The following is a 57671-nucleotide window of genomic DNA, read 5'->3' on the forward strand; positions in this document are numbered from 1 at the left end:
ACAACAGCGAGGCGGTTGCTCTTGCGAAGAAATATATGTCCAGATATGCAGGATATAAGAAATACACTTATAATACATCTACAAGCAATTATATCCGTCGTGGTAATTATCTGAGATGGTATTCCAGTACTTTATCCGATCCGGATGGTTACAAAAACAAAACAGCAGATGTGATTTTAAAAGATCTGTTTGGATTTTAAATAAGAATGAAATGTTACGGAGAAGTTTCTGTTGCCAGGAACTTCTCCTTTATTTTGCAGAGTTTTTAATAAATGTTACAAAATATTAAACTTTTTATCGATTTGGTCTTGCAAACATAAGAAGCATGTGTTAATATATACAAGAACTTAAGAAAGATATTTCGCAAATGTTACAAAATAGAGTTAAAAAGATTATGAGGTGAGAAACATGAAAAAACGAATTGTTTGCCTGACGTTAGCAATCATGATGACAGCAGCTCAGGTTGTCAGTGTAAGCGCATCAAGAGAAGATGAACTGAGAGAGGAGCAGGCGGCTACAAGCGCACAGCTGGATGCCACATATGCACAGATCGATCAGCTTTATTCTGCAAAGCAGCAGCTTCAGAATGAGATCGCTACTCTGGATGCAAATCTTGTGAATGTCATGGTTTCCATTCAGACCCTGGAAGGGGATATCAGCAATAAAGAAGCAGACATCGAGCAGACACAGGCCGACCTGCAGAAAGCACAGAACGCAAAAGACAAACAGTACGAAGCAATGAAGCAGCGTATTCAGTATCTGTACGAAAAAGGTGGAAACGAAGCATGGTTCCAGATGATGATGAGTGCAGATAACCTTTCTGATCTTCTTACAAAAGCTGAATATACACAGAAAATGTATGATTACGACAGAAAGAGCCTTGAGAAATATGCCAATACGATTGAACAGGTTACAAACCTCGGAAATCAGTACCAGCAGGAGAAATCCGAACTGGAAGGCATGAAACAGGAATACGAGGCAGAATCCGTAAATCTTCAGACTCAGATTGATACAAAGAAAGCAAATTCCGCAGATTGTGATAATGAAATCGCATATGCACAGGAAATGGCAAATGAATATGCAAACCTGATTCAGGAACAGCAGGCAGAGATTGAACAGCTCGAAGCAGAGCGTATTGCAGCAGAAGAAGAGGCAAGACGTCAGGCAGAAGCAGAAGCTGCCGCAGCGGCTGCAGCAGCAGAGGAAGAGGCTGCACAGCAGGAAGAAGCAGAACAGGAAGATCAGACTGTTTATGATGAAGAAGGCAACGAAGTAGATGCTGAAGAAGCAGCAGAAAACGGAGATACCGTATACGATGAAGAAGGTAATGAAGTAGATCCGAGCGAAGTTGTTTCCAGTGATGACAGCTCCGGCAGCGATGATGTACAGTACGATGAGTATGGCAACGTGATTGACAGTGATAACACAGTAGATCCTGATGATGTGGATTACTCTGATGATTCATCCAGCAGTTCTTCAAGCTCATCCAGCAGCTCAGGATCTGCTATCGTAGACTATGCTACACAGTTTGTTGGCAATCCATATGTATGGGGCGGCACAAGCCTTACAAGCGGTGCTGACTGCTCAGGATTCACACAGAGTGTTTATGCACAGTTTGGATACAGCCTTCCGAGAACATCCTATGAGCAGCAGAACTGGGGAACAGAAGTTTCCTACGCAGATGCACAGCCAGGTGACCTGATCTGCTATGGTGGACACGTTGCAATCTACATGGGCAACGGACAGATCGTTCATGCTTCCAACTCCCAGGATGGTATCAAGATCAGTAATGATGCTACTTACAGAACAATTCTTTCTGTAAGAAGACCTTCATAATTTTTTCAGAAAAAAGATATTTGTAAAAAACGGTGGTGTAAAAACTGCCGTTTTTTGTTTTTGGAAAAAGAGAAAACCGCAGAAGGGGCTTGGCCAGCCCCCTCTGCACACCCCTCGGCTGAGTGTTTGACGGGAATTTGGTTTTGTGGGGTTTCCTTAGAAAAATTCTCCTGGTGTTTTAAGCCAGAACACCTTCGTATAAATGGGGCGAAATTTGCACTGTGGCTCATATATCCTGCGTCTGCGACATACAGGAAGATATTGCTGTAAGATGCCATACTACTGGTGGAGTGTGACGTTGAATTTATAAGAAGTATGTCACGTCATACCAACAGTATGTCTCCATACAGGACACACCCTGCTGCATAGCTTAGACCCGGCTTACGGAGACACGGTGCGACCTGAAGTCCATTCATACAAAAGTTTTCGGTTTTGTAAAACTAAGAGAAATTTTCAAAGCTACTGTCTTAGACAGAACTACATATTCCTTTTCTGCCCAGGGGTTTGCCAAGGGGACTGGCGAAGTCCCCTTGGTGGCCTTCAAAGCATTTGAGGTTTCTACATTCCTAAATGTATAAATATGTGCATGCATTTGCTGTGCATATCCAGCAAAATATATTGACTTTTAGAAGAAAAAGTATTACTATGACGTAAAGCGCAACGGAGCACTTCATGTTTCCGTGCGCTCTTTTTTTGTTACAAAGAAAAATTTTGTTTCCAGATTTCTTTTTATTACAAATTTTTTCGTAACAAAATTTAACTTACGGTGATATGTTCCGAAAGGACATATGGATGAAAAAATATATATTATTTAGGAGGAAACGAAAATGAGAAAGAGCAAAATGTGGAGAATGTTGACAGTCGCTGCAGTAGCAGCATCTATGACCTGTGGTATCGTGGGAGTACAGAGTGTCAGTGCGGATGATAAGAAAACTCTGAAAGTTGCAATGGAATGTGGATATGCGCCATATAACTGGACACAGCCGGATGATTCTAACGGAGCCGTACAGATTTCCGGAAGTTCTGACTATGCATATGGTTACGACGTTATGATGGCAAAGAAGATCGCAGATGAACTTGGCTATGATCTTGAGATCGTCAAACTTGACTGGGATTCCCTTGTACCGGCAGTACAGTCCGGACAGGTTGACTGTGTCATTGCAGGACAGTCCATCACCAAAGAACGTCAGCAGATGGTTGACTTCACAGATCCATACTATTATGCATCAATCATCACTCTGGTAAAAGAGGATGGAGACTATAAAGACGCAGCAAGCGTAGAAGACCTTAAAGGGGCAACGGTTACTTCTCAGCAGAATACAATCTGGTATGATTCCTGCCTGCCGCAGATTCCGGACGGAAATATCCTTCCTGCACAGGAAAGCGCACCGGCAATGCTGGTAGCGCTGGAATCCGGTAAATGCGATGCAGTCGTAACAGATATGCCTACAGGAAAAGCTGCCTGCGTAGCTTATCCGGATTTCAAACTTCTTGATTTCACAGGAACAGACGGAGAATTCGAAGTATCTGACGAGGACATCAACATCGGTATCTCCCTCAAAAAAGGTAACGATGAACTCAAAGATGCGATCAATGGTGTTTTAAGCGAGATGACAGAAGATGACTTCAACTCCATGATGGACGAAGCAATCTCCGTACAGCCGCTGTCCAGCGAGTCATAAAGGAGGAGCAAAATGCTGCCTGAAAGTTTTGGAGGAAGAATCATCTATCTTCTTCAGCAATATGGTCCCTCCTTTGCGAAGGGAGCCGGAGTCAGCATGTGGCTGGCACTGGTCGGAACGCTTTTTGGATGTATCATCGGTTTTCTCGTAGGTATTGTACAGACAATTCCAGTGGACAAAAACGATTCCACAGCCAAGAGGGTACTGATCAAAATCGTGAAATTTATCCTTGCCTGCTATGTGGAGTTCTTCCGTGGAACTCCTATGATGGCACAGGCAATGTTCATCTACTTCGGTAGTGCATACCTGTTCAATATCAATATGTCCATGTGGTTTGCCGCAATCTTTATCGTATCCATCAATACCGGTGCATACATGGCAGAGACCGTCCGCGGAGGTATCCTTTCCATTGACCCGGGTCAGACAGAGGGAGCCAAGGCAATCGGCATGACACATGTACAGACCATGATCAATGTTATCCTTCCGCAGGCACTGCGAAACATCATGCCGCAGATCGGCAATAACCTGATCATCAACATCAAAGATACCTGTGTACTTTCCATCATCGGTACGGTAGAACTTTTTTACACGACCAAAGGTGTGGCAGGTGCACTGTATACATACTTTGAGTCCTTCACAATTGCCATGGTCATTTACTTTATTATGACCTTTACCTGTTCCAGGATCCTTCGCGTGATCGAGCGCAAGATGGACGGACCGGACAACTATGACCTGGCAACCGCGGATACCCTGACACATACAAGTGGTATGTATTCTTATAAGGAAAGGAAGGACAGCAGAGAATGAGTGAAACGATCCTGGAAGTGCAGCACCTGGGAAAATCCTTCGGAACACATGAGATCCTGAGAGACATTGATTTCTCTGTAAAACCGAAAGACGTTACCTGCATCATCGGACCTTCCGGTTCCGGTAAATCCACATTGCTGCGCTGCATGAACCTTCTGGAGACACCGTCATCCGGCGAGATCCGCTACCACGGAACAAACATCATGGACAAACATGTGAACGTTCCGGAGTACCGCTCTAAAGTCGGTATGGTGTTCCAGAACTTTAACCTTTTTAACAATATGACAGTTCTCAAGAACTGCACAGTCGGACAGGAAAAAGTCCTCAAAAAAAGCAAAGAAGAGGCACATAAGAACGCGATGATGTATCTCGAAAAAGTCGGCATGGCTCCATACATCAACGCAAAGCCAAAACAGCTTTCCGGTGGACAGAAGCAGAGGGTAGCAATCGCAAGAGCCCTCGCCATGGAACCGGAGATCCTGCTCTTTGACGAGCCGACATCTGCCCTCGACCCACAGATGGTCGGAGAGGTACTGGAAGTTATGAGAACCCTTGCCAAAGACGGACTGACAATGATCATTGTCACACATGAGATGGCATTTGCGAGAGACGTTGCAAAGCACGTGATCTTCATGGGTGATGGAGTCATCGTGGAGGAAGGAACCTCCCAGCAGATCTTTGAGAACCCACAAAAAGAAATGACAAAAGAATTCTTAAGCCGTTTCAGGAACGCGTGAGCTGGGAACTACCCAGTGGCCCGTCAATAATTTGACAATGTTGGGAACTACCCAGCGGCCCGGTTGTTTGGCAAACATAAAACCCTGAGGGGGAGCATCTCAAAGTTGCGAAGGCCGAAGCTCCCAAGCAGCGGACATTCGCAATCCGCATACGCTACTTGCTCATACACGCAATAGATTGCGTGTATACTCCCCCTGCTTGGCCACGCCTGGTGCATCAAGACGGAACAGTGTTGACGCCAACTGCTAGGGCTGTTTCGCTACGCGAAAAGCGCGATAGCTGGAGTTCCCGCGAGCACGCCGAAGGCGTGGTGTCGACGGGCCCGTAGTATGTGATATTGCGGAAACATGTAGAATAAAAGAAATACGTAGGATTGGTTAGTTTCAGGTGCAAATCTGAACCATACAGAAAAACAACAACATAAGTAAGCGCAGACTCATGGGGTAACCGTGCAAGTCTGCGTTTATATTTATACGAAAATCTTCTGACTTGAAACACCAGGAGAATTTTTCAAAGGCCACCCCATAAAACAAAATTTCCGTCAAACACTCAGCCCAGGGGTGGGCGAGGGGACGGGCGACGTCCCTTCGCGGTCTTCTTACATGCCAATGTAAATTGTCGGGTGCATGGGAAGTTCCCATGTATTTGTATGGAAAAAAATACAATTTACGACAAAGCATTTCTGGACAGAACAAAAAATATAAGATATAGTTAAAGTGTAAATAAATAACATTTGTTGGTTTTGAACCAGCCTTTGTAAGTTCCGGTGCATTTCTGCACACGGATTAAAAGGGAAACCGGTGTAAATCCGGTACGATCCCGTCACTGTGATAGGGAGTTGCGAAACATATATCCACTGGAGTGGCATAAGCCAGTCTGGGAAGGAGTTTCGGAGCAAAGATCTTAAGTCAGGAGACCTGCTTACAAATGATAAGATATGATTCTTACGGTAGATAGGAAGCATTGTTTTTTCGTGTGCAAACGTCCGTATTATGTTGTTTACGGATGTTTTTTTCTGCGCTTTTTTGCGTCACATATCCAGGACGCGTATTTTCCCTGCCATTTTTTACAATTGAATCATATCCGGTGAAGAACCTCTGCAATGTAGGAAGGAGAAACAATGTCAAAAAAACAATTTGGAAAAAGGCTCCTGCAGCTCCTGATCGTTCTGATCGGTGTAAGTTTCTTTACATTTGGACTTACTTACCTTTCTCCAGGTGATCCGGCTGAGATTATGCTGACAGAGTGTGGTAACCTGCCAACACCGGAACTTCTGGAACAGACGAGACATGAACTGGGCCTTGACCAGCCGTTTCTGGTGCAGTACGGCAACTGGGTAAAAGGAGTACTTACCGGAGACATGGGAACTTCATATGCATTTAAAGTTCCTGTAACTGAGAAACTGATGAAATGTTTTTGGCCGACTCTTCAGATGTCGCTCTTCGCGCTTTTGTTGATGATCCTGTTCTCCATACCATGCGGAATCCTCTCTGCGGTATATCAGAACAAGTGGCCGGATTATCTGATCCGAGGAATCACGTTCTTCGGAGTATCGATTCCGAGCTTCTGGATTGGCCTGATTCTTCTGAGCATCTTTGGAGTGCAGCTTCGCTGGATCAACGTAGCAGGAGGTACGACCGACTTTAAGGCGATGATCCTGCCGTCTGTGACACTGGCACTGTCCATGTCCGCGAAGTACACCAGACAGGTGCGAAATGCAGTCCTTGAGGAACTGAGACAGGACTACGTGATCGGAGCCAGAATGCGAGGAATCAAAGAAAGTGCGATCCTCTGGAAACATGTACTTCCAAATGCAATGCTTCCGATTGTAACTCTGCTTGGTCTTTCCCTCGGCTCTCTGCTCGGAGGAACAGCAGTTGTTGAGATCATTTACAACTGGCCTGGAATGGGAAGCATGGCGATTAAGGCAATCGCCTGTCGCGACTACCCGATGGTACAGGCATATGTACTTATGATTGCGATCATGTACATGGTCATCAATATCATCGTTGATCTGTCCTATACATATCTGGATCCAAGAATAAAGGAGGTTAAGTAAATTGAAGAAACAGAATTTTTTCCTGGCTCACAAACAGTTTACCTTATTCTTTATTCTGGCTCTCGCCGTTGTAGGTACAGCGATTTTTGCCCCGTGGATCGCACCGAAGGATCCGCTGGAGGCAGTGATGATTGATTCACTCAAAGCTCCGTGTGCGGAATACCCGCTTGGCGCTGACAAACTGGGACGAGACATTCTCTCCCGTGTGATCTATGGTACCAGAACTTCTCTGGTGTCTACCCTGATCCTTGTAGCAACAATTTTTGTTGTAGGTACTTTACTTGGAATCATTGCCGGATATTTTGGCGGCTGGATCGATCAGGTGATCATGCGAATCGCAGATATGATGATCTCTTTCCCGGGAATGATCCTGGCTATCGCAATCGCAGGTATGCTCGGACCAAGCCTTCGGAACGGAGTTATCGCGATCACAGCGGTAAGCTGGACAAAATACGCGCGTCTGGCAAGAAGTATGGTTTTGAAAGTAAAACGTAATCTGTATGTGGAAGCTGCCATTGTAAATGGTACGAGCACATTCAAAATCTTATGGAAACATATCCTTCCAAACATGCTGACGATCATGACAGTAACAGCTGCGGCAGATATGGGAACCATGATGCTTGAACTTGCATCTCTTTCTTTCCTGGGATTCGGAGCTGTGGCACCGACACCGGAATGGGGACTGATGCTGAATGAAGGAAGAACTTATATGGCAAAAGCACCGTGGCTTATGATCGCACCGGGTATCGCCATCGTAATCGTAGTAATCATTTTCAATATGCTTGGTGACAGTATCCGAGATATTCTGGACCCAAGACAGGACTAATATATAAGCTACCAGGGTGAAAAGAGATGAATCCACATGAGCCTGCTCATAAGTGGATGAAGAATCTTGGAACCCGCCCCGATATGAGCATAAAAGTGGGATGATAATCCCGCGATATGCGAAGAGAGGGTAGAATTGCGAGAGTTACTTGGTAACGGAGCAATTCGTAAGTAGCGTAAACGACTGAAAAGTATAAAAGGAGAAAAATATATGAAAAACAGAATCGCAAAAAAAGTCTGTGCAGCAGCACTTGCAGGTCTTATGACAATGGCACTTGTTCCAACATCCGTATTTGCAGCAGGAACAATGACGATCGGTGTAACAAGCTTCGCTGATACACTGGAGCCGACAGAGCAGTATTTCAGCTGGGTTATCTCACGTTATGGCGTTGGACAGGGACTTACCAAATTTGATGAAGAAGGAAACATGGTACCATGTCTTGCAACAGAGTGGACCAACAGTGAAGACGGAAAAACATGGACATTTACGATTCGTGAGGGTGTTAAATTCTCTAACGGCAACGATATGACACCAGAGCTTGTAAAAGCATCTCTGGAGCGTACCATCGAAATGTCAAACCGTGTACCGGAGTTCTTTGATATAGACAGTATTGAAGTTGACGGACAGAACCTTATCTTCAATCTGAACAGAGCAAATGCAAACATGGCAGGATGTCTGGCAGACCCGCTGTTCCTGATCATGGATACAAGCATTGACAACTCCAACATCGCAATGGAAGGACCAGTATGTACAGGACCGTACGCATTCCAGTCTTTTGACCCGTCAGGCGACACCGTTGTTGTACGTAACGAGTACTACTGGGATGGAGAAGTTCCGAATGACAGCGTAACTCTTCGTATCATCGGCGACCAGACAACACGTTCCATGGCACTTCAGTCCGGTGAGATCGATGTTGCTTACAACTTAAAGACAGAGAACGTTTTTGAATTTGACGGAAACGACAACTACAACATCCAGTCTCTGGAATCCCTTCGTTCTACTTATGCATTCATGAACGAGAATGGAGCACTTGGTGATCTGGCACTTCGTCAGGCAGTTCTTCGTGGACTTGACAAAGAAACTTACACAAGCGTACTTCTCGAAGGCGGCGCAACACCAGGAAAAGCACCGGTACCTCCGACACTGGACTATGGATATGACGAACTGAACGATGAGAACGCTTACGATCCGGATGGAGCAAAACAGGTTCTTGAAGATGCAGGATACAAAGATGTAGATGGTGACGGATATGTAGAAGATCCGGACGGAAACCCGGTAGAGCTTACTTTCGTATACTATGACAGCCGTGCAGAACTCGGTGTATACGCACAGGCAGCACAGGCAAGCCTCAAAGAGATCGGAATCAACATCAAGCTTGACTGCGTATCTTATGAGACACTTCTTGACCGCCGTGATTCTTCCCAGTACGATCTCCTGATCTGGAACGTACTCGTTGCAAACACAGGTGACCCGGAAAACTACCTTCGTGAGAACTGGTACAGCACATCTGCAAACAACACAGCAGGATATGCAAACGAAGATGTAGACAAATGGCTGGATGAACTGGCAGAAACAATTGATACAGATGCAAGAAAAGAACTGATCGTGAAGATCCAGCAGGCGATCATGGATGATGCAGCAACCGTATTCTTTGGATATGAAAACACTTTCCTTATCTCCAAAGCAGACGTAGAAGGACTTGTAATGTATCCAATGGATTATTACTGGGTAACTGCTGACATGAAGATGGCTGAATAATAAAGGAGTCTGTAAGAATGCTGGAAATCAAAGATCTGGCTGTACAGTATGGTGATCAGGAACCTACGATTGAACATTTCAACCTTTCCATGAAAAAGGGCGAGATCATCAGTGTTGTAGGAGAGAGTGGAAGTGGAAAAACTACCGTGATCCGTGCTGTCCTCGGCGCACTGGCCGGGGCAGGACGTGTTACCAGTGGCGATATCCTCTTTCACGGGGAATCCCTTCTGAAAAACTCCAAAAACGACTGGAGAAAGATCCGTGGCAGCAAAATGTCCATGATCTTTCAGGACTGTGGAGGAACCCTGAATCCGATCCGCAAGATCGGCAGCCAATATGTAGAATATATTCGCACACATGAGTCAATGCCAAAACAGGAAGCATGGCAGAAAGCTGTTACCATGCTCACCAAAATGCGTCTTCCGGATGCAGAAAATATCATGAACAGCTATCCATATCAGTTGTCCGGTGGTATGCGCCAGCGTGTCGGAATTGCCATGGCAATGACTTTTAACCCGGAACTCCTTCTGGCAGATGAGCCGACCAGTGCACTGGATGTAACAACACAGGCACAGATCGTCCGTCAGATGATGGAACTCCGTGATGATTTCGGAACAGGGATCATCATTGTTACACACAACATCGGTGTGGCCGCTTATATGGCAGACCAGCTGATCGTTATGCACCACGGAAAGGTTGTAGATCATGGAACCAGAGAAGAGGTTCTGAACAATCCGACCAGTGACTACACAAAGAAACTTCTGGAAGCAGTTCCGGAAATGGAGGGAAAACGATATGTCTGAAAATCATGAGATCGTCATGCAGGCAAAGCATATTGTAAAACAGTTCCCTGCTTCCCATGGCAGAACTTTAACTGCCTGCAATGATATCAACCTGACCATGTACAAAGGACGTACCCTTGGAATCGTAGGAGAGAGCGGCTGCGGCAAATCCACATTTGTCCGTATGGTAATTTCCCTTGATAAGCCGACAAGTGGTGAGATCCTTTATCATGGCAAAAACATCACAGGACTTTCAAAGAAAGAAACCTGGGAAAACCGTCAGAATCTTCAGATGGTTTTTCAGGACCCGCTTGCATCTTTTAACCCGAAGATGAAGATCGGGGACATTCTGACAGAGCCTCTGATGAATTACAAAAAGATCAAAAGAAACGAAAGAGATGCAAAGGCCAGAGAACTCCTCCGCATGGTTGAACTTCCGGAAGAGTTTGTAGACCGCTATCCTCATAACATGAGTGGTGGACAGCGTCAGAGAATCAGTATCGCAAGAGCACTTTCTCTGGAGCCGGAGATTCTGGTCTGCGATGAGGCAACTTCTGCACTGGACGTTTCTGTACAGGAGTCTGTTATTGAACTTCTGGTGCGCCTTCAGAAAGAAAAGAACATCTGTATGATCTTTATCTGCCATGACCTGGCACTGATCCGTTCTTTCGCACATCAGATCGCAGTTATGTACCTGGGACACATTGTGGAGACGATTCCGGGTGAAGATGTTTCCGACCATGCAGTACATCCGTACACCAAAGCACTGGTTGGGGCACAGTTCTCCGTTCATATGGATCCAGCCAAAAAGATCGAAAGCATCGAGAGCGAGGCACCAAGTCCACTGGATGTGCCGACAGGATGCCCATTCCAGAACCGCTGTGAACATTGTACAGAACAGTGTAAGAAAGAAATGCCGGAGCTTAAAGAAATTGCACCGGGTCATGAAGTTGCCTGCTTTTATGTGGAAAATATGAAAAAATAAACAGAAGGAGGCAAGCAGTAGATGAAGAAAAGAATACTCAGTCTGATGCTGGGTGCGGCACTTATCGCCGGAACTCAGAGTACTGTGTGGGCCGATGTAGAGAACTACTCAGACGGAGATGTTCATACCATCGGTGTAGCCCTGTATGATCCGGACTCTGCGGAGATGAAAATGTTTGCAGATTATTACCGTGATTATATCGAAGAAGGTTTTCCTGTAAAATTTATTTTTTCTGGAAAGCTTACGGATTCTGAGGCAGAAAAGGCATTCATCGAGGAAGCCAAAGCAGAAGGTGCAGAGGGGATCATCTCTTTTGCCGGATATGCAGACGGTCTTGCGGACATCGTTAAAACCTGCGAAGAAGAGGAAATCTACTATGCACTGGGTTCTAATACGGTAAGTGATGAAAACTACGATGCAGTCAAAGATAATCCATGGTACATGGGAAGTGTCGGACCGGATCTTGAGACTGTTTATCAGGCCGGATGCGACATGGCAGAGTTTTTCCTGGATAAAGATGCCAGAAACATCGTGATCATGTCCGGTGGTGCATCTTCCGGAAACAGACTTCATCAGGTAAGAACCTGGGGAATGCTGAATACACTGGAAGAGAAATCCGGTCTTGTACTTGATAAAGATGCAGAGGAGCTTTCTGCGACAGATAAAGTGACCGAACTCGCAGACAAGGACGGAAACTTACACGTTACGATCTGCCCGGGATATACCGAGGGTGGAGAGGGACTTGACAATCTGGAAACCGTATTTGCAGAAGGTGAATGCGACACCGTCATGAGTGCGTTCCATGTATCTTCTTACCTGGACAAGATCTCCGATAAGGAAAAAGAACAGGACAGCAACATTATGGTTGGCGCGATCGACAGTTTTACCGAGCAGAACTTTGAGATCTTCAAAGAAAAAGATTCTTTTGGAAACGCACCGATCGATTATGTACGTGGTAAATACGCTTCCATGGCAGGCCCGGCATTTGCAATGATCTACAATGCGATCACCGGAACACCGGATGCAGTCGAGGAAGATGGTGTGGCAGTACGCCTGTACCAGAATCTCTGGACGGCGAAGTCCGAGGAAGAATATATTGAACTGTATGGTTATGCGACAGGTATTTACGAAAATGCGTATAGCTGTGATGACCTGATGGAGGTCATCGGACAGTTTAGTGAGGATGCAAATCCGCAGAGCTTTAAGGAGTTGACGGAAGCGTCTGATGTGGAGAGCGTGAAAGAGAGGATTTTTGCTCACTAAAAATCTGGTAAAGGGGATGGAGTTTTTGGCGCCATCCCCTTTTTTCTTACATTCCAATATAAAAAAACAGCAGGGCAACTGCAAAACAAACAAATGCCAATACAATTTGACGGGGACAGGGGAAGTCCCCCAGTAATTTGTCGAACGATTCCTCTTGGAATTAAAACCAGAATATGTTAATCTAAAAACATCTTATAAAATATTTCTGATAAATTCTTTTGCTTCTGCTCAGAAGCACTATTCCATGAATATTGTTTATATTTGGATAAGGAGTTATTTGATGAACACCAAATTAAAACAATACTTTCAAATGATACATACAAAAGAAGAAATCTTTCAGGAAATTGAAAAAAATGTAAAACTAACAGAAGAATTCTATAGCTGGCGCGAAGAACAACGAGAGGATTTCCTGGATTTCTGTACAGGAGTCAAAGGCGTGAAAATGCTGTATGATTCTTTTTTTAAAGAAATCATGAATCCCGAAACCGTACCAGAGCGGCCGGAAGACTTTTTGAGTGTTCTTTTACAGAAAAAAGTAAAAATTGTCGAGGTACTGCCGGGAGACAGCACAAGACTTGCCGATGAGCAGTCACTGCTTATGATGGACATTCTGGTAAGGTTTGAGGATGGCTCTTACTGTAATGTGGAAGTCCAGAAAATAGGCTATGCATTTCCAGGAGAGAGATGCGCCTGCTACTCTTCTGATCTGTTATTGAGACAATATAAAAGTGCACGAAGCAAAAGAAAAAATGAATTTACGTATAAAGATGTGAAAGGTGTATATACAATTGTTCTGATTGACAAAAGTCAAGGAGAATTTCATAAATTTAAAGACATTTACAGACATGCTTTTGAACAAAAATCGGATACAGGACTCAAATTAAATCTGCTACAGAATTATGTTTTTATTCCGCTTGACATATTCCGAAAAACCATGGAAAATAAAGGCATAAGCAATAAACTGGATGCATGGCTGGCATTCCTGAGCATGGATTCTCCGGAAATGATTATGGAACTGTCCAACAAGTATCCAGAGTTTAGAGCAATGTATGAACATGTATATAACATATGTCAGAACGTGGAGAAGGTGATGGGTATGTATTCAGAAGAACTAAAAATCCTTGATCAGAATACGGTAAGATACATGGTAGACCAGATGCAGGAAGAAATAGACAGCCAGAAGAACCAGCTGGAAATAAAGGATAAACAACTTGAGTGGCAAGAGAAGGAACTGAAACAGCAAGGAAAACAATTGGAACAACAGGAGAAAGAATTACAGAAGTTACGCCGGATGCTTGCGGAAAAAGGATAAAATGGAGGCGGGTGCAAATGGCAAAATTCTTTAACGTAAATGGAAACTGTGATAATAAATTTTTGATAGAAGCTATGGTCTGATATAAAGCCACCCTATCCCAATTAAATAATAGAATGACAGAATAGCAGGATATCTTCTCCATGTGACTGTAGAAGAATCTTGCTATTCTTATATACTGCGATATTATTTATACGAAAAATTTATGACTTGAAACACCAGGAGAATTTTTCTAAGACTTCCATATAGAACAAAATTTTTGTCAAACACCCATCCCAGGGGTTGTCAGGGGACTGGCAAGTCCCTTGACGGTCTTCTTACTCTCCGAGCAAGAGAAAAATATTTCTTTACATTTCATAAATGAAACAACTATTTCATTTTCTGCAATAGTTTTATTATGTGATAAAAAAACATTTCATTTTTGATTCTTTTGCCAATAGAATTTTCCCCAAAATCTCGCTACAATAAGGACAGTTAGAGGTGCTGTGAACAGTAACCGATCAAAACATGTAAACGATATTTGCAGAAGAATCAGGAGGAAATAACAATGAAAGTTGGATTTATTGGACTTGGAATCATGGGTAAACCGATGTGTAAAAACCTGATGAAAGCAGGTTATGAAATGGTTGTTACCACACATAATAAAGAAACTCTGAAAGAAATGGAAGCACTTGGTGCAAAAACTGTAACATGTGGACGTGAAGTTGCAGAAGAAGCAGATGTGATCATTACTATGCTTCCAAACTCCCCACAGGTAAGAGATGTTGCACTTGGTAAGGGCGGAATCATCGAAGGTGCAAAAGAAGGAAGCGTTCTGATTGACATGAGTTCTATTGATCCTACCGAAAGTAAAGCAATCTCTGCAGAACTTGCAAAGAAAGGTGTAGATATGCTCGATGCACCGGTATCAGGTGGAGAGCCAAAAGCAATCGATGGAACCATTTCTGTAATGGTTGGTGGTAAAAAAGAAACATTTGACAAATACTATGATCTGATGATGGCTATGGCTGGTTCTGTAGTATATGTCGGACCGATTGGATCCGGAAATGTTGCAAAACTTGCAAACCAGATCATTGTAGCAGTCAATATCGCAGCTGTATCAGAAGCTCTTACTCTGGCTAAGAAAGCCGGAACTGATCCGGAACTTGTATACCAGGCAATCCGTGGCGGTCTTGCAGGATCAACCGTACTGGATGCAAAAGCTCCTATGATGATGGACAGAAACTTCAAACCGGGATTCCGTATCGAACTGCATATCAAGGATCTGAATAATGCTCTGAATGCAGGTCATGCAGTAAGCGCAGCTCTTCCTCTTACAGGAGAACTGATGGAAATCATGCAGTCCCTCAAAGCAGATGGACTTGAAAAAGAAGACCACTCCAGCATTGTGAAATTCTACGAAAAAATGTCTAATGTAACCGTTACAAGAGACTAAGTTCTAGTATATAATAAAGGTAAGGTTTTTGCTAACCACGAAGCCTCGACAGGTTGCCATGAGCCTGCCGGGGCTTTTTTGCTGCGGTGCATATCGAGAATGCGTCAGTGACGCGTCCGGGGACTGAGGAGGATCTTTTTATATGTCAAAAATAGCAATCTTACTTCCAAAAGAATATATGCTGGAACAGGCAAAACGTGTCATCGAGGAGGATGGTCTGGACATTGATATTCTGAAAGTGATCAAAACATCGGATTCTGTTTATGAGGCACGTCAGGCGGTAGAACTTGGTGCGGAGGTGATTCTTGCACGAGGTGTTCAGGCGGCGTTTATCCGACAGTATACCAATATTCCTGTTGCCGAGCTGACACTGACCGGTCAGGAGATCGGTCTGATGATCACCAGTGCAAAGAAAAAAGTGCCGGAGAAAAAACATCCGCGTATTGCATTGATCGGATTTCGAAATATGTTCAGTGACATGACTTATGCGGACGAGCTGTTTGATGTGGAATTGAAATTTTATAACATTACGGCAATTGAACAGGCAGCAGAAAAAGTAGACCTTGCGATCAAAGAAGGCGCGGATATCCTGATGGGTGGTGATACAGTTAATGCATTGGCTGCACAGAATGGTTTTCCGGGACAGTTTATTGATTCTACAGAAGAGTCCATTCGTTCAGCGATAACTGTTGCCAAAAAGATGATCCGGACCGCGGAAGCTGAGAAAAACTATATTGCACAGTTTGAGACTGTGCTGGATAACTCCTACAATGGAATTCTCGAGATCAATGAACAGAAACAGATTATGATCGTCAACAAAGCCGGAGAAGATCTTTTCCGTAAAAAAGCGGAAGAACTCCAGGGTACTGCACTGGAAAAAGTACTGCCGGAACTTGAAGCACGATATATTGATGAAGTGCTGAGCGGAAAACGTGATGCTTTTATGACTTCGGTCTATGTTCAGGGCATGCCGATGATGCTTACGGCAGCACCGATTCAGTATGAAAACCGTATCCGGGGCGCGATTATTTCTGTTTATCGAAATACATCTGTGCGCAAAAATATAAATACAGAAGAATTGCATTCACATTATCTGAAAGGCTATGTGGCACATGCACATTTTTCAGACCTGCGTATCAACAGTAAGGAGATGGAATACTGTGTAGAGCTTTCAAAGATGTATGCGCTTTCCAGAAGGCCGGTGCTGATCATCGGAGAAGAGGGAACAGAAAAAGAGATTCTCGCACAGTGTATTCATAACAACAGTTCATACAAAGCGGGACCATTTGTGACCATCAACTGCAGCGGTATGACAGAGCAGATGCAGATCGACCGTATTTTTGGAAATCCGAATGCAGAAGATGAGAGTCAGAAGAAAGGAGCTCTGGCAATCGGCGATCTGGGTACGATTCTGATCTCAGAGATTGAAAAACTGTCTCCGGTCTGCCAGTACCGTCTGTATCGTGCGATCCGTTACGATTCTCTGATCCAGAATGATCTGGAACGGAGCCAGACGCTGGACAATCGTATGATTGCAACGACAACGGAAGATCTTTATAAATGTGTGCAGGCAGGGACGTTCAGGGAAGATTTGTACTATCTGCTGAATGGTCTGGTTGTGGAAATTCCGCCGCTTCGCAAGCGTCAGGAAGATATTCGGATGATTGTAGAAGAAAACCGTGCAAAATTTACGAGACGTTATGCGAAATTTCCACGTATTGCAGAAGATGCGATGGAGACAATGCTTGCTTATCCGTGGCCCGGAAATGAGATCCAGCTGGAGACATTCTGTGAGAGAATGATGCTGACAACGCCCAAAAAGACGATCACCAGTGACTTTGTACAGTTTTTGCTGGATGACCTGTATCCGAGACAGGAACATAAAAGGGAGGACGGCACAACTGTGATCTATCAGCATCCGGAAGCGGCACGGCTCACGGAACTTCTGGAAAAGCATCATGGAAACCGTTCTGCAGTGGCAAAAGAACTGGGAATCAGTACGACGACATTGTGGAGACATATGAAAAAATATGGTGTGATCAATAAATATGATTTAACTTAAGGAGGAACCATTATGGCTATCCATATCATAGATGAGGCAAATCGCTGCCTGAACTGCAAGAAACCAAGATGTATGGAAGGCTGTCCGGTACACACACCGATTCCGCATATCATTCAGATGTTCAAAGAACATCAGGTAATGGATGCGGGAAAAGAACTGTTTCAAAACAATCCGATGTCTGTGATCTGTTCGATCGTCTGTGACCATGAGCAGCAGTGTGCAGGACATTGCGTATTGGGCAAAAAAGGAAATCCGGTGCATTTTTCCAGTATTGAAAATTATATTTCAGATACCTACCTGGACCGGATGAAGATTCAGGTTCCGGAAGAAAAAAAGAAACCGGTAGCTGTGATCGGAGCTGGTCCGGCGGGACTGACAGTGGCGATCATTCTGGCACAGCATGGATATAAAGTAACCATCTTTGAGCAGCAGGACAAGATCGGCGGCATTACCCGTTATGGCATTCCGGAATTCCGTCTGCCGAAATCCATTCTGGATCGTCTGGAGAAACAGATTCTTGCAATGGGCATCCGGATTCGTCCACATACGGCAATCGGAACGGTGCTGACGATCGATGATCTTTTCCGTGATGGTTATGCAAGCGTGTTCGTGGGCACTGGCGTATGGAAAGCACGAAATCTGGGGATACCGGGAGAATGTCTTGCAAATGTGCATTTTGGAATTGACTATCTGGAAAATCCGTCGGCATATGATCTGGGAGAAAAAGTTGCCATCATCGGAATGGGAAATGCCGCGATGGATGTTGCAAGGACCGCTCTTCGAAACGGAGCTTTGCAGGTGACATTGTATGCACGTGGAACACATGTGGCTGCCAACTCACATGAGATGGCATATGCAGAACTGGATGGAGCGCAGTTTGTATTTGGAAAGGCAATCGAGCGCATTACAGAAACCGGGCCGGTATTCAAGACTTCGATCATTGATGAGAATAACAAAGTTGTCGGATACGAAGAAGGTGAAGATCAGGTGGAAGCAGATTCCACGATCATCGCCATCAGCCAGGGACCGAGAAACCGCCTGATCCGAACTACGGTGGGACTGGAAGGCTCCGACAAAGGTCTTCTCATCGTAGACGAAAACGAAATGACAACCAGAGAGGGTGTTTTTGCAGCCGGTGATGTTGTGCATGGCTCCAAGACAGTCGTACATGCCGTCGAAGAAGCAAAGAAAGCCGCCGCCGCGATGATCGCGTATATGGAAAAAGAGAGTTAATAATCACTCCAGAATTCTGTGGCCAGAGATATGAAATCTCTGGCTGCTTTGCTTAAATAACGTTTTTTGTGAAAACAAGCCATTACATTCCAGCTAAGATTATCAGGAAGAGGGAAAAACTGTACATTTTTTTCATAACCTCTTGTGTAAAAGGATGGAATAAGCCCGCAACAGATTCCTGCATTAACCATTGTTGCAATGGTCGCGTTGCTGGATGTCTCAAAAAGTACATGAGGTTTAAATCCAGCTTCATGGAAGACATGATCAGTGATTCCGCGCAGAGTAGATTCCTGATAGGTTAAAATAAATGGTTCTTCTCTGAGGTCGTAGAGAGTTACAGGTATATCCTTGAGTTGAGCGCGGGTTTTATCGGGATGTATTGCAAATAAATATTTGATTGGAATACCTAGAAGAATCTTTTCGGATGCGAGCGAAACGTAACTCAGAGCAGACTTCTGCTGTTCCGGAACAAGTGTCACAAATCCCAGATCCAACTCACCGGATATCAGGAGTTCCTGCTGCTTTTGTACACTCAGTTCCCGCGGTGTGACCTGGATATTTGGATGCTGCCGGTGGAATTTCGGATATACATGTGAAAACATGGCAATGCCACGCCCAGGCGTAAAGCCAACACTGAGCTCCCCCTGCTGGATCTTTGCGAGATCATGAATCCTGTGATAAGTGTCCTTCTTCAGCAACAGCATTTCCCGCGCAGCCTTCAGATAAATCTCCCCAGCCTCCGTAGGATGCCAGTCCGTCCGCGAACGATGAAAAAGCTGTACACCGAGTTCCTTCTCAAGTTTAAGAAGCTGCTGGTTGAGCGCAGACTGCGTGATATAAAGCTTTTCTGCGGCACGCGTGATATTGTTTTCTTCTGCGATGGCGACGATGTATTGTAATTGACGTAAATCCATAAAAAACCTCCAGTTATTAAGATGGGGTGAGGGAAAATAGATAGTTAAAAAATGGTTTTGTTACGGCAGGGGAAAGAAGAATTATCCAAAGGCGGCTGTAATAGATATCTCATCCTTAAACGGCTTCGGTGTTAAGAATCTCTAAGTCATATACAGTCAGTAAAAGACATTCAGAAAAAATGCAAACTCGCCGATGGCTCAGACAGTGCATTTTTTCTTCATAAAACTGCCTGTATATAACTAAGAGATTCTAAAACCCCTGCAGATGTTTACGGACGAGATATCTATTCAGCTCGCCTTTTTACAGTCATACAGCTCTTTTTATGTTCTTCCCCTGCCTGGGATTTCAAACTTCAACTTTTTATTCTATTTACTTTTCCACCCACCCCGATTTGAAAAAACTTCCGGTCGTAGCGGCACGCGCCGCTTGTTCGCCCGGTCCATGAAGCTCCGCAATCCTACTTGCATATAAGCATGTTTGAAGTGTGAGAAAAAACAGAAAACATGAATTATAGAGAGTTGATATTGTGGGACGATTTAGGTCAGGAACTGTTAGGCTATGGAGTGTGCAACATCTGCATTACATTTCTGTTTTTCTTCTACTTCAAAACTTTATATCCATCATACCATATTTTACTATAATAAGAAATATTAAGAGAATTCTAATTACAATGAATTTTACTTATACAACCTCCCGCGTTATAATAACCTCAACAAAGCAAAGGAGGAATCCCAAATGTCACTCTTAGTAAAAGTGAATCAGTCAGACAACGTAGCCATCGCTGTCCAGCCTCTGTCCGCGGGATCTGAAGTGGAAGGTATCCACATCAATCAGGATATCCCACAGGCACACAAAGTGGCACTTGCTGACATTCCGAAAGGAAGCCCGGTCATCCGCTACGGCGTAATTCTCGGATACGCTATGAACCCGATCAAACGCGGCGACTGGATCAATGAATTCATGCTTGAACTTCCAACTCCGCCATCCGTAGATAATATGGAATTCGGCAAAAACATCGTCACAGATCTGCCTGAACCGCCAGTGACTACTTTTGAAGGATATGCGAATCCAGACGGCGGCTACGCAGGAACCAGAAACATCCTTGGAATCAGCACCACTGTACAGTGCGTAACCGGTGTCCTGAATGTAGCAGTCAAAAAAATGAAAGAAGAACTTCTTCCAAAATATCCAAACGTAGACGACATCGTTCCGATCAACCATGCCTACGGCTGTGGTGTGGCGATCAATGCACCGGAAGCAAAAGTTCCGATCCGTGCACTGCGCAATCTTGCAAAACATCCGAACTTCGGCGGACAGCTGATGGTAGTCGGACTTGGATGTGAGAAATTCACTGTACAGATGCTTCTTGATGAAGCTGACATCACTCCGGACAACGTGATCATTCTTCAGGAGAAGAAAGGCTTTGATGCCATAATCGATGCACTCATGGAAATGGCAGATAAGAAGCTTGCAATCCTGAATCAGAGAAAACGTGAGACCTTACCTCTTTCCAAACTCTGCATCGGTATGCAGTGCGGCGGAAGTGATGCATTCTCCGGTGTGACTGCAAATCCATCAGCAGGATATGCGGCAGATATGCTGGTAAAAGGCGGTGCGACCGTTATGTTCTCCGAAGTAACAGAAGTTCGTGACGGAGTTCATTATCTTGCAGAACGCTGTGTCAGTGCAGAAGTAAGGGACAAACTTGCATCAGAAATGCGCTGGTATGACCATTACCTTGCAGAAGGAAACGTAGACAGAAGCGCAAACCCGACACCTGGAAATAAAAAAGGCGGTCTTTGCAACATCGTAGAAAAAGCGATGGGATCCATTGCGAAATCCGGAACTTCACCGATCGTGGAAGTACTTTCTCCGGCAGAGAAACCGAGCAAACATGGTCTGATCTATGCGGCAACACCGGCAAGTGATATTGTCTGTGGCCCGTGTCAGCTGGCTTCCGGTATCACCCTGCAGGTATTTATGACAGGACGAGGAACGCCATACGGACTGGCAGCAGCTCCGGTCATCAAAGTCTGTTCACGAAATGAAATGAAGGCAATGTGGCAGGATCTGATCGATGTCAATGCAGGTCCGATCGCAACAGGTGAAGCTACGATTCAGGAGATCGGTACACAGCTGTTTAATAAGATCATTGCAGTGGCAAGTGGAAAAGATCAGTCGTTTGCAGAGAAATACAAACTCCACAACGATCTGTGTATCTTCAACCCGGCCCCGATCACCTGATATTATTACCCCCTACACATATATGAAAAGAGACACCAGTACTTTGATTTCAGGTACTGGTGTTTTCTTTTTATCACTATAGTTAAAAAAATATCAATTAAGAGCCGGATTTTATATTTAAGAAGAAAGATTTTCATTTATTTTTTATGAGATTCCAATAAAAACCACAAAAAATGAAAAAAGTGAAATAAAATGCAAAACAAATGAAACTATAATATTTCAAAAAATGCAAGATTCATTCATGTATAAAAAATGACGATCCTTTCTTGGGTATTCTGCGAATTGAACAAAAACCAGGATTGTTTATAATGAAGTACATACAAAACAAACAAAGAAAAACATTGAGGCCGCAATGATTTCAAATATTTTAGGAGGAAGAAAAATGATACCTGTTGTAGAAAAAATGGAAGTTTTCCCGGTAGCCGGACATGACTGTATGGAATTAAATCTTTCCGGTGCACATGCACCTTACTTCACAAGAAACATCGTCATCCTGACAGATTCAAACGGTGTGGAAGGTGTTGGAGAAGTTCCGGGAGGAGAGAAGATCACAAATGCACTTGAGCAGGTAAAAAATCTGGTAATCGGAACAAGCATTGCAGATTACAAACAGACACTCAACAAAGTACGTAAATGGCTGGATGAAAATATTAAAGATGACGTGCGTGGATTACAGACATTCGACCTTCGTACAGGAGTACATGTAGTAACTGCAATCGAAGCACCGCTCCTTGACCTTCTCGGAAAATTCCTGGATGTGCCGGCAGCTGCACTGATGGGTGATGGAATCCAGAGAGAAAGAGTTCAGTTCTTAAGCTACCTGTTCTACATTGGAGACCGTAAGAAAACAGATCTTCCATATGAAGAAGAACCGGATGCAGAATGTGACTGGTACAGACTTCGTCATGAAGAAGCACTTACTCCGGAAGCGATTGTTGCACTTGCAAAAGCAACCCATGAAAAATATGGTTTCGTAGATTTCAAACTCAAAGGCGGCGTACTTGCACCAAAGGAAGAGCTGAAAGCAGTTCAGGCAATTAAGAAAGAATTCCCGGATGCAAGAGTTGACCTTGATCCGAACGGATGCTGGAGCCTCAAAGAAGCACTGGAGATCGCTCCACAGCTGAAAGAATGCCTGGCTTACTGTGAAGACCCATGCGGTGCTGAAAATGGATTCTCCGGACGTGAAGTTATGGCAGAGTTCAGACAGCTTTCCGGAATGCCGACAGCGACCAACATGATCAACACAGACTGGCGTCAGATGCATCACTGCCTGTCACTGCAGAGCGTAGACATCCCGCTTGCAGATCCACATTTCTGGACCATGAACGGTTCTGTTCGAGTAGGCCAGATGTGCAACGACTTCGGTATGATGTGGGGATGTCATTCCAATAACCACTTCGATGTCAGTCTTGCAATGGTTGTACAGTGTGCAGCTGCAATTCCTGGAAAGATGAACGGAATCGATACTCACTGGATCTGGCAGGAAGGACGTGAACGTCTGACAAAACAGCCGATGGAAATCGTTGACGGATGCATCGATCTTCCAAAGAAAGGCGGTCTTGGCATCGAAGTTGACCGTGAACAGGTTCTTAAAGCACATAAACTTTACATGGACAACTGCCTGGGAGCACGTGATGATGCAAAAGGTATGCAGTATCTGATCCCGGGATGGAAATTCGACAACAAACGTCCATGCCTTGTAAGATAAAAAATATGATGAGGGTCTGGTAAAACAGAGTTACTGTTCACTATGTTCACAGTAACTTGGTCAAAATGCATTCCAAATCACCGTTGGTGATGGCATTTTGCCCTGTATGTCTCGGGATTTTGCCACATTCATGGCAAAACACCTCGCGGGATACTACCTGTGAACAGTTACGAAACAAAATTCCCCCCGGCCCCTAAAAACTTTAGTGAATGAATATGAATATATGGAAAGAGTATGAGGAAAAAATATGTCTGAATCAACAAGAATGTTATTAGGACTGGCATTAGGTATCATCGTAATGATCGTCCTGGTAATGAAAACAAAAGTACATTCCTTTATGGCACTTCTGATTGCAGCCATGATCACAGGAATTATCGGCGGAATGCCGATCTCAGATATTACCCTCGCTGATGGCACAACACAGACTGGTCTTATCACAGCCATTCAGGAAGGTTTTGGAAGCACATTAAAGAGTACCGGTATCATCATCGGTCTTGGTGTTATGATGGGCGGTATCCTGGAGAAATCCGGAGCCGCAGAAAAAATGGCTTACAGCTTTATCAAGCTGATCGGTCAGAAAAACGAAGAATGGGCGCTGGCAATCACAGGATGGTTCATTTCCATTCCGGTATTTGCAGACTCGGCAATCGTTATCTTTGCACCTCTGTGCAAGGCAATGTCAAAAGTAACCGGTAAATCAGTTGTCGGTCTTGCACTTTCACTGGCAGTCGGACTTCAGCTGACACACTGTCTGGTACCTCCGACACCTGGCCCGCTGACAGCAGCCGGAATGTTCAATGTCGATGTAGGACAGATGATCATCGGTGGTGCATTGATCTCCATCCCGATGCTGATCGTAGTAGTTTTCTATACAAAATGGATCGGAAAGAAAATCTATCAGGTTCCGAATAACGAAGGCGGATTTGACAGAAAAGAGTTCAAACAGGAATACATCAAATCCATGGACGAACTGAATGCAATGATGGATGCAAAACAGCTTCCTGGCTTCTGGGTATCTGTAGCACCGATCTTCATTCCGATCATCCTGATCCTTCTCAAAACTGTACTTGGTTTTGCAGGCATCAGCAATGATGTGATCAATTTCCTCGGATCTCCGATCGTAGCTCTTGGAATCGGTACACTTCTTGCAATCTACGGACTTGTTCCGAAGGAAGATAACAAAGCTGTTCTTAAAATGATGGACGATGCCATCAAAGATACCGGTATCATCATGCTGATCACAGGTGCCGGCGGATCTCTTGGAAACGTTGTAAAAGTAAGTGGTATCGGTACTGCTCTTGGTGAAATGGTAACATCCTGGGCACTTCCGGCAGTTCTGATCCCATTCATCATCGCAGCACTTATGAGAATCGCTCTCGGATCTGCAACCGTTGCAATCACAACTGCAGCATCCCTTTCCGCACCACTTATGAGTGTTTTAAGCATCAGCCCGCTGCTTATGTCCCTGTCCTGTTGCGTAGGTGCAATTTCCTTCTCTTACTTCAACGACAGTGGATTCTGGGTATTCAACGGAATGTTCGGTCTGACAGAGCTGAAAGACCAGGTACGATGCAAGACAGCCGTATCCATGATCATGTCAGCAGTCGGTGTAGTGGAACTTTTGATCGCACAGTTCTTTATATGATAATTCAAACCTGAAATAAATTACGGATTCCGAACTTATAAAATATAACATCAGAAAAGGAGATTTATTATGAAAGTAGGATTTATCGGACTTGGAATTATGGGAAAACCAATGAGCAAAAACCTGGTAAAAGCAGGACATGAGCTCGTAGTATTTGACTTCAATAAAGATGCAGTAGCAGAACTGGTTGAGGCTGGTGCAAAAGCTGCAAACAGCAGTGCAGAAGTAGCAGCTGAATGTGACACGATCATCACAATGGTTCCGAACTCCCCACATGTACGTGCGGTATGCCTCGGAGAAAATGGTGTTTCTGACACTGCAAAACCAGGAACAGTCGTAATCGATATGAGCTCCATTGACCCGGTAGAATCCAAAAAGATCGGTGCAGAACTTGCAGAAAAAGGAATCGAACTGATGGATGCACCGGTATCCGGTGGAGAACCAAAAGCAATCGACGGAACACTTTCCGTTATGGTTGGTGGTAAAAAAGAAACATTTGACAAATATTATGATCTTCTGATGACAATGGCAGGTTCTGTTGTATATGTTGGGGAACTTGGTTCCGGTAACGTTGCAAAACTTGCAAACCAGGTAATCGTAGCAATCAATATCGCAGCGGTATCTGAAGCTCTGACACTGGCTAAAAAAGCCGGCACAGATCCGGAACTTGTATATCAGGCAATCCGTGGCGGTCTTGCAGGATCTACCGTACTGGATGCAAAAGCACCGATGATGATGGACCACAACTTCAAACCGGGATTCCGTATTGAGCTCCATATCAAAGACCTGAACAATGCACTGAATGCATCTCATGCAGTAAATGCATCCCTTCCGCTGACCGCACAGTTAATGGAGATCATGCAGTCTCTCAAAGCTGACGGATGCGAAAAAGATGACCACAGTGCAATCGTAAAATACTATGAAAAAGCTTCAAAAGTTTCTGTAGAAAGAGACAAATAAGAGACTGTAGAAAGATAAGTCGTTACTGTGAACGGAGTGAACAGTAACGACTGAGTTAGAAAAGAGAAGGAGGAAAAAATAATGGGATTCGTACCAAGAGGAATTATTCCACCAATCATTACTCCGCTTACTGACGACGGAGAAGTAAATTATCCAGTTTTAAGACAGATGGTAAATCATCTGATCGACAATGGCGTGCACGGTCTGTTTCCGCTCGGAACAACCGGTGAGTTTTATGCATTTGATGATGATACATATCGCAAGATCCTTGAGACAGTAAAAGATGAGACAAGAGGACGTGTTCCGGTTTACGGTGGTGCAAACCATATCACTACAAGAGGTGTCATCCGTCTTGTTAAGATCTGTGAAGAGGTTGGAATTGATGCAGTTTCCGTACTGACACCGATGTTTGTATCACAGACTCAGGATGAGCTGTATGCTTATTACAAAGAAATTGCAGAGAATACATCACTTCCTATCATTCTTTACAACAATAAGCCAAAGACAAATGTAACCATTACACCGGCAACAGTTGCAAGACTGGCTGAGATCGACAACATCGTTGCAGTAAAGGACAGTACCGGTGACATGACAAATGCGGCAGAGTACATCCGTCTGACAAGAGACAATGACAATTTCCACGTACTGATGGGAAGAGATACTCTGATCCATGCAGCTCTCTGTTATGGTGCAACAGGTGCGATTGCATCCTGCGCGAACGTAGCTCCACGTATTGCTGCTGACATTTATGACAAATACATGGAGGGAGATCTCAAAGGATCACTGGATGCACAGTTTAAACTGGCTCCGCTCCGTATCGCATGCGGTATGGGTACTTTCCCGGCGGTTATCAAAGAAGGACTTGTACAGGAAGGAATTCCGGTAGGAAAATGCCTGGCTCCGATCGGTGAGCTGACACCGGAAGAGAAAGAGAAACTTCATAAAGTTCTGGTTGATATGGAACTGGTTTAATGTAAAATAAGGACTGTTTACAGATACGATAAATATCTCCCACAAAATAAAAAGGCAGGAATGTGCTATGCGAGTTTTCTATGAAGAAATGAAAGAAAAGTTACAGAGCATTCTTGTGAAAAATGGTTTCGATGAGAAACGTGCAGAGGAATCGGCGAAGAATTTTGCCGATTCTTCTTTAGATGGAGTCTATTCTCATGGTTATCAGCGTTTTCCAAGAGTGATTGATTATATTCACAAAGGGTATATAGATGTAGAGGCAGTACCGGAAAAGATTGCCGGATTTGGTGCAGCAGAACGCTGGGATGGACATCTTGGAATGGGAAATCTCAATGCGAAGATGGCGATGGACAGAAGCGTTGAACTGGCAAAAACACATGGAATCGGTATGGTAGCGATGTCGAATACCAATCACTGGATGCGTGGTGGTGCTTATGGATGGCAGGCGGCAGAAGCAGGATGTATCGGAATCTGCTGGACCAATACCTGTCCGAACATGCCGGCATGGGGAGCGATGGATGGCAGGATCGGAAACAATCCATTTGTTCTGGCTGTCCCGGATCAGAATGGCAATCATGTGGTTGTTGATACTGCGATGGCACAGTATTCTTACGGAAAACTTTCCGTATGCAGACAGAATGGGGAACAGCTTCCTTATCCGGGTGGTTACGATGAGGAAGGCAACCTGACCTGTGATCCCGCAGCGATTGAGAAGACACGAAGAGTCGTCCCGATTGGTTACTGGAAAGGGTCCGGTCTCTCGATCGTGTTGGACCTGATCGGCGGGATGCTGACACTTGGCAGAACAGTAACAAAAGTAGGCAAAGAGTGCGAATCGGAATATGGTCTGACACAGGTATTTATTGCGATCCGACCGGAAGTTCTGAATCAGGATCCGGGTAAGGCACAGGAAATTCTGGACGAGACACTGAAAGATATCCAGGAGTCTGTTCCGGAGAAAGAAGGGAAAAAAGTTCGCTATCCGGGACAGGGAACACTCCTGCGACGCCGGGATAACCAGCAGAACGGCATCCCGGTCAACGAGGAAATATGGAAAAAGATATGTGAATTGTAAAATAGAAATCTCCGAAAGTATTTAAAACTTTCGGAGATTTTTGGGATAGATAGAAATTACATCTTCAATGCCAGATACAGCCGCACAGCATCCTGAAATTTCCGTGGATTATATCCGCATTTTTTATAAATATGATTGAGTTGATACTGAATCGTATTCTTATGCAAAAACGTCTCCTCGCAGGTTTTTTTGAGGGACATATCGCAGGAAAAGTAAATACGAAGCAATTTAAGGTCTTCCGGAGAAAGTTTATCGAGAGTTTTCTCCAGGAAGGCTTTTTTGTTGCGGGAATTTATGGAGGCGAGGATCAGTTCCAGATCCAGAGAGGAAGCCTCTGCGTAGTTTGTCCCTGTCGGAAGAGATTTCAGCGCGATTTCAGCAGAAAAGGCAGAATCGGCCAGATTGTGGATAAGTACAGGATTTCCCACAGCAATACACAGAGTGTCGATGTGTTTCTGTGCAAAATCAACCAGAATCTGGCGGCTGTGGTGGAAAACCTCTTCGTTGACGACCGCCAGATATTCATTTGGATAAACAAAAGTAAATAACTGGCAGTCGAGCCTGTAAAAAAGATTCTGGATTGCGGAGTCCAAGGAAGGAGAAAGAGACGGAGCATCTGTATCATTCAGCCTTAAACGCAACAACTGACAGGAGCTTTTTTCATTAAGTTTCCATTTGGCGAGATTTTCTCTGAGATAATCGGGATGAATATCTTCCTGTTCGATCAGTCCGCGGAGAATATAACTTTTCTTTTCTGCTTCATTCCGGTTAAAGGCATCCAGCTCTTTTTCACGGATCAGAAGGCGCGTGATCCGTTCGGCGAGCTTTGCGTATTTGCGTACTTCATCCGGGTTTCCCGTGATCCCAATTACTGCAATCAGCCGATGATTGTGGTAAACGGGGAGGTTAACTCCCTGCTGTGTGCCGGTAAAACGGTTATTTTCCCGCACCTCGATCACAGAACCACTTGCGGCAGCCTGCTGTCCGACCTCATGAAAGGTGCCGATGCGGTCTGCATCTGTGCTGGCAAAAATAATGCCGGAACAGTCTATAAAATTTACGTTCTGACCACAGAGATCGCGGACTGTATCCACAATCTGCTGTGCAAGGGTTCTTGTGATATAAGAGGTCATGTTTTACTCCTGAAGTTGAGATTATTCACGGGCTGCTTTGCGGGCCTTTTTTTCCGCGTACATTTTTTCGTCAGCAAGGTTGATATAATCATTCAGTGAAAAGATTGGATCGTCGGCAACGACATACCCGATGCTTGCTTCAATCGGGAAGGCCATGTGGCTGTTTTCAGACAACAGCCGCAGCGAACCGGCGATATGCTGCTTCAACTGTTCCATCTGTGTCTGACTGTAATTCGGAATCACGCATACAAATTCATCACCGCCATAACGCATGGAAACGGAGTTGAGCGGACACTGCTGGCGTATTACGGAAGCGATGCTGCTGATTGCCAGATTGCCCATATCATGTCCAAAATTATCGTTGATGTATTTCAAATGATCTGCATCGATAAACATGATGCCGACTGTCTGACCACCCTGGATATATTTCTGGAACATAGGAAGAGCAAGCTTTTCGTATGCCATCCGGTTATAAAGACCGGTCAGAGAATCATGAATATAAAGCTGTGAAAGCTGTTTGTTCTTTTTTCGAAGGATCAGTTTTCCGTAGAGAGCCTCAATGGAGGTGCGGAAAGTATTCAGTGTTTTGAACAGGAACTGATGCTCCACCAGATAGTCACAGTTTTTCAATACCAGATAACCAATCTCACGTTCACGGAAATGCACAGATGCAAAAAGATACACATGCGGTGTCTGTGCCTTTGTGGTATCGGAAATTTCAGAATCCGGCAGCAGATTTCCAAGCATCAGATTTAACTGCTGCGGGCAGGTCTTATCAGGCTGTGGATATACAACCGTCATAGAATCCGGATAACCAATACTTCGATAAAGATCATCCGGAATTTCCGGAAGAGAATCTACATTTTCCAGCAGAAAAATATCCGGGTTCATAAGCAGATACAGATTTCCGCAGTCGTGATCGAGAAGCCAGGTATGCAGGCGGCTGGCAAGTTCTGTGAATGAACTGCATTCCAGCAGAAAACGATCCAGTTCCATCATCCAGTCGAGCATGTTTCCATGGCGAACTTCTTCCATGATCTGGTTGGAAACATACTGACCGGGATCAGATGCTTCAGAGGAATGGCACTGACAGCTTTCCCGGTAAATATGACGGACGGAAGCAAATACCTGTTCGGCAGTTTCCCTGCCATCCCAGATATCAGTCAGGAGCTGCAGTGCATGGTACATGATATCTGTTTTGGAGAAATCTACCGTTGTGATTGGTGGGTCCAGATAAGCGGCTTTGGTATCGTTGTCAAATCCGGTCACAAGAAAATCGTTCGGAACAGAAAATCCGGCATCCCGGGCGGCGAGACAGATACCGGCCGCAATATTGTCGTTGGCACAGACAAAAGCATCTGGGAGAAGGTCTGCGGACTGGAATCTGGCAAAAGCCTGAAGTCCCGTCTCTACCTCGTAATCATAGCCTGTGACACGATTGGGTTCAAAAGGAAGATTGTGTTTCAGGAGTGTTTCTTTGTAGGCGAGGAAACGCTGCTGATTTTCGTAATTTTCAACAGGACCCCCGACATAGTTCAGTTTTCGACAACCATGTTCGGTGATCAGATGGTCGACCAGTGTACGGACAGCGGTGTAGTCATCAATTCCTGAATGATAGAGTCCCGGAACTTTTTCCAGAAGCGAGATGACCGGTACGGAAGCCTTCTGGGCAGCCATGATGATTTCTTCCTTGAGGATTTTGTCCGGAATCGTTGCGATGTCCAGAAGAATGGCATCAAAAGTGGAGAGATCCGGAAGCCGGGTGATGTTGTATTCCCCGGCATTGTAACTCTTGTCTTTACTGAAACTTCCAAAACTGTGAAAAACATAGAGGTCTGCCGGCAGATTCCGGTCGGCGGTATAACGACGATAGCCCCGGATCCAGGCGTAGGTGGCATAACGTGCCCGTGCGTCTGTAATAAGTGCTATTTTTTTCATAGTAAAACCCCGTTCCAATAGTATATTTGTGAACAGTATATCGAATTATGTGTGGAAATTCCAGTTTTTTATGTAAAAATGTACAAAAAAAGCACCGATTCTACGAATGAATCGATGCTTTTGAGAGAAGATGAAGAAATTGTGTCAGAACAGGCGGAAGACCTGTTCGGCCGCTGCAGTCATATTTGCCTTGGCAGTGGCAGGGTCCATGGCCTCTTCAAGGGTAGAGATTCCACGAACGATCGGGAAAAAGGCATCAATACCGGCTTTGTTGCAAGCGGTAGCTTCTTTGGTGACGCTTCCTGCGAAAGCGACGGTTTTGGCACCGTATTTCTTGCCGAGTTTGGCGACGCCGACAGGAGCTTTTCCCATGGCGGTCTGATGATCCAGACGACCTTCGCCGGTTACGACAACATCGGCATTTTTCATTTCATCCTCAAGATGTACAGCATTCAGGATAAGCTGGATGCCAGGAGTCAGTTCTCCGTTTAAGTAGCTTAAGAATGCAAAGCCAAGACCTCCGGCAGCACCGGCACCGGACGCATTCATATTGTTTTTGCCTGTGGATTCAGCAGTGACCCGTGCAAAGTTTTCCATGCCGGCATCCAGAACCGGGAGCATTTCAGAGGTGACACCTTTTTGAGGACCATAGATATAGGTAGCACCCTGAAAGCCACAGAGAGGATTCGTTACATCACAGGCAATTTTGAAAGAACACTGGGAGAGGAGTTCTTTTCTGTCAGATTCCTTTATTGCAGCAACTTTGGCAAGTGCCTGTCCGCCTTCTCCGACATCCTGTCCGCTTTTATCCAAAAATGTATAACCGAGAGCTTTCAGCATACCGATTCCACCATCGTTTGTGGCACTTCCGCCGATTCCGATGATAAAATTGCGGATTCCTTTGCTGATGGCATGTAGGATCATTTCACCAACACCGTAAGTGGTAGCGACCATAGGATTTTTCTGTTCGGAGATTGTGATTCCGGCAGCAGAAGCCATCTCCATGACTGCTGTATTGGTATCCTTCAGGTATCCATAATAGGCGTTGACCGGCTCGCGATAAGGTCCGGTAACGATGACATCGACACGCTCTCCATTGAGACCTTCGATCAGGGCATCTGTGGTTCCCTCACCGCCGTCGGCCAGTGGTTTGACGATTACTTCAGCATCTTTGTGTGCGGCAAGAACTCCTGCCTTAACAGCCATACCGGCTTCCATGGAAGTCATGCTTCCTTTGAATGAATCAACTGCGACAACAACCTTCATAATAAAAACCTCCATTGAATATGAAACAGTAATTAGTACGGAACAGCTTTGATGATGCTACTATACCATGCGCGGGAGAAAAAAGATATGTCCTTGATACTAAAAAACAAAGATAAATTTATATAATATATATTATGAATAATAAAGAACTTGAAAGGAAGCAGAGAAAAGAATTGTAAAGCGCAGATTAGAATGCTAATATATTCTTATACAAAAGAATAAATCCCGGTTCCCTGGAGAGGAGAAATCATGCGTGATGAGACGAGGCTGGATGTATATACAGCTGGAGTAACCGGTGCGGAGTATGATGCAGGTATGAAACAGCTCATGAGTAATAAGGAGATTATTATTCCTATCCTGCAAATGACAGTGCCGGAGTTTAAAACGTGCTCACAGGAAGAGATTTTACAGTGTCTGGATATTTCTTCCATTACAAAAGATGATTTCGTCAGTGATGTACCAAAGATAGAAAAGAACCTGAGATTAACAAAAGAAGATAGTGAATTGTCTTCTCTTGTGGAGAAACTGGTGCGGTTTGATATTCGGTTTAAAATAAAAAATCCCCGGTTGTCTACAGAAGAGATACGGGTCAATTTACATATTGATATGGAGGCACAGAAAAGCTACCGTCCGAGTAATCCTTCATATCCTATATTAAAACGTGCAGTATATTATGCTGCCAGAGATCTGTCTTCTCAGCTAAACAGTATTACACAGACTACGGATTATTCGAAACTGGAAAAATGTTATTCCATATGGATCTGTACGGAGGACATACCAAAGAAGCTACAGAATACACTGACAGAATATTCTTTTTCGAAAAAGGATATCATAGGAGTAGCAGATGAACCAGAGGAGGATTATGATCTCTTAACAGTGATTGTTATCCGACAGGGAAAGAAAACAGAAGAAAAAGGAATATTTGACTATCTGAACGGACTTTTTACCTGTGATATAAACAAGATAGAGAAATATTCATACATAAAGTGGTCAGAGCCATTTCAGGAGGAGGTGAGCGAAGTGGCAGGGTTTGGAGATATGATTTATGAAAGAGGAATGCGTGCAGGAAAACAGGAGGGAATACAAAAAGGAATACAACAGGGACGTCATGAGGGAATGATTCTTGGAGCACTTATGAGTGGGAAAACTCCGGAAGAGGTTTCTGATATGCTGAATTTACCGTTGGAGGAAATAAAAAAGGTTCAGGAACAGCAGATGGCCGTGAACAAATAACGAAAGTAAATTACTGATATGAAGTAATAGGGAATTGGGAAAAGTATAATATGATAGTCTGAACGTGGTGCCTGGTTAAAAAACAGATACCACGTTCTTGTATTTTTTATCTTGGCTCTTTTCCGGCAGCGAAGACCATCATCATTTCATTGGTAAGGCTGCTGTCGGTGTCCTGACCGATAATTTTGTCACGTTCAAACCACTGGGCTACGGACAGCTCTTCGTGATCCACCGTGAGTGTATCATCCCCGTCTACATCACAGAAAAAGCCAAAGAGCAGGGTGCCGGAGAAGGACCACGGCTGGCTTTTATAATAACGAAGATTTTTGACTTTGAGGCCGACTTCTTCCATAACTTCTCTGTGCACGGTCTCTTCAATCGTTTCCCCAATTTCTGCAAAACCGGCAATCAGAGCATATTGTTTAAAACTTCTGCCTTCATATTTGGAGCAAATGATTTTGTCACCGTTTGTGATTCCGACAATCACAGCCGGCATAAGTACCGGGTATTCCTGACGACCGCAGGAAGGGCAGTACATCATGCGTTCTTTGGTGTCGTGCTTCATTGGATTTCCGCAACAGCCACAGAAACGGCGGTTCCTGTACCAGAACCAGAGCTGATATCCGGTGATTGCAGCAAAAGCAAGATACTGCGGTTCTACATAACGAAGCTCTCTGTTTTCGTGGAATTCATAGCCTGGCAGCAGAGAAGTATCCAGCCCCGGAATCAGATAGAAACGTTCTTCGTCAATTGAAAAAAGATAAATATAGTTTTCATATAGATCGCTTACGTTTCCTTCTAATTCGCGAAAACGAGGAAGAGTGATAGAATCCTTGTTTTCTGTTTTATGGAAGAAACTCTTTCCGTTTTCATAAGCGAGAATGATGCTGCTTTCATCCGGAGCAACTGGTTTATATTCATTGTGATAAGTGTGCGGTGCAATATCCTGTATCATAAGAAACCTCCTTAAAATAGAGTGTAGTTGATTATCTGGTAAGAATCTGCGTTTACTGCTTTATCAGACTGTATTCAGTATAGGGGAGGTGTTTGGAAAATGCAAGAGAGGAGTTGGCATTACATAGGAGGTTATGATAATTGAAAAATGTAATACCAAAATAAAATGATAAAAATTTGACAAAATGCTGTGCGGGTTATTGACAGCACAGAACCTTCGTGTTATTATAATGCCAGTATAATTCCATATTGAACATATGAAGTGCTGACTGTAATCCGCGTAGCAGTCAGAAGAGGGAATCAGGTGCAAGTCCTGAGCGATCCGGTCACTGTAACAGAGGAGCGACTTTTCGATATCCCATTGTACGATAGTATGAGAAGGGGAAAGGAAGCGATGATCCTGAAGTCAGGAAACCTGCTTTGTATGGCGAGGTTAAACTTCCGTGTAAAGTGTAACAACCAACTTAGGGTATCCGCAACCCCAAGCGTTGTCTGCTGATTGGAAGCAGGCATTTTTTTATGGAATTCGCCTGTTCGTATGAATTATACCTATGTGTATCGTGGTAGCCGCCACGTACATAAACCCTTAAAGGGTATGATTAAATGGCAGGCGGTACTACTCCGGATGCATTCGTTCCCTCCGCATATATGAACGGATTCATTGTCTACCCCGGAGCAGTATCGCAAATCCTCTAAATAAGTCTCGAAGATGACCAGTTCGGCAGTGCCGTGACTGGATTTTTTTATATATAAGTCGTTTATGGAAACTGTTTATGAGGTGTTTATTCAGATATGATTGTTATTGTCGAATTCTGAGAGAATTTTACGATGTTTTTTTGTTGCCTTACAGAGAGAAAAATGATAATTTGCAATTAACAGAATACATGTTGTGCGAAAACTGGAAGATTAATGCAGAAAGTGAATTATACATAATATGAAAGAGGCATAATGAAAAAACTAAAAATTATTACAGATAATTATGGAAATAATGTGGTGATTCTACCGAACATCATATTTAATAATAAACAGAATATCGATTGGAATGAGGTTGAATGTTACCTTCAAAGGTATGTTGGAGAACTTGTTGAAGTAATTAAAACAAAGGATAAAATTTATATTGGAAATAAATTTCCTGATGAATATAGCAGTTCAAAATATACGAGAAAAATGCGAGGTGCCAGAGCGAAAGCCAAGGCAAATGCCGCGCAGGGAATCAGAGAAATGGTAGAGATAGCGACAGAAAAAACATTTCGTCAAAATCATAAAGAAAAACATTGTGGGATGCTCAGAACGGATGGTATTATTACATAACGAGATTTGCAATACCGATTTATGATAACGAAAAAAATACAGGGGAATATAGTATTTATTCAGCGAGTCTTGTCGTAAATCGGACATCTGGGAATAAGATGTATCTTTATGATATAGTGAATATAAAAAAAGAAGCGAGTAACCCACTCAAGACTGAATAGCCAAGTGGTACAAAACCGCTTCTAGAATGTTATGATATCATACAAAAAGATGAAATGTCAATAATAAAAAAGTATTGATTATAATGAGGTGTAAAGATGGAGAAACCATACTGGGAAGGAAAACACTACGCTTTTTTCAGCAACAAAGAATGTGAATATTTTCCATGCCATGCGGGTGCAGATCCGGAGAATTTCAATTGTCTGTTCTGCTATTGTCCGCTGTATGCGCTGGGCGATAAATGCGGTGGAAATTTTAAATTCACAGACAAAGGAATCAAAGACTGTACAAACTGTCAGCTGCCGCATAAGGCACAGAATTACGGTTACGTGACAGGGAAATACAGCGAGCTGGCGGAACTGATGAAGAAGATACGAGAAAGCGGAATGGAATAAGATACGCTGACGATAAAGATGCATAATCAGTTTTTAAATGAATATCCGCTCCGTTTACTGAACACGCTGCGTTTCCGAATTTCATACATGCGCTTATTAGCGATTGCTCCGCATAACTCGCTGTCGCTCAGACAGATGCTCCACAACCGCAGCTAGCATGTATGAAATTTACGGAAGCCTTGCTGAGTTCTGTAAACGGAGCGGATATTCTTCTAAGAAGGCAGATGTGTTTTAGCTGATTACGGATATAATGATACTTTACCATTGAATATTCTCGTTCACTTATCAGTTCCGCTTCCCCACAACCGGGAAGGCCTCGCCCGACAGCGGTCGAAGACCGCGGCCCACCGCCGGGGTGTGGTGGCACCACAAAGATGATACGCCTCCGAGAGAAAAATAAATAATCCGATATATAGAAAAAGAACAACATCCAATTTGCAGAATTCAAGATCTGGCTATAGTTGAAATCTTCTATACACAGAAAAAGAAACAGCTGTCCAAATAAGTTGACCTTGCAAATTTCCGTAGATTCTGACTGCGCTAATGATGGCTGCGTTGCTCTGTCTGAGCACCGTCAGGTGCGAGTTTGCAAAAGCAGTCATCCATAGATGCGCGGGAAGAATCCGGAAATGCCGCGTGTCAACGAATTGGATAGCTGTTCCTTTTTCGTCATATGACACAAATTAAGCAACTGTTCCTTTTTCGTTATATACTATTCTTTATTTATCTCTCACTCAGTATCATCTTCAACCGAGGAATATTATTATTCAGTATCATTCCCTCCGGAAACATCATCTCATGCACAAACTCCGCCCCGTACGTAAAATCCCCGATATGTTCCGCTCCATGACTGTCGCTTGACAGCACGATCGGAATCTCATACTTCATACAATACTTCAGAATCTCCCGGTTATTTGCCCTTGTGTCTCCGCGATATCCATATGGCGCGAGCGAAGCTTCATTAATCTCAAAAATAACCCCATTCTCTTTAGCTCCGACTGCCAGCGTTTCATAATCCACTGGAAAAGCCGGATTGTCACAATGTCCCAGAACCTTTACGCATGGATGCGTCATGGCATTCAGATAAGCACTCGTATTTTCTTTGACAGTTCCGCTCCTGTAATTTTGTGCATGCATACTTGCAATTGCATAATCCAGTTCATCCAACAGCTCATCATTCAGATCCAGATGCCCGTCGATGTCCAGAATATTCAATTCTGCTCCAAAAAGCAGCTCGATTCCGAATCTTTTTTTCGGTGCATAAGTCAGACTGCGGAAATAAGAAGAAGTTCCCGCAGCAAGAGTGCCCGGACCATGATCCGTGATACCGAGCAATTTCAGGCCTTTTTTTGAAGCAGCTTTTGCCATATCGGAAATTGTACAGATGGTCCCGTGACCACTTGCGATTGAATGTGTATGTATATCAGAAAGATACATGCTGTTCCCTCCTCCAGATGTAAAAAATCAACAGCTGTTTTTATTTTACAGTTATAAAAAGCATGCAAAAACCTTATAAAATCCAGTATGGCAGTCAAAACCACAAAAGTCAATCCAAAAATCACATTCCAAATAAAAACCAACACAAAACAAACAAAAACCACAATAAAAACCTCATAAATAATCCTTAAATAATGTTGGATTTTGTTGACATGAAGAACGCCATAAGGTATAATGTTTCTATATGAATCGTGGCGTTCCAGCGCCTTATGATTTGCGTTGCATATCAAAGGAGGTGCCAGTGGCACGTCCGCTGATACATATGAGATATGGCGTTTGAGACACCATAAGAAAGGAGAAGTGTGGAGATGTTTAATACCACAGATGTTCCAAAGTCCTCCAGGATTCCGAAACTGATCGAAGCGCTTTACGCAAACATGCCAGTTATCGAATCTGCCAGAGCAAAGCTGATTACTGAGTCATACAAGGCTACCGAAGGACAGCCGATGATCACAAGACGTGCGGAAGCTTTTGCTCACATTCTCCGTAACATTCCGATCATCATTCGTGATAATGAACTGATTGTTGGAAGCAGTACGATCGCACCGAGAGGATGTCAGACTTTCCCGGAATTTTCCTACCAGTGGCTGGAGGATGAACTGGACACAGTTGCTACAAGGACCGCGGATCCATTTTACATTGCAGAAGAGACCAAGCAGGAGTTAAGAGAAGTACACAAATACTGGAAAGGCAAAACTTCCAGTGAACTTGCTACATCCTATATGTCTCCGGAAGCAATCAAAGCAATCGACCATAATATTTTTACGCCAGGAAACTATTTCTACAATGGCGTCGGACATGTAACTGTTAAATATGAAGAAGTTCTTGCAATTGGTTATAAGGGAATCATTGACAAGGCACAGGCTGAACTTGATAAATGTCAGGTTGGAGATGGAAATTATGCAAAGAAATCTCATTTTCTCAATGCAGTGATTCTTTCCTGCCAGGCAGTTATTGAATATGCGGAGCGTTATGCAGAACTGGCTTCGCAGATGGCAGCAGAGTGTACAGATCCTGTACGTAAACAGGAACTGCTTCAGATTTCTCAGAACTGCAGCCGTGTGCCGGCAAACGGAGCGACCAGCTTTTATGAAGCATGCCAGTCCTTCTGGTTTGTACAGCAGCTCCTTCAGGTTGAATCCAGTGGACATTCTATTTCACCTGGACGTTTTGATCAGTATATGTATCCTTATTATAAAGCTGACCTTGATAAAGGCATTATCACCAGAGAATCCGCACAGGAACTTCTGGACTGCATCTGGGTCAAACTGAATGATCTGAACAAATGCCGTGATGCTGCATCAGCAGAGGGATTTGCAGGCTACAGCCTTTTCCAGAATCTGATCGTCGGAGGTCAGGACAAATACGGCAATGATGTCACAAACGATCTTTCTGTTATGTGTATTCTTGCATCTATGCATGTACATCTGCCGATGCCATCTCTTTCCATCCGTGTATGGAACGGATCTCCGCATGAACTGCTGATCAAAGCAGCTGAGCTTACCAGAACAGGTATCGGACTTCCGGCTTACTATAATGATGAGGTTATTATTCCGGCACTGCAGAACAGAGGTCTGACTCTGGAAGATGCGCGGGAGTACAATATCATCGGATGCGTAGAACCACAGAAAGCAGGCAAGACAGATGGATGGCACGATGCTGCATTCTTCAATATGTGCCGCCCGTTGGAACTGGTATTTTCCAATGGTATGGATAAAGGTGAACAGGTTGGCCTTCAGACAGGCGATGTCACCAAGATGACTACTTTCGAAGAATTTTATGATGCATACAAGAAACAGATGGAATACTGCATTTCTCTTATGGTCAATGCAGACAATGCAATCGATGTGGCGCATGCAGAACGTGTACCGCTTCCGTATGAATCCTGCATGGTAGATGACTGTATCAGCAGAGGACTTTCTGTTCAGGAAGGCGGAGCAATCTACAACTTTACCGGCCCGCAGGGATTCGGTATTGCAAACATGGCAGATTCCCTGTATGCGATCCGCAAGCTTGTATACGAAGAAAAGAAAGTTTCCATGGAAGAATACAGAGAAGCACTGGCATGGAACTATGATAAAGGACTGGACACACAGTCTGTTTCTGACATTACAGAAATGATCCTCAAAGGTATGCAGGAAGGCGGCATGGCGATCAATACCGATGTAGCCAAAGCAGTTATGCAGACCATTATGAGACTGAAACCGACCGAAGAACAGGTACGCAGATTTACAGAGATCCATCATATGATCGATGAAGTTCCGAAGTTCGGAAATGCAATTGATGATGTGGATTATTTTGCGAGAGACGTAGCTTATACATATTCCCGTCCGCTGGAAAAATATCAGAATCCACGTGGAGGACGTTATCAGGCGGGACTTTATCCGGTATCAGCAAACGTACCGCTTGGCGGACAGACAGGTGCGACTCCGGACGGACGTTATGCACATACACCGGTTGCAGATGGCGTTTCTCCATCCGCGGGCAAAGATGTCAACGGTCCGACAGCGGCAGCAACATCTGTTTCCAGACTGGATCACTTCATTGTATCCAACGGAACACTGTTCAACCAGAAGTTCCATCCATCCGCACTGGCTGGTCGCGAGGGACTGGAAAAATTCGTTGCACTGATCCGCACGTTCTTTGATCAGAAGGGAATGCATATGCAGTTCAACGTTGTTGACAGAGAAACCCTGCTTGATGCACAGAAACATCCGGAAAATTATGCACATCTGGTTGTTCGTGTCGCCGGTTACAGTGCACTGTTTACAACACTGTCCAGATCCCTTCAGGATGATATTATCAGAAGAACTGAACAAGGATTTTGATTACAAATGTAGCTGCGCGACAGATTACAGAGGCATCTGTGTTGTGCTTGCACATAAGCAGATGAATCTGTAATCTGGCATGGGGATACTTCCCTCAACCGAGATGAAACGAAGTGGAATCGAGGCTGACGCAGCGAATGAGGAAATTATATGGATTATTTACAGACAAAAGGTCGCATTTTTGATATCCAGCGTTACTCAGTCCATGATGGTCCGGGGATCCGGACGATCGTATTTCTGAAAGGCTGTGTGCTCAGGTGTCGATGGTGCTGTAATCCGGAGTCTCAGGAATACAAGATTCAGACAATGAAGGTTCTGGGAGAAGACAAAGTGATTGGCAGGGATGTCACCGTAGAAGAGATGATTCAGGTGGTTGAACAGGATCGTCCGTACTACTGGCGCTCCGGAGGGGGACTTACCCTCTCAGGAGGAGAGAGCCTCTGTCAGCCGGAATTTGCCAGAGATCTGCTCAGAGCGGCAAAGGAGCGAGGAATCAACACAGCACTTGAAAGCATGGCGTGTGCTCCGTTCGAGACGATCGAGACGATCCTGCCATATCTGGATCTGTATCTGATGGACATCAAACACACCAATCCGGCAAAGCACAAAGAATTTACCGGCAGACCGAATGATCTTATGATGGAAAATGCACGAAAAGTTGCACTTTCCGGTAAATGTAAACTGATCATCCGTGTTCCGGTCATTCCGACTTTTAATGATACGGTAGAAGAAATCCGGGGAATTGCTGCTTTTGCGGATACACTTCCTGGAGTGGAACAACTTCATCTTCTTCCATATCACAGACTGGGACAGGATAAATATACCGGACTCGGAAGACCATATTTAATGGAAGGGATTCTTCCGCCGACACCGGAACATATGCAGACACTGAAAAAAGCCGCAGAATCAGTAAGTTCTTTACGTGTACAAATTGGCGGATAATGCAGAAAACAACAAAAACAACATTTTTATCACAATAAAAACAACATAAAACAACGATAAATTCTTGACAATCTAGTACATAAGGAGTAAAATCTCCTTAGAAATAAAATAAAACCCATGCGGCTGTCCGGAGACCTGCCAACAGGTAGAAGAATAGCTGCAAAACCAAATTGCTTTAGGAGGAAAATAAGCATGGTAAACGAATTTGAAATCAAAAAACAGATCTGTGACATCGGAAGACGTATCTACAACCGCAACATGGTTGCAGCAAACGACGGAAACATCTCCGTAAAACTGAATGACAATGAATTCCTCTGCACACCAACAGGTGTATCCAAAGGATTCATGACTCCGGAGTTCATCTGTAAAGTAGATGCTCAGGGTAACGTAATCCAGGCTAACCCGGGATTCAAACCATCTTCTGAGATCAAAATGCATATGAGAGTATATCAGAAGAGACCAGACGTAGGATCTGTAGTACATGCTCATCCGATTTATGCTACATCCTTCGCTATCGCTGGTATCCCGCTTACACAGCCGATCATGCCAGAAGCAGTTATCGCTCTTGGATGCGTTCCGATCGCTGAATACGGTACACCTTCCACAATGGAAATTCCGGACAACCTTGAAAAATATCTTCCATACTTCGATGCAGTTCTTCTTGAGAACCACGGAGCTCTTACATGGAGCACAGACCTGAACGCTGCATACATGAAGATGGAATCTGTAGAATTCTATGCACAGCTGCTGTATCAGAGCAAACTGCTCGGCGGACCGAAGGAATTCGACAAAGAAAACATCAAAAAACTGTATGAGATCCGTCGTAAATTTGGTATGCCTGGAAAACATCCTGCAAACCTCTGCCAGAACAAAGACGGCGTAAACTGCCACAACTGCGGTGGAGCATGCCACAGCCAGGAATACAAACAGTTCCCGGGATATCAGTATGATTTTGTTGGAAGCGATGCACCTGCAGAAGCTCCGGCAGCTACAACAGCTAACGCTGATGCAGAACTGGTTGCAAACATCACAAAACAGGTTATGGCTCAGCTCGGACTGAAATAATCCATCTAAATAAGTGGTAGACATTAAAGGAGGACAATCTCATGCCAATTAGTGAGAGCATGGTACAGGATATTGTACAGGAAGTAATGGCAAAAATGCAGATTGCAGATGCTCCGACAGGAAAACATGGCGTTTTCAAAGAAATGAATGACGCGATCGAAGCTGCTAAGAAATCAGAACTGATCGTAAAGAAAATGTCCATGGATCAGAGAGAAAAAATCATCACCTGCATCCGTAAAAAAATCAAAGAAAATGCAGAAGTTATGGCTCGTATGGGCGTTGATGAAACAGGAATGGGTAACGTAGGAGACAAGATCCTGAAACATCATCTGGTAGCAGATAAGACACCTGGTACAGAAGACATCACAACAACTGCATGGTCAGGAGACAGAGGACTGACTCTGATCGAGATGGGACCGTTCGGTGTAATCGGTGCGATCACACCATGTACCAACCCGAGTGAAACAGTACTCTGCAATACAATCGGTATGCTGGCTGGCGGAAATACAGTTGTATTCAACCCGCATCCGGCAGCAATCAAGACCTCTATCTTTGCAATCAACCTGGTAAACGAAGCTTCTCTGGAAGCCGGCGGACCGGACAATATTGCAGTAACAGTAGAGCATCCTACTCTTGAAACAAGCAATATCATGATGAAACATAAAGATATCCCGCTGATCGCAGCAACGGGCGGCCCTGGCGTTGTTACAGCAGTTCTTTCCTCCGGTAAGAGAGGAATCGGAGCTGGTGCAGGTAACCCACCGGCAGTTGTTGACGAAACAGCTGATATCCGTAAAGCAGCACAGGACATCGTAAACGGATGCACATTCGACAACAACCTTCCATGTATCGCAGAGAAAGAAGTTGTAGCTGTATCTTCTGTAGTTGATGAACTGATGCATTACATGCTGACAGAAAACGACTGCTACCTGGCTTCAAAAGAAGAACAGGACAAATTAACAGAAGTTGTTCTGGCAGGCGGTAAACTGAACCGTAAATGTGTAGGTCGTGATGCAAGAACACTTCTTTCCATGATCGGAGTAAACGCACCGGCAAACATCCGCTGCATCATCTTTGAAGGACCGAAGGAACATCCGCTGATCACAACAGAGCTTATGATGCCAATCCTTGGAATCGTAAGAGCAAAAGATTTTGATGATGCTGTAGAACAGGCTGTATGGCTTGAACATGGCAACCGTCATTCAGCACACATCCATTCCAAGAATGTTGACAACATTACCAAATATGCGAAAGCAATCGATACTGCAATCCTTGTTAAGAATGGCCCGTCCTATTCCGCACTTGGATTCGGTGGAGAAGGATATTGTACATTCACGATCGCAAGCCGTACAGGTGAAGGTCTTACAAGTGCAAGCACCTTTACAAAGAGAAGACGCTGCGTAATGTCTGACAGCCTTTGCATTCGCTAATCAGGAGGAAATATTAAAATGGATATGAACAATGTAAATATTGAAGAAATCGTTAAACAGGTACTTTCCGGAATGACCGGTACAGCACCTGCTCAGACAGCAGCACCTGCTGCAGCAGCTCCGGCTCAGGGCGGAATCCCGAAAACAGCAAGAGTTGCAATGATGACAGAAAAGAAACACTTCGAACTGCAGGAATATCCGCTTCCGGAAGTTGGAGACGACGATATCCTTGTTAAAGTAGAAGGCTGTGGTGTTTGTGGTACAGACGCTCACGAATACAAAAATGACCCGTTTGGTCTGATCCCGGTTGTTCTCGGACACGAAGGAACTGGTGAGATCGTTGCCATGGGTAAAAACGTTAAAGTAGATACAGCTGGAAAACCGGTTAAGATCGGTGATAAAGTTGTTACATGTATGATCTTCAAAGATGATCCGGAAATCACAATGTTCGACCTCAACAAGAAAAATGTTGGCGGAGCTGATGTTTACGGACTTCTTCCGGATGATGATGTAAAATTCAACGGATGGTTCGCTGATTACATCTTCATCAGAGGTGGAAAATTCGGTTCCACATTCTTCAACGTAAGCGATCTGGATCTGGATTCCCGTATCCTCATCGAGCCATGTGCAGTACTTGTACATGCAGTTGAAAGAGCAAAAACAACAGGTATCCTGAAATTCAACAGCAGAGTTGTGGTACAGGGATGTGGACCGATCGGTCTGATCTGTATCGCAGTTCTTCACACCATGGGTGTTCAGAACATCTGCGCAGTAGATGGAAACGCAAAACGTCTTGAATTTGCTAAGAAGATGGGTGCTAATGCAACTGTTGACTTTACACAGTTCCAGGGCATCGAAGCTCTTACAGAAGGTGTTAAAGCTGCTCAGGACGGACATCTTGCAGACTTTGCATTCCAGTGCACAGGTAACCCGCATGCACATGCAAACATCTACAAATTCATCCGCAACGGTGGTGGACTTTGCGAACTTGGTTTCTTCATCAATGGTGGAGATGCAACCATCAACCCGCACTTCGACCTTTGCTCCAAAGAAATCAACCTGGTTGGTTCCTGGGTATACAACCTCAGAGACTATGCTACAACATTTGATTTCCTGAAGAGAGCAAAAGCAATCGGACTGCCGATGTCTGATCTGATCACACACAAATTCCCGCTTGAGCAGATCAACGAAGCACTTGAAACAAACCTGGCAATGACTGGACTTAAGATTGCCGTAGTAAATAAATAATCCGATCCGGAAATAAAGGAGAAGCAAAATGGCAGAAGCTGTAGGAATTTTGGAAGTATTTGGGCTGGCAACAGCCTTCGTAGCGGCAGATGCAGGATGCAAGGCAGCGAATGTCCGCCTGGAGGTGTTCGATAAGAACAAACCTGCAAATGCTGACAGCCTGCCAGTACCGCTTCTGGTATGCATCAAATTCCGCGGAAGCGTCGAAGACGTAACCGCCGCTGTGGAAGCAGGAATGGCAGAAGCAAACCGGAGAACTGGTGTAGTGCAGCACTACGTAATACCGAATCCGACCGAGGATACGGTAAAGATGCTGAAAATCAGTGCCCTGGATAAAAGCTGACAGCTGATATCCCTGGCATAAATATTGGTATAATTAATGAACAATGATTCAGGAGGAAGAAACAATGGCACAGGAAGCTTTAGGAATGGTTGAGACCAGAGGACTGACAGCAGCAATCGAAGCAGCAGATGCAATGACAAAAGCAGCAGAAGTAGCACTGGTAGGAACAGAAAAAATCGGATCCGGACTGGTAACAGTTATGGTTCGCGGTGATGTCGGAGCAGTTAAAGCTGCAGTAGAGAGCGGAAGCGCAGCAGCATCCAGACTCGGTGAGCTGGTTGCTACACATGTAATTCCGAGACCACACACAGACGTAGAAAAAATTCTTCCAAAGATCTGATAAGTTACATATATATCTTATCTAAAGGAGTTCGCTCATGAGTAAAGCATATGGTTTTATTGAAATCACAGGTGTTGTAGCCGCAATCAATGCGCTCGATATCATGTGCAAAACTGCAGACGTTGAGCTGGCGTCATGGGAACGTAAGCTGGGCGGACGACTGGTAACTCTTATTGTAGAGGGCGATGTATCAGCGGTAACCGAAGCAGTGGATGCTGCAGTGGCCAACGCAATTAAGAAACCGGCGAGTTATGCAGTAATCGCACGACCACACGAGGAGATTGTCAAACTCGTGGAGTTAAGTGCAAGCCGTTGGAAGAAGAAAACTGACGAAACAGAACAGGAAAATAAATAATCAATTTTTCATTTATCCACAAGGAGGAAACAATCATGACACAGGAAGCTTTAGGAATGGTAGAAACAAGAGGACTTACAGCAGCAATCGAAGCAGCTGACCAGATGTGCAAAGCAGCTAACGTAGCACTGGTAGGAACAGAAAAAATCGGATCCGGACTGGTAACAGTTATGGTTCGTGGAGATGTAGGAGCTGTTAAATCTGCAGTAGAAAGCGGAAGCGCAGCAGCATCCAGACTTGGAGAACTTGTTGCTACACATGTAATCCCGAGACCACACACAGACGTAGAAAAAATCCTTCCGGTACTGAAATAATTAAATTTCCTGAAAACGGAAGAAAGCAGGTGTAATCTTGGAATCAAAAAACATCGAACTGATCACAAAGATGGTCATTGATGCCATCAATCAGTCTGAAGACAAAGGCAATGGCTTTATGGTTCCAATCGGTGTTTCTGCAAGACACGTTCACCTGACACAGGAGCACGTAGAAGCTTTATTCGGACCAGGATATCAGCTCACCAAGAAAAAAGATCTTATGGGCGGACAGTTCGCATCAAACGAAACTGTTACAATCGTTGGTCTGAAGCTTCGTGCAATCGAGAAAGTTCGTGTTCTCGGACCAGTCAGAAGTGCAACACAGGTTGAAGTATCTGCTACAGATGCTATCAAACTTGGAATGAATGTTCCGGTACGTATGTCCGGAGATATTGCAGGAAGCGCACCGATCGCAATCGTTGGACCGAAGGGTGCCATCTATCTCAAAGAGGGATGTATCGTGGCTATGCGCCATATCCACATGTCTCCGAAGGATGCACAGGCAGCCGGCGTGAAAAACGGCGATATCGTTTCTGTCAAAGCAGATAATGAGCGCGGAACAATCTTTAATCATGTTGCAATCCGTGTAGACGACAGCTTTACACTGGAAATGCATATTGATACAGATGAAGCGAATGCAGCAAAGATTGCCACAGGCAATACAGTTACCATCATAAAGTAAATAATTCCTCTGAATCAGCCGGTGGTGTGAGCACCACCGGCATAGAGGGGTTACAGCAATAACAATGCGGAGGCACACACATGATAGTAGGTAAAGTAGTTGGAAGTATCGTTTCCACTCGTAAAAGTGACAAGTTGATAGGACAGAAATTCATGATCGTGGAGCCGGTGCATCATATGAAAACTGACTTATCCCAGATCGTAGCGATCGATATCATCGGAGCGGGAATCGGGGAATATGTGTTGGTGGCACAAGGAAGCGCAGCGAGAATTGGCTGCGGCGAAGAAACAGCACCGATCGATGCGGCAATAGTCGGAATCGTCGATGATGGTGCAGGATTGGAGTAACGCCATGGAAATCAAAGATTTACAGAAAATTATGCAGGACAATGGTGTTGTAGGTGCTGGTGGTGCCGGATTCCCGTCATATGCCAAGCTTACAGACAAGGCGGACACAATTCTTATGAACTGTGCCGAGTGTGAACCATTGCTGAAACTTCACAGACAGTTACTTGAGAAACATGCATATGAGATCATGAAAACATTCCATACAGTTATGGAGACCGTAGGTGCTTCACAGGCTATCATCGGAATCAAGAGATCTTATGTACAGACGATCAGGGCACTGCAGCAGCACATTGAAGAATTCCCTGGTCTGAAACTTCATCTTCTTGATGAAGTATATCCGATGGGTGATGAAGTTGTGCTGATCTATGAAGCTACCGGACGCGTTTGCAGACCTGGCGGACTGCCGATTGAGCAGGGCGTCATCGTATTTAACGTAGAGACCATCTACAATGTATATCAGGCAATGGAATCCCAGAAGCCGGTTACAGAAAAATACGTATCAGTCGTAGCAGAAGTTGAACATCCGGTTACAGTAAAAGTACCGCTTGGATGTACATTAGATGAGGTAGTCGCACAGGCTGGCAATATCACAACCAAAGATCCTGTTTACTTTGTAGGCGGCCCGATGATGGGACGCATTGGCAGCGGAGCAGATCCGGTGACCAAAACAACAAATGCAGTTCTTGTTCTCCCACGCGATCATCAGATCGTTATGAAGAAACAGAGAACTTCAGCAATCGATTTAAAACGCGCAGCATCTATCTGCTGCCAGTGTAATACCTGTACGGACCTTTGTCCGAGACATAACCTGGGACATCCGATCGATCCGGCCCGCTTCATGAGAGCAGCATCTGCCGGAGACTTCAGAGATGTAAATCCATACATCAACGCTTCATTCTGCAGTTCCTGCGGTGTATGTGAGATGTATGCCTGCCCACAGAGTCTGGCACCAAGAACACTTCTTGCAGACATGAAGGGTGGACTTCGTAAAGCAGGTATCAGACCTCCTCAGGGAGTACAGCCGGTACCGGTACAGCCTTCACGAGAATATCGTAAGGTTCCGGAAGAACGTCTGATGGCTCGTTTGGGACTGACAAAATACGATAAGGATGCACCGATGGATGAGAACGTAGTTCCGGTATCCAAGGTTAAGATCCTTTTAAGCCAGCATATCGGCGCACCGGCACAGGCAATTGTGAAAACAGGCGACATGGTAACCAAAGGACAGATGATCGCACAGCATGCAGACGGATTAAGCGTCAGCATCCATGCAAGTATCTCTGGTAAAGTAACTGAAGTAACAGACCGCCACATCATAATTGCAGCAAAGTAGAAAGGACGTGCAGAAAATGAGTAAAGCAATCGGAATGATTGAATTTAAAACCACTGCCACAGGTATCACAGCAGCGGATGCCATGGTTAAGACATCTGAAGTAGAGATCGTCGAGGCACAGACCGTATGTCCGGGAAAATATATTGCAATTATCACAGGCGATTTAAGTGCAGTAAAAGCAGCTGTTGACGCTGCAGTAACTACTTACGAGGACAAATGCATCGACAGTTTTGTACTTGGTAATCCTCATGAGTCTCTCTTCCCGGCTATGTATGGAACAACACAGATTGAGGGAATCAGCGCTCTGGGAATCCTTGAGACTTATGATGCAGCTTCTATCATCGAAGCAGCAGACCAGGCAGCAAAAACAGCAATCGTAGATGTTATCGAGTTACGTATTGCAAAAGGTATGTGTGGAAAATCCTACATGCTTCTTACAGGAGAAGTTTCAGCAGTAGAAGCTTCCATCGAAAAAGCAAAACAGCTTGTGGCATCCAAGGGAATGTACCTGGATTCCTCAGTGATCGCTCATCCGGATCAGAGAATGATCGATTCTATTCTTTAATTAAAATAAATGTTCTCAAAAGGGGGCAAAGTAAATGCTGGCATTAGAAAGACGGAATTTGATTCTTGAGAAATTACAGGCTGAAAAACGAGTCGTCGTAAGCGAACTCAGTCAGCTCTATGAAGTTTCTGAAGAAACAATACGCCGTGACCTGGACAAGCTTGAAAAAGAAGGACTTGCTACCAAAAGCTACGGTGGGGCTGTCATAAATGAAGATGTAAGCATAGACTTGCCCTTTAATATTCGAAAAAACCAGAATGTAGGCGGAAAGCAGAAGATGGCGGAAATCGCCGCTTCGCTGGTGCAGGAAGGCGACCATATTTTTCTTGATGCGAGTACTACGGCAGTGTTTGTTGCCAAAGCACTCAAAGAGAGAGAACGTCTTACTGTGATCACGAATTCTATGGAGATCCTTCTGGAACTTTCCGATGTATCCGGCTGGAATATCATTTCTACCGGCGGAGTCATGAAAGAAGGATATCTCGCATTTCTTGGATCCAGAACAGAGGATGTGATCCGGTCCTATTATGTGGACAAGGTCATCATTTCCTGCAAAGCACTGGATCATGAATGGGGTATCATGGAGTCACAGGAAGCTTTTGGTACCACCAAGAAAGCCATGATCGCATCTGGCCGCGAAAAGATTCTGGTAGTTGACAGTACAAAATTTGATCAGACCGCATTTTCCGTTGCAGGAAAACTGCGGGATATAGATGTGGTCGTAACAGACAGGAAGCCCTCCGAGAAGTGGCTGGCACATTTTGCCGATGAGGGTATAGTGTGCAGATATCCTGAATAACGATCATAGAAAAGGAGCAACAGATATGAAGACCTTTGGAATGAAAACTGTCATTCATTTTGGAGACAACGCACTGGATCGCCTGAGAGAGATACCATACAAGAGAGTACTCATCATTACGGATCCATTTGTAGTGCAGAGCAAGATGATTGACCTGATTACAGAGCCTTTGGCAAAGGGCGGCATTGAATACGACATTTTCCATAATGTAGTACCGGATGCACCTGTGGATAAGATAGCAGATGGTGTCAAAAAATTCCTGAGCTACCAGCCGGAAGCAGTTATTGCTGTAGGTGGAGGTTCCGCTATTGACTCCTCCAAGGCAATTCGAGAGTTTGCACTGAAGATCAACCATTACAGCGACGTTGGTCTGATTGCCGTTCCTACTACAAGCGGAACTGGTTCAGAGGTTACATCCTTTGCGGTCGTAAACGATACCGAAGCCAAGGTAAAATATCCACTTGTTTCATCAAGCCTGACAGCAGATGAGGCGATTCTGGATGCAGAATTAGTAAAAAGTGTACCACCGGCTATCACAGCAGATACCGGAATGGATGTTTTCACCCATGCACTGGAATCTTACGTAAGTACCGACCATAATGAATTTTCAGCAGCACTTGCAGAAAAAGCAATGGAAATCTGTGGAGTATTCCTCCTGAGAGCTTATCTTGACGGAAGCGATATGCATGCAAGACAGAAGATGCACGTTGCATCCTGCCTGGCAGGTCTTTCTTTCAACACAGCCGGACTTGGAATCACACACAGTATGGCACATCAGCTTGGAGCACAGTTCCATATTCCTCATGGAAGAGCAAATGCAATGCTTCTGCCACATATTGTAGAGTTTAACGCAAACATCAATAAGAGAAGCAGAAGTCAGAAGACATATCTTCCGTCTGTAGACAGATATGCGTCTGTTGCACATATTCTGGGACTGAGCAATTACAACCAGGTAATGAGTGTGCGTTCTCTCGTAAACTGGATTCAGTTTATGCAGAAAGAAATGAATATTCCTATGACGATTCAGGAGATTGGAACAATCAGCCCGGATGAATATTTCGGTGCGATTGACAGAATGGCAGATGCGGCTCTTGCGGATGCCTGCACACCTACCAATCCTAGAACCCCGACCAAGGAAGATATCATGAAGATTTACAAGAAACTCTGGTCCTTCTAAAAGAAGATCAGAAGTAAACTATGACAGGGTTACTGTGAATGAAATGAGCAGTAACGATCAGGAGATGCCCGAATGAACATTTACAGCAAAAATGGAGATAAAGGGACAACCAATCTTGTCCATACAAAGAATGTCTCAAAATCCGATGACCGCGTGCAGTTGGTTGGTGATATGGATGAACTGAATAGTTATCTGGGACTGGTTAAGACCATGCTCCAGGATACAGAGGCAGTTCAGACTGTTGAGAAGATTCAGTCGACATTGCTTGTGATCACAGATGGTGTGGCAGATCCTTTTAACAGGGAATATAAGGTAGACGATGACAGAACTGAATTCCTGGAAGCGGAGATTTCCCGTCTGGAGGAGATGATTCCTTACAATGAGAAGCAGATACTTCCGGGACAGTGCCGTCTGTCGGCGGAGATAGATGTGGCACGGAGTGTTGCAAGGAGAGCGGAAAGAGCACTTGCAGCGGTCAGTGTAAAATTTGGTGCAGATAATGGTGCCAAGAAATATATGAATCGTCTGGCGGATTATCTTTATATGCTTGCCAGATATGCGGATGTGCAAAATGAGGAAAAACCGGCCGTCAAGGTGGATAAAACTTCAGAAATCACGTCCACAGGTGGAAAAGATGAGGTCAGAACCATGGCAGAAAACCAGAATCAGTCAGGAACAGTCAATGAGGCTGTTATTCAGGAAGTTTTAAAGAGAATGGGGATTCAGGGAAGAATCACACTTGCCAGTGCGAAGCGCCTGATCGACAAGATCGAACAGGAAGCAGAACGACGCGGCAAAAAAGCAGTGATCGCTGTCTGTGGTCCGGATGGAAATCCGATTGCGGTTCATGTAATGGATGGCGCATTTCTGGTCAGCTTTGATGTGGCAACAAAGAAAGCTTATACTTCTGTTGCAGTCAAGATGTCTACAAAAGAATTAAGCGTTCTTGCCCAGCCGGGTGGAACCTTCTATGGCGTAGACAAGATGGATGGTGGTAAGATCGTGATCTTTGGCGGTGGTGTGCCACTCAAAGTCGGCGATACTATTATCGGTGGTCTTGGAATCAGCGGTGGTACCGGTGAAGAGGATCACAGCCTTGCTGAATATGGATTATCCGTACTGAATGAAGTTTTGTAATATAAATACTTCAAATCTGATAATAAAATAAGAGCTCTGGAGACTTACATGAGTGAGTTTCCGGAGCTCTTTTTACGCACTATGCTTTTTTATATTTTCCGGGGGTGATCCCTTTATACTTTTTAAAAGTACGGATAAAGTAACTCAGATCATTGAAGCCGTTTCGGTAAGCAATCTCCGTGATCGAGTCATCGGTGGTCGATAACTGGTAACATGCTTGTTCGATCCGCTGATGGTTCAGGTAATCCATCGGTGTCTGGTGTGTCATTTCGGAGAAGAAACGGCAGAAGTATTTCGGTGACATGGATACCGAAGCCGAAAGCTGCTGAAGCGTCAGAGGGGATGCATAATTATGCTCAATGAAATCCAGGACCTGTTTCAGCTGCAGGATTCTCTTATAATCACGCCGTGCGCGTGTAACGCTTTCCAGATAGTAATGATTACCAAAAACCAGACCGAAAAAGTGGTAAAATTGTCCAAGCACAGACAGCTCATAACCCATAGGCTTCTTCCAGAGAGCATCAAAAAGTGTGTTTACAGTTGCACAAATGTCTGCATATTTTGGAGTAAAGTGGTGGTAGATCAGGATTTCCTGATGAATGATCTTTTGCATGTAACCGGCGCAGACGGAGTTGTTTTTCAAAAAAGCGTTACCGTCGAAAACGATGCACTGATAGACACAATCCTCGGGAATTCCGCTGTGAAGGATTCCGCTGTGCACAAAAATGACATCTCCGGTATTGGCTGTGAAACTTTTTTCGTCTAAAGTGACGGTAAGAGAACCCTCGAGAATACGGATGATTTCATATTCTACATGCCAGTGATAAGACATCACATAGCGGGGATGGTTCTGATCGATGTGATGAAATTCAAATGGAAAGTCGTAAGTCCCTCTTAAACGGTCCTCGTTGCGGTCCAGATCGTGCAAAATAAGTCCCTCCTTATCGCGAGTTCACAGATTTTTTACAAAATAATTAAAAAAAGTGAATATTGTCCTGTTTTTTGCTATTATATCACAAGTAATTGCTGCTTGGCAAATGTATACTAGGAAACATAGGAAACAACGAAGTTTTTTGGTGAAAACTTCTTGAACAACAATGTACTTAATAAAATGGAGGTAATAAATATTATGGCAAAGAGCAGATTAATCGGAAGCTATCCAGTAATCGGTATCAGACCTACCATCGATGGACGTAGAGGAGCCCTCGATGTAAGAGGATCTCTGGAAGACCAGACAATGAACATGGCAAAATCCGTTGCCAAATTATATGAGGAGAACCTGAGATACTCCAACGGTGAACCGGTTAAAGTTGTTATCGCTGATACAACGATCGGACGTGTTGGTGAAGCAGCAGCTTGTGCTGATAAATTCAGACATGAAGGTGTTGATATCACTGTAACAGTTACACCTTGCTGGTGCTACGGTGCAGAAACAATGGATATGGACCCACAGACAATCAAAGCTGTATGGGGATTCAATGCAACAGAAAGACCTGGTGCTGTATACCTTGCATCCGTTCTTGCTACACATGCACAGAAAGGCCTTCCGGCATTCGGTATCTACGGACATGAAGTTCTGGACGCTGACGACACAGAAATGCCAGAAGACGTTAAAGAAAAAATGTTAAGATTCGGTCGTGCAGCAGTTGCAGTTGCAACTATGAGAAACAAATCCTGGCTGCAGATCGGTTCCGTTACAATGGGTATCGGCGGATCTATCATCGACCCGGATTTCATCGAATCCTACCTTGGAATGCGTGTAGAATCTGTTGATGAAGTTGAAATCATCCGTCGTATGACAGAAGGCATCTATGATCATGATGAATTCGAAAAAGCTCTGAAATGGGCTAAAGAAAACTGCACGATTGGATTCGACAAGAACCCGCCGGAACTGCAGATGACAGAAGAGCAGAAAGAAGAGCAGTTTGAATTCGTAGTTAAGATGGCTGTTATCATCCAGGAACTTATGAATGGATGCGACAACCTTGATCCTAAATTCTCTGAAGAAGCAATCGGACACAATGCGATCGCAGCTGGTTTCCAGGGACAGAGACAGTGGACAGACTTCTATCCGAACGGTGACTTCGCAGAAGCTATGCTGAATACTTCCTTCGACTGGAACGGAGCCAGAGAGCCATACATCCTTGCTACAGAGAACGACGTACTGAACGGTCTTGGAATGCTGTTCATGAAACTCCTTACAGGACGTGCTCAGATGTTCGCAGACGTTCGTACATACTGGAGTGCAAACGCTGTTAAACGTGTTACAGGATACGATCTTGAAGGCGTTGCCAAAGAAAACGATGGTATCATCCATCTGATCAACTCTGGTGCATGCTGCCTTGACGCTTCCGGTGTTGTCAAAGATGAAAACGGCGAAGGCATCATGAAAGAATGGTGGAATGTAACAGAAGAAGATCAGAAAGCTATCATGAAAGCTACTACATGGAACGCAGCTGACAACGGATACTTCCGTGGCGGCGGATTCTCTTCCAGATTTGAAACAAGAGCTACCATGCCGGCTACAATGATTCGTCTGAACCTTGTTAAAGGCCTTGGACCGGTTCTTCAGATCGCTGAAGGATGGACTGTAGAGCTTCCGGAAGATGTATCTGATACACTTTGGAAACGTACAGACTACACATGGCCATGCACATGGTTCGTACCGAGATGCGATGGCAAAGACGGTGCATTCAAATCCGCTTACGATGTAATGAACAACTGGGGCGCTAACCATGGAGCAATCTCCTATGGACATATTGGTGCAGACCTGATCACAATGTGCTCTATGCTGAGAATCCCGGTATGCATGCACAACGTACCAGAAAAAGATATCTTCCGTCCGGCAGCATGGAATGCATTCGGAATGGAAAAAGAAGGTGCAGACTTCCGCGCTTGCAAGAACTACGGACCTCTGTACAAATAATAAAACAGGCTTTTCTCATAAATGCCATGATATAGCAAAGACCCCGGAAAGATTTCCGGGGTCTTTGTGTGATATGCGGATATGTGTCGAAAAACTTCTGCTTTTTATTGGTTTTTATAGCAAAAAAGGATTATCATTGCACCGAGTCTGTGGTATGATAGTCTAAGATAAAATGAAGTGTGAAAAATGCAGGAATATACGGGAGTGAAGGAGATAGGCATAAAATGAAAAAAATCGCAAAAAGTCTTCTGGTCATGCTGCTGGGCTTTATGATGAGTGTGAATGTCATGGCAGATGCGCAGAACGGCAAAACAGAACCGGATTACAAAACAGATTATTATATGATCGTAGAATCCAAAGATGGAGGAATCGACCTCTATTCACAGCCGGATTTCAATTCTACAAAGCTGAATGATGAGCAGATTCCCAATGGAACCGCATTACACATAGAAGGCGAAGTTGAGGATACTGAGAACGACCGTACATGGGGGTATGCACAATATCATGGAATGTATGGCTATGCGTCACTGGATGAATGCCGTCCGGCAGAATCCCGACAGGAAGCGATTGAATCAGAACTTTATATTGCCGGCAAAGACCAGGTAAATTATAATGCCGACTATGATGTAAAGGCCTATGCAGAAGAAGGTTCACAGAAGCTTTATCAGGGGCCTGGAACAAAGTACGGAGAAGTTCCGGGAGTACGTGACATTGCAAATGGAGAGACACTTCATATTACAGAAGATGCACAGATGGTGGATGGAAGTTACTGGGGTGTGACTACCGTAGATGGTACAGAAGGCTGGATGGATCTTCAAAAAACAGAAGAATGGCAAAAAGAACATTCGGAAGCTCAGGAACAGAATGTGGATGCAGTGGCAGTGACAGAGGAGGCAACAGGTAATCCACAGCTGAGTACGACACCGGAACCAACTGCAACTCCAGTCGTGACTGTAACACCGACTGCAGAGCCGACGGCAACCCCGGAACCGACTGCAACTCCTACAGTGACCCCGGAACCGACGACCACACCGACAGTTACCCCGGAGCCAACTGCTACGGCTACTCCGGCGGCGACGGCAACCCCGGAAGCAACGGATACACCGACTGTTACAGCAGAACCGACAGAGACTCCGGAAGCAACGGCGACAGACGAGGCAGACAGCAAACAGGCATCCGGACAGAATGTAAAAGCTGCGGAGACAAAATGGTATCAGATGCCATTTGTATGGATCGCAGCAGTAGCGGTAATTGTAGTGGCAGGTCTGCTGATCTATCATAACAAAAAGAAATGATCAGGATAAATAACAGAAAATAAGCCAGATTATAAAAGGGAAGAACGACAGGAAGACATATAAAAAGTTTTCCTGTCTTTTTTACATGAAATTGAGAAAAATCGGTTAGAATGATGCATTGATGAACAGACGTGAATATGATATATTATTGTATAAAGGATTTTATGCGCTAAAGCAGAAGACAAGGAGGTGTCAGCTATTTCTGATGAAAAGAATCAGACTGACCATGTAAGTAAAAAGAAGCTGAAAAGCAGGCTTACAACCGGCACATTCGCATTGCTCATTGCATTGCTCGCGGTCGTTTCGGCAAGTTATGCCTGGTATGTATATAATACCAGCCGGCATACCACAAAGGTCCG

At 44.4% G+C, this 57671-nt stretch carries 50 protein-coding genes and 2 riboswitches (2 of these 52 only partly in view); of the genes, 43 read left to right on the top strand and 7 right to left on the bottom strand.

The window, feature by feature from the left end; all coding sequences use genetic code 11:
• The 15 genes from KQI91_RS04425 to KQI91_RS04495 form a co-directional block, all read left to right on the top strand.
• Positions 1–200: the end of an N-acetylmuramoyl-L-alanine amidase family protein gene (locus KQI91_RS04425; RefSeq protein WP_216391658.1), read on the top strand. The gene continues 1474 nt to the left of window position 1, outside the view; the window shows 200 of its 1674 coding nt (coding positions 1475–1674); its start codon lies off the left edge, out of view; the stop codon is at positions 198–200.
• A gap of 208 nt (positions 201–408) precedes the next feature.
• A complete protein-coding gene (locus tag KQI91_RS04430) occupies positions 409–1836 on the top strand; it encodes a C40 family peptidase (RefSeq protein WP_216391659.1) in 1428 nt (475 codons plus the stop codon).
• Between the two features lie 881 nt (positions 1837–2717).
• Entirely contained in the window at positions 2718–3518 is an 801-nt protein-coding gene (locus tag KQI91_RS04435) for a transporter substrate-binding domain-containing protein (RefSeq protein ID WP_442860596.1), read from the top strand.
• A gap of 15 nt (positions 3519–3533) precedes the next feature.
• Complete coding sequence (locus tag KQI91_RS04440; protein ID WP_216391795.1) at positions 3534–4325, top strand: amino acid ABC transporter permease; 792 nt, start codon at positions 3534–3536, stop codon at positions 4323–4325.
• On the top strand, positions 4322–5062 hold the full coding sequence (locus tag KQI91_RS04445) for an amino acid ABC transporter ATP-binding protein (RefSeq protein WP_253288356.1): 741 nt from the start codon (positions 4322–4324) through the stop codon (positions 5060–5062). The genes KQI91_RS04440 and KQI91_RS04445 overlap by 4 nt, the downstream gene beginning before the upstream one ends.
• Before the next feature lie 742 nt (positions 5063–5804).
• A riboswitch (cobalamin riboswitch) is annotated at positions 5805–6002 on the top strand.
• A 181-nt stretch (positions 6003–6183) separates the two neighbouring features.
• Positions 6184–7122, top strand: a complete 939-nt coding sequence (gene nikB / locus KQI91_RS04450) for a nickel ABC transporter permease (RefSeq protein WP_216391661.1) — start codon at positions 6184–6186, stop codon at positions 7120–7122.
• Between the two features lies 1 nt (position 7123).
• Complete coding sequence (gene nikC / locus KQI91_RS04455; protein ID WP_216391662.1) at positions 7124–7948, top strand: nickel transporter permease; 825 nt, start codon at positions 7124–7126, stop codon at positions 7946–7948.
• A gap of 210 nt (positions 7949–8158) precedes the next feature.
• Positions 8159–9706 (top strand): ABC transporter substrate-binding protein, encoded by a 1548-nt coding sequence (locus KQI91_RS04460; protein WP_216391663.1) that lies wholly within the window; start codon positions 8159–8161, stop codon positions 9704–9706.
• A gap of 17 nt (positions 9707–9723) precedes the next feature.
• Positions 9724–10509 (top strand): ABC transporter ATP-binding protein, encoded by a 786-nt coding sequence (locus KQI91_RS04465; protein ID WP_216391664.1) that lies wholly within the window; start codon positions 9724–9726, stop codon positions 10507–10509.
• Positions 10502–11473 carry an ABC transporter ATP-binding protein gene (locus tag KQI91_RS04470; RefSeq protein WP_216391665.1) on the top strand — a complete coding sequence of 324 codons (972 nt, stop codon included), beginning with the start codon at positions 10502–10504 and terminating at the stop codon, positions 11471–11473. The genes KQI91_RS04465 and KQI91_RS04470 overlap by 8 nt, the downstream gene beginning before the upstream one ends.
• Before the next feature lie 21 nt (positions 11474–11494).
• Positions 11495–12736, top strand: coding sequence for a substrate-binding domain-containing protein (locus KQI91_RS04475; RefSeq protein WP_216391666.1), 1242 nt, complete (start codon positions 11495–11497; stop codon positions 12734–12736).
• 280 nt (positions 12737–13016) lie between these two features.
• A complete protein-coding gene (locus KQI91_RS04480; RefSeq protein WP_216391667.1) occupies positions 13017–14048 on the top strand; it encodes a PD-(D/E)XK nuclease family transposase in 1032 nt (343 codons plus the stop codon).
• Between the two features lie 547 nt (positions 14049–14595).
• Positions 14596–15483, top strand: a complete 888-nt coding sequence (garR, locus tag KQI91_RS04485) for a 2-hydroxy-3-oxopropionate reductase (RefSeq protein ID WP_216391668.1) — start codon at positions 14596–14598, stop codon at positions 15481–15483.
• A gap of 142 nt (positions 15484–15625) precedes the next feature.
• A complete protein-coding gene (locus tag KQI91_RS04490) occupies positions 15626–17545 on the top strand; it encodes a sigma 54-interacting transcriptional regulator (protein ID WP_216391669.1) in 1920 nt (639 codons plus the stop codon).
• A gap of 12 nt (positions 17546–17557) precedes the next feature.
• Positions 17558–18778, top strand: a complete 1221-nt coding sequence (locus tag KQI91_RS04495) for an NAD(P)-dependent oxidoreductase (RefSeq protein WP_216391670.1) — start codon at positions 17558–17560, stop codon at positions 18776–18778.
• Here the strand turns inward: KQI91_RS04495 and KQI91_RS04500 are convergent.
• On the bottom strand, positions 18775–19692 hold the full coding sequence (locus tag KQI91_RS04500; RefSeq protein ID WP_216391671.1) for a LysR family transcriptional regulator: 918 nt from the start codon (positions 19690–19692) through the stop codon (positions 18775–18777). The two genes, KQI91_RS04495 and KQI91_RS04500, sit on opposite strands and share 4 nt — an antisense overlap.
• Positions 19693–20428: 736 nt before the next feature.
• Between KQI91_RS04500 and garD the strand changes: the two genes are divergently transcribed.
• The 6 genes from garD (at position 20429) to yiaK (ending at position 28300) form a co-directional block, all read left to right on the top strand.
• Positions 20429–21937, top strand: coding sequence for a galactarate dehydratase (gene garD, locus KQI91_RS04505; RefSeq protein WP_216391672.1), 1509 nt, complete (start codon positions 20429–20431; stop codon positions 21935–21937).
• Positions 21938–22319: 382 nt separating this feature from the next.
• Positions 22320–23648 (top strand): enolase C-terminal domain-like protein, encoded by a 1329-nt coding sequence (locus KQI91_RS04510; RefSeq protein WP_216391673.1) that lies wholly within the window; start codon positions 22320–22322, stop codon positions 23646–23648.
• 247 nt (positions 23649–23895) lie between these two features.
• A complete protein-coding gene (locus tag KQI91_RS04515; RefSeq protein ID WP_216391674.1) occupies positions 23896–25293 on the top strand; it encodes a GntP family permease in 1398 nt (465 codons plus the stop codon).
• A 69-nt stretch (positions 25294–25362) separates the two neighbouring features.
• On the top strand, positions 25363–26253 hold the full coding sequence (gene garR / locus KQI91_RS04520; protein WP_216391675.1) for a 2-hydroxy-3-oxopropionate reductase: 891 nt from the start codon (positions 25363–25365) through the stop codon (positions 26251–26253).
• Between the two features lie 81 nt (positions 26254–26334).
• Positions 26335–27225: a dihydrodipicolinate synthase family protein gene (locus KQI91_RS04525; RefSeq protein ID WP_216391676.1), complete on the top strand. Its 891-nt coding sequence runs from the start codon at positions 26335–26337 to the stop codon at positions 27223–27225.
• Positions 27226–27292: 67 nt separating this feature from the next.
• A complete protein-coding gene (yiaK, locus tag KQI91_RS04530; RefSeq protein ID WP_216391677.1) occupies positions 27293–28300 on the top strand; it encodes a 3-dehydro-L-gulonate 2-dehydrogenase in 1008 nt (335 codons plus the stop codon).
• Positions 28301–28356: 56 nt separating this feature from the next.
• On the opposite strand, the gene KQI91_RS04535 is transcribed toward yiaK, so the two are convergent.
• The 3 genes from KQI91_RS04535 to KQI91_RS04545 all read right to left on the bottom strand — a co-directional run bounded on the left by KQI91_RS04535 (position 28357) and on the right by KQI91_RS04545 (position 32637).
• Positions 28357–29433, bottom strand: a complete 1077-nt coding sequence (locus tag KQI91_RS04535) for a CdaR family transcriptional regulator (RefSeq protein ID WP_216391678.1) — start codon at positions 29431–29433, stop codon at positions 28357–28359.
• Between the two features lie 21 nt (positions 29434–29454).
• Positions 29455–31371, bottom strand: a complete 1917-nt coding sequence (locus KQI91_RS04540; protein ID WP_216391679.1) for a GGDEF domain-containing protein — start codon at positions 31369–31371, stop codon at positions 29455–29457.
• A gap of 144 nt (positions 31372–31515) precedes the next feature.
• On the bottom strand, positions 31516–32637 hold the full coding sequence (locus tag KQI91_RS04545) for a glycerate kinase family protein (RefSeq protein ID WP_216391680.1): 1122 nt from the start codon (positions 32635–32637) through the stop codon (positions 31516–31518).
• Positions 32638–32886: 249 nt separating this feature from the next.
• Here KQI91_RS04545 and KQI91_RS04550 point away from each other — a divergent pair, with 249 nt between their 5' ends.
• Complete coding sequence (locus KQI91_RS04550) at positions 32887–33870, top strand: hypothetical protein (protein ID WP_253288357.1); 984 nt, start codon at positions 32887–32889, stop codon at positions 33868–33870.
• A 106-nt stretch (positions 33871–33976) separates the two neighbouring features.
• Here KQI91_RS04550 and nudC read toward each other — a convergent pair whose 3' ends face one another.
• Positions 33977–34825: an NAD(+) diphosphatase gene (gene nudC, locus KQI91_RS04555; protein ID WP_216391681.1), complete on the bottom strand. Its 849-nt coding sequence runs from the start codon at positions 34823–34825 to the stop codon at positions 33977–33979.
• A gap of 242 nt (positions 34826–35067) precedes the next feature.
• A riboswitch (cobalamin riboswitch) is annotated at positions 35068–35261 on the top strand.
• Between the two features lie 511 nt (positions 35262–35772).
• On the opposite strand from nudC, the gene KQI91_RS04560 reads away from it, so the two are divergent.
• Both KQI91_RS04560 and KQI91_RS04565 read left to right on the top strand, forming a co-directional pair.
• Positions 35773–36135, top strand: a complete 363-nt coding sequence (locus tag KQI91_RS04560) for a hypothetical protein (protein ID WP_253288358.1) — start codon at positions 35773–35775, stop codon at positions 36133–36135.
• 257 nt (positions 36136–36392) lie between these two features.
• Positions 36393–36689, top strand: coding sequence for a cysteine-rich small domain-containing protein (locus KQI91_RS04565; protein WP_216391682.1), 297 nt, complete (start codon positions 36393–36395; stop codon positions 36687–36689).
• Between the two features lie 723 nt (positions 36690–37412).
• On the opposite strand, the gene KQI91_RS04570 is transcribed toward KQI91_RS04565, so the two are convergent.
• Positions 37413–38126, bottom strand: coding sequence for a phosphatase (locus KQI91_RS04570; protein ID WP_216391683.1), 714 nt, complete (start codon positions 38124–38126; stop codon positions 37413–37415).
• Positions 38127–38494: 368 nt separating this feature from the next.
• On the opposite strand from KQI91_RS04570, the gene KQI91_RS04575 reads away from it, so the two are divergent.
• From KQI91_RS04575 to KQI91_RS04650, 16 genes are all read left to right on the top strand, one after another.
• Positions 38495–41014: a glycyl radical protein gene (locus KQI91_RS04575; RefSeq protein ID WP_216391684.1), complete on the top strand. Its 2520-nt coding sequence runs from the start codon at positions 38495–38497 to the stop codon at positions 41012–41014.
• Positions 41015–41164: 150 nt separating this feature from the next.
• The gene (locus KQI91_RS04580) at positions 41165–41956 is read left to right on the top strand and encodes a glycyl-radical enzyme activating protein (protein ID WP_216391685.1); all 792 of its coding nucleotides are present in this window, start codon (positions 41165–41167) and stop codon (positions 41954–41956) included.
• A gap of 192 nt (positions 41957–42148) precedes the next feature.
• The gene (locus tag KQI91_RS04585; protein WP_216391686.1) at positions 42149–43021 is read left to right on the top strand and encodes a class II aldolase/adducin family protein; all 873 of its coding nucleotides are present in this window, start codon (positions 42149–42151) and stop codon (positions 43019–43021) included.
• 41 nt (positions 43022–43062) lie between these two features.
• Positions 43063–44451 carry an aldehyde dehydrogenase family protein gene (locus KQI91_RS04590; protein WP_216391687.1) on the top strand — a complete coding sequence of 463 codons (1389 nt, stop codon included), beginning with the start codon at positions 43063–43065 and terminating at the stop codon, positions 44449–44451.
• An 18-nt stretch (positions 44452–44469) separates the two neighbouring features.
• Positions 44470–45699 (top strand): zinc-binding dehydrogenase, encoded by a 1230-nt coding sequence (locus KQI91_RS04595; RefSeq protein ID WP_216391688.1) that lies wholly within the window; start codon positions 44470–44472, stop codon positions 45697–45699.
• Between the two features lie 28 nt (positions 45700–45727).
• Complete coding sequence (locus KQI91_RS04600; RefSeq protein ID WP_005427726.1) at positions 45728–46042, top strand: BMC domain-containing protein; 315 nt, start codon at positions 45728–45730, stop codon at positions 46040–46042.
• Between the two features lie 64 nt (positions 46043–46106).
• On the top strand, positions 46107–46382 hold the full coding sequence (pduA, locus tag KQI91_RS04605) for a propanediol utilization microcompartment protein PduA (RefSeq protein ID WP_022215767.1): 276 nt from the start codon (positions 46107–46109) through the stop codon (positions 46380–46382).
• Positions 46383–46419: 37 nt separating this feature from the next.
• Positions 46420–46737, top strand: coding sequence for a BMC domain-containing protein (locus KQI91_RS04610; protein WP_216391689.1), 318 nt, complete (start codon positions 46420–46422; stop codon positions 46735–46737).
• Positions 46738–46772: 35 nt separating this feature from the next.
• The gene (locus tag KQI91_RS04615) at positions 46773–47051 is read left to right on the top strand and encodes a BMC domain-containing protein (protein WP_005427721.1); all 279 of its coding nucleotides are present in this window, start codon (positions 46773–46775) and stop codon (positions 47049–47051) included.
• A 70-nt stretch (positions 47052–47121) separates the two neighbouring features.
• Entirely contained in the window at positions 47122–47733 is a 612-nt protein-coding gene (locus KQI91_RS04620) for a phosphate propanoyltransferase (RefSeq protein WP_005427719.1), read from the top strand.
• An 80-nt stretch (positions 47734–47813) separates the two neighbouring features.
• Positions 47814–48080, top strand: coding sequence for a EutN/CcmL family microcompartment protein (locus tag KQI91_RS04625; RefSeq protein WP_015542042.1), 267 nt, complete (start codon positions 47814–47816; stop codon positions 48078–48080).
• Positions 48081–48084: 4 nt separating this feature from the next.
• Complete coding sequence (locus KQI91_RS04630) at positions 48085–49413, top strand: 4Fe-4S dicluster domain-containing protein (protein WP_216391690.1); 1329 nt, start codon at positions 48085–48087, stop codon at positions 49411–49413.
• A gap of 16 nt (positions 49414–49429) precedes the next feature.
• Positions 49430–49978, top strand: coding sequence for a BMC domain-containing protein (locus KQI91_RS04635; RefSeq protein ID WP_005427711.1), 549 nt, complete (start codon positions 49430–49432; stop codon positions 49976–49978).
• A gap of 34 nt (positions 49979–50012) precedes the next feature.
• Positions 50013–50777 (top strand): DeoR/GlpR family DNA-binding transcription regulator, encoded by a 765-nt coding sequence (locus KQI91_RS04640; RefSeq protein WP_216391691.1) that lies wholly within the window; start codon positions 50013–50015, stop codon positions 50775–50777.
• A 25-nt stretch (positions 50778–50802) separates the two neighbouring features.
• Positions 50803–51954 carry a 1-propanol dehydrogenase PduQ gene (locus tag KQI91_RS04645; protein WP_216391692.1) on the top strand — a complete coding sequence of 384 codons (1152 nt, stop codon included), beginning with the start codon at positions 50803–50805 and terminating at the stop codon, positions 51952–51954.
• Positions 51955–52026: 72 nt separating this feature from the next.
• Positions 52027–53091, top strand: a complete 1065-nt coding sequence (locus KQI91_RS04650; protein WP_216391693.1) for a cob(I)yrinic acid a,c-diamide adenosyltransferase — start codon at positions 52027–52029, stop codon at positions 53089–53091.
• Positions 53092–53170: 79 nt separating this feature from the next.
• Here KQI91_RS04650 and KQI91_RS04655 read toward each other — a convergent pair whose 3' ends face one another.
• The gene (locus KQI91_RS04655; RefSeq protein WP_216391694.1) at positions 53171–54019 is read right to left on the bottom strand and encodes an AraC family transcriptional regulator; all 849 of its coding nucleotides are present in this window, start codon (positions 54017–54019) and stop codon (positions 53171–53173) included.
• A gap of 201 nt (positions 54020–54220) precedes the next feature.
• Between KQI91_RS04655 and KQI91_RS04660 the strand changes: the two genes are divergently transcribed.
• From KQI91_RS04660 to KQI91_RS04670, 3 genes are all read left to right on the top strand, one after another.
• Positions 54221–56017, top strand: a complete 1797-nt coding sequence (locus tag KQI91_RS04660) for an L-fucose isomerase (protein WP_216391695.1) — start codon at positions 54221–54223, stop codon at positions 56015–56017.
• A gap of 224 nt (positions 56018–56241) precedes the next feature.
• The gene (locus KQI91_RS04665) at positions 56242–57312 is read left to right on the top strand and encodes a hypothetical protein (RefSeq protein WP_216391696.1); all 1071 of its coding nucleotides are present in this window, start codon (positions 56242–56244) and stop codon (positions 57310–57312) included.
• A 189-nt stretch (positions 57313–57501) separates the two neighbouring features.
• A protein-coding gene (locus KQI91_RS04670; RefSeq protein WP_216391697.1) for a hypothetical protein crosses the window boundary here: on the top strand, positions 57502–57671 show its beginning. It continues 736 nt past the right edge of the window; the window shows 170 of its 906 coding nt (coding positions 1–170); its start codon is at positions 57502–57504; its stop codon lies off the right edge, out of view.

This window comes from Blautia sp. MSJ-19 (assembly GCF_018918125.1).
Taxonomy (GTDB): Bacteria; Bacillota; Clostridia; order Lachnospirales; family Lachnospiraceae; genus Blautia_A.

Excerpts from the sequence above, each read along its gene's own strand:
- KQI91_RS04445 (WP_253288356.1), top strand. The coding sequence starts at position 4,322 with ATGAGTGAAACGATCCTGGAAGTGCAGCACCTGGGAAAATCCTTCGGA.
- KQI91_RS04660 (WP_216391695.1), top strand. The coding sequence starts at position 54,221 with ATGGCAAAGAGCAGATTAATCGGAAGCTATCCAGTAATCGGTATCAGA.
- KQI91_RS04560 (WP_253288358.1), top strand. The coding sequence starts at position 35,773 with ATGAAAAAACTAAAAATTATTACAGATAATTATGGAAATAATGTGGTG.
- KQI91_RS04495 (WP_216391670.1), top strand. The coding sequence starts at position 17,558 with ATGGCTATCCATATCATAGATGAGGCAAATCGCTGCCTGAACTGCAAG.
- KQI91_RS04500 (WP_216391671.1), bottom strand. The coding sequence starts at position 19,692 with ATGGATTTACGTCAATTACAATACATCGTCGCCATCGCAGAAGAAAAC.
- pduA (WP_022215767.1), top strand. The coding sequence starts at position 46,107 with ATGGCACAGGAAGCTTTAGGAATGGTTGAGACCAGAGGACTGACAGCA.
- nikB (WP_216391661.1), top strand. The coding sequence starts at position 6,184 with ATGTCAAAAAAACAATTTGGAAAAAGGCTCCTGCAGCTCCTGATCGTT.
- KQI91_RS04465 (WP_216391664.1), top strand. The coding sequence starts at position 9,724 with ATGCTGGAAATCAAAGATCTGGCTGTACAGTATGGTGATCAGGAACCT.
- KQI91_RS04430 (WP_216391659.1), top strand. The coding sequence starts at position 409 with ATGAAAAAACGAATTGTTTGCCTGACGTTAGCAATCATGATGACAGCA.
- KQI91_RS04600 (WP_005427726.1), top strand. The coding sequence starts at position 45,728 with ATGGCAGAAGCTGTAGGAATTTTGGAAGTATTTGGGCTGGCAACAGCC.
- KQI91_RS04525 (WP_216391676.1), top strand. The coding sequence starts at position 26,335 with ATGGGATTCGTACCAAGAGGAATTATTCCACCAATCATTACTCCGCTT.
- garD (WP_216391672.1), top strand. The coding sequence starts at position 20,429 with ATGTCACTCTTAGTAAAAGTGAATCAGTCAGACAACGTAGCCATCGCT.
- KQI91_RS04540 (WP_216391679.1), bottom strand. The coding sequence starts at position 31,371 with ATGAAAAAAATAGCACTTATTACAGACGCACGGGCACGTTATGCCACC.
- garR (WP_216391668.1), top strand. The coding sequence starts at position 14,596 with ATGAAAGTTGGATTTATTGGACTTGGAATCATGGGTAAACCGATGTGT.
- KQI91_RS04650 (WP_216391693.1), top strand. The coding sequence starts at position 52,027 with ATGAACATTTACAGCAAAAATGGAGATAAAGGGACAACCAATCTTGTC.
- KQI91_RS04635 (WP_005427711.1), top strand. The coding sequence starts at position 49,430 with ATGAGTAAAGCAATCGGAATGATTGAATTTAAAACCACTGCCACAGGT.
- KQI91_RS04470 (WP_216391665.1), top strand. The coding sequence starts at position 10,502 with ATGTCTGAAAATCATGAGATCGTCATGCAGGCAAAGCATATTGTAAAA.
- KQI91_RS04480 (WP_216391667.1), top strand. The coding sequence starts at position 13,017 with ATGAACACCAAATTAAAACAATACTTTCAAATGATACATACAAAAGAA.
- KQI91_RS04490 (WP_216391669.1), top strand. The coding sequence starts at position 15,626 with ATGTCAAAAATAGCAATCTTACTTCCAAAAGAATATATGCTGGAACAG.
- KQI91_RS04570 (WP_216391683.1), bottom strand. The coding sequence starts at position 38,126 with ATGTATCTTTCTGATATACATACACATTCAATCGCAAGTGGTCACGGG.
- KQI91_RS04545 (WP_216391680.1), bottom strand. The coding sequence starts at position 32,637 with ATGAAGGTTGTTGTCGCAGTTGATTCATTCAAAGGAAGCATGACTTCC.
- KQI91_RS04475 (WP_216391666.1), top strand. The coding sequence starts at position 11,495 with ATGAAGAAAAGAATACTCAGTCTGATGCTGGGTGCGGCACTTATCGCC.
- KQI91_RS04460 (WP_216391663.1), top strand. The coding sequence starts at position 8,159 with ATGAAAAACAGAATCGCAAAAAAAGTCTGTGCAGCAGCACTTGCAGGT.
- KQI91_RS04550 (WP_253288357.1), top strand. The coding sequence starts at position 32,887 with ATGCGTGATGAGACGAGGCTGGATGTATATACAGCTGGAGTAACCGGT.
- yiaK (WP_216391677.1), top strand. The coding sequence starts at position 27,293 with ATGCGAGTTTTCTATGAAGAAATGAAAGAAAAGTTACAGAGCATTCTT.
- KQI91_RS04595 (WP_216391688.1), top strand. The coding sequence starts at position 44,470 with ATGGATATGAACAATGTAAATATTGAAGAAATCGTTAAACAGGTACTT.
- KQI91_RS04435 (WP_442860596.1), top strand. The coding sequence starts at position 2,718 with ATGACCTGTGGTATCGTGGGAGTACAGAGTGTCAGTGCGGATGATAAG.
- KQI91_RS04665 (WP_216391696.1), top strand. The coding sequence starts at position 56,242 with ATGAAAAAAATCGCAAAAAGTCTTCTGGTCATGCTGCTGGGCTTTATG.
- KQI91_RS04510 (WP_216391673.1), top strand. The coding sequence starts at position 22,320 with ATGATACCTGTTGTAGAAAAAATGGAAGTTTTCCCGGTAGCCGGACAT.
- nudC (WP_216391681.1), bottom strand. The coding sequence starts at position 34,825 with ATGATACAGGATATTGCACCGCACACTTATCACAATGAATATAAACCA.
- KQI91_RS04515 (WP_216391674.1), top strand. The coding sequence starts at position 23,896 with ATGTCTGAATCAACAAGAATGTTATTAGGACTGGCATTAGGTATCATC.
- KQI91_RS04565 (WP_216391682.1), top strand. The coding sequence starts at position 36,393 with ATGGAGAAACCATACTGGGAAGGAAAACACTACGCTTTTTTCAGCAAC.
- KQI91_RS04575 (WP_216391684.1), top strand. The coding sequence starts at position 38,495 with ATGTTTAATACCACAGATGTTCCAAAGTCCTCCAGGATTCCGAAACTG.
- KQI91_RS04585 (WP_216391686.1), top strand. The coding sequence starts at position 42,149 with ATGGTAAACGAATTTGAAATCAAAAAACAGATCTGTGACATCGGAAGA.
- KQI91_RS04640 (WP_216391691.1), top strand. The coding sequence starts at position 50,013 with ATGCTGGCATTAGAAAGACGGAATTTGATTCTTGAGAAATTACAGGCT.
- KQI91_RS04610 (WP_216391689.1), top strand. The coding sequence starts at position 46,420 with ATGAGTAAAGCATATGGTTTTATTGAAATCACAGGTGTTGTAGCCGCA.
- KQI91_RS04615 (WP_005427721.1), top strand. The coding sequence starts at position 46,773 with ATGACACAGGAAGCTTTAGGAATGGTAGAAACAAGAGGACTTACAGCA.
- KQI91_RS04620 (WP_005427719.1), top strand. The coding sequence starts at position 47,122 with ATGGTCATTGATGCCATCAATCAGTCTGAAGACAAAGGCAATGGCTTT.
- KQI91_RS04625 (WP_015542042.1), top strand. The coding sequence starts at position 47,814 with ATGATAGTAGGTAAAGTAGTTGGAAGTATCGTTTCCACTCGTAAAAGT.
- KQI91_RS04590 (WP_216391687.1), top strand. The coding sequence starts at position 43,063 with ATGCCAATTAGTGAGAGCATGGTACAGGATATTGTACAGGAAGTAATG.
- KQI91_RS04645 (WP_216391692.1), top strand. The coding sequence starts at position 50,803 with ATGAAGACCTTTGGAATGAAAACTGTCATTCATTTTGGAGACAACGCA.
- KQI91_RS04630 (WP_216391690.1), top strand. The coding sequence starts at position 48,085 with ATGGAAATCAAAGATTTACAGAAAATTATGCAGGACAATGGTGTTGTA.
- KQI91_RS04535 (WP_216391678.1), bottom strand. The coding sequence starts at position 29,433 with ATGACCTCTTATATCACAAGAACCCTTGCACAGCAGATTGTGGATACA.
- KQI91_RS04580 (WP_216391685.1), top strand. The coding sequence starts at position 41,165 with ATGGATTATTTACAGACAAAAGGTCGCATTTTTGATATCCAGCGTTAC.
- garR (WP_216391675.1), top strand. The coding sequence starts at position 25,363 with ATGAAAGTAGGATTTATCGGACTTGGAATTATGGGAAAACCAATGAGC.